The sequence below is a fragment of the Mangrovibacillus cuniculi genome, from assembly GCF_015482585.1.
In the GTDB taxonomy this organism is placed as follows: domain Bacteria; phylum Bacillota; class Bacilli; order Bacillales; family R1DC41; genus Mangrovibacillus; species Mangrovibacillus cuniculi.
The window spans coordinates 1372917-1430587 of the sequence record NZ_CP049742.1 but is presented as its reverse complement, the minus strand read 5'-3'; the positions used below and the strand labels follow the sequence as shown (position 1 = coordinate 1430587).

At 37.1% G+C, this 57671-nt stretch carries 65 protein-coding genes and 1 riboswitch (2 of these 66 cut by a window edge); of the genes, 52 read left to right on the top strand and 13 right to left on the bottom strand.

What is annotated here, in order from left to right; all coding sequences use genetic code 11:
* Both G8O30_RS07325 and rnz read left to right on the top strand, forming a co-directional pair.
* Nucleotides 1-2243, top strand: partial view of an ABC transporter permease gene (locus G8O30_RS07325; RefSeq protein WP_239674319.1) — the 3' portion only. Its footprint begins 4 nt before the window's first position; the window shows 2243 of its 2247 coding nt (coding positions 5-2247); its start codon lies beyond the left edge, outside the window; it ends in the stop codon at nt 2241-2243.
* A 133-nt stretch (nt 2244-2376) separates the two neighbouring features.
* Nucleotides 2377-3291: a ribonuclease Z gene (rnz, locus tag G8O30_RS07320; RefSeq protein ID WP_239674318.1), complete on the top strand. Its 915-nt coding sequence runs from the start codon at nt 2377-2379 to the stop codon at nt 3289-3291.
* A 36-nt stretch (nt 3292-3327) separates the two neighbouring features.
* Here the strand turns inward: rnz and G8O30_RS07315 are convergent, their stop codons facing one another.
* Both G8O30_RS07315 and namA read right to left on the bottom strand, forming a co-directional pair.
* Nucleotides 3328-3807 (bottom strand): hypothetical protein, encoded by a 480-nt coding sequence (locus G8O30_RS07315; RefSeq protein ID WP_239674317.1) that lies wholly within the window; start codon nt 3805-3807, stop codon nt 3328-3330.
* A gap of 417 nt (nt 3808-4224) precedes the next feature.
* The gene (namA, locus tag G8O30_RS07310) at nt 4225-5241 is read right to left on the bottom strand and encodes an NADPH dehydrogenase NamA (RefSeq protein WP_239674316.1); all 1017 of its coding nucleotides are present in this window, start codon (nt 5239-5241) and stop codon (nt 4225-4227) included.
* A gap of 157 nt (nt 5242-5398) precedes the next feature.
* Here namA and G8O30_RS07305 point away from each other — a divergent pair, with 157 nt between their 5' ends.
* Both G8O30_RS07305 and G8O30_RS07300 read left to right on the top strand, forming a co-directional pair.
* On the top strand, nt 5399-6388 hold the full coding sequence (locus G8O30_RS07305; protein WP_239674315.1) for an MBL fold metallo-hydrolase: 990 nt from the start codon (nt 5399-5401) through the stop codon (nt 6386-6388).
* A complete protein-coding gene (locus tag G8O30_RS07300) occupies nt 6381-7175 on the top strand; it encodes an SDR family NAD(P)-dependent oxidoreductase (protein WP_239674314.1) in 795 nt (264 codons plus the stop codon). Before G8O30_RS07305 ends, G8O30_RS07300 begins: the two co-directional genes overlap by 8 nt.
* A gap of 36 nt (nt 7176-7211) precedes the next feature.
* Here the strand turns inward: G8O30_RS07300 and G8O30_RS07295 are convergent, their stop codons facing one another.
* The gene (locus G8O30_RS07295) at nt 7212-8474 is read right to left on the bottom strand and encodes an MFS transporter (protein WP_239674313.1); all 1263 of its coding nucleotides are present in this window, start codon (nt 8472-8474) and stop codon (nt 7212-7214) included.
* A 110-nt stretch (nt 8475-8584) separates the two neighbouring features.
* Between G8O30_RS07295 and G8O30_RS07290 the strand changes: the two genes are divergently transcribed.
* On the top strand, nt 8585-9781 hold the full coding sequence (locus G8O30_RS07290; RefSeq protein ID WP_239674312.1) for a helix-turn-helix domain-containing protein: 1197 nt from the start codon (nt 8585-8587) through the stop codon (nt 9779-9781).
* 33 nt (nt 9782-9814) lie between these two features.
* Here G8O30_RS07290 and G8O30_RS07285 read toward each other — a convergent pair whose 3' ends face one another.
* On the bottom strand, nt 9815-10114 hold the full coding sequence (locus G8O30_RS07285) for a GRAM domain-containing protein (protein WP_239674311.1): 300 nt from the start codon (nt 10112-10114) through the stop codon (nt 9815-9817).
* Nucleotides 10115-10199: 85 nt separating this feature from the next.
* The gene (locus G8O30_RS07280; RefSeq protein ID WP_239674310.1) at nt 10200-10379 is read right to left on the bottom strand and encodes a YqzH family protein; all 180 of its coding nucleotides are present in this window, start codon (nt 10377-10379) and stop codon (nt 10200-10202) included.
* Nucleotides 10380-10536: 157 nt separating this feature from the next.
* Between G8O30_RS07280 and G8O30_RS07275 the strand changes: the two genes are divergently transcribed.
* Together G8O30_RS07275 and G8O30_RS07270 are read left to right on the top strand one after the other, a co-directional pair.
* Nucleotides 10537-11802, top strand: a complete 1266-nt coding sequence (locus G8O30_RS07275; RefSeq protein WP_239674309.1) for a Y-family DNA polymerase — start codon at nt 10537-10539, stop codon at nt 11800-11802.
* A 13-nt stretch (nt 11803-11815) separates the two neighbouring features.
* Nucleotides 11816-12148 carry a YolD-like family protein gene (locus G8O30_RS07270; protein ID WP_239674308.1) on the top strand — a complete coding sequence of 111 codons (333 nt, stop codon included), beginning with the start codon at nt 11816-11818 and terminating at the stop codon, nt 12146-12148.
* Nucleotides 12149-12318: 170 nt separating this feature from the next.
* Here G8O30_RS07270 and G8O30_RS07265 read toward each other — a convergent pair whose 3' ends face one another.
* Together G8O30_RS07265 and G8O30_RS07260 are read right to left on the bottom strand one after the other, a co-directional pair.
* Nucleotides 12319-12804, bottom strand: coding sequence for a CBO0543 family protein (locus G8O30_RS07265; protein WP_239674307.1), 486 nt, complete (start codon nt 12802-12804; stop codon nt 12319-12321).
* A 118-nt stretch (nt 12805-12922) separates the two neighbouring features.
* Nucleotides 12923-13129, bottom strand: a complete 207-nt coding sequence (locus G8O30_RS07260; RefSeq protein WP_239674306.1) for a CDGSH iron-sulfur domain-containing protein — start codon at nt 13127-13129, stop codon at nt 12923-12925.
* Nucleotides 13130-13243: 114 nt separating this feature from the next.
* Between G8O30_RS07260 and G8O30_RS07255 the strand changes: the two genes are divergently transcribed.
* Complete coding sequence (locus tag G8O30_RS07255) at nt 13244-13570, top strand: iron-sulfur cluster biosynthesis family protein (protein ID WP_239674305.1); 327 nt, start codon at nt 13244-13246, stop codon at nt 13568-13570.
* A 374-nt stretch (nt 13571-13944) separates the two neighbouring features.
* Here G8O30_RS07255 and G8O30_RS07250 read toward each other — a convergent pair whose 3' ends face one another.
* Nucleotides 13945-14877, bottom strand: a complete 933-nt coding sequence (locus G8O30_RS07250; RefSeq protein WP_239674304.1) for an alpha/beta hydrolase — start codon at nt 14875-14877, stop codon at nt 13945-13947.
* 78 nt (nt 14878-14955) lie between these two features.
* Complete coding sequence (locus G8O30_RS07245; RefSeq protein ID WP_239674303.1) at nt 14956-15861, bottom strand: hydroxymethylglutaryl-CoA lyase; 906 nt, start codon at nt 15859-15861, stop codon at nt 14956-14958.
* Nucleotides 15862-15984: 123 nt separating this feature from the next.
* Between G8O30_RS07245 and G8O30_RS07240 the strand changes: the two genes are divergently transcribed.
* Nucleotides 15985-16236, top strand: a complete 252-nt coding sequence (locus G8O30_RS07240; protein WP_239674302.1) for a YqkE family protein — start codon at nt 15985-15987, stop codon at nt 16234-16236.
* A 72-nt stretch (nt 16237-16308) separates the two neighbouring features.
* Here G8O30_RS07240 and G8O30_RS07235 read toward each other — a convergent pair whose 3' ends face one another.
* Nucleotides 16309-17238 (bottom strand): aldo/keto reductase, encoded by a 930-nt coding sequence (locus G8O30_RS07235; RefSeq protein ID WP_239674301.1) that lies wholly within the window; start codon nt 17236-17238, stop codon nt 16309-16311.
* A 93-nt stretch (nt 17239-17331) separates the two neighbouring features.
* On the opposite strand from G8O30_RS07235, the gene G8O30_RS07230 reads away from it, so the two are divergent.
* The 20 genes from G8O30_RS07230 (at nt 17332) to G8O30_RS07135 (ending at nt 35025) form a co-directional block, all read left to right on the top strand.
* Nucleotides 17332-17889, top strand: a complete 558-nt coding sequence (locus G8O30_RS07230) for an NUDIX hydrolase (RefSeq protein WP_239674300.1) — start codon at nt 17332-17334, stop codon at nt 17887-17889.
* A gap of 66 nt (nt 17890-17955) precedes the next feature.
* Nucleotides 17956-18600, top strand: a complete 645-nt coding sequence (gene spoIIM, locus G8O30_RS07225; protein ID WP_239674299.1) for a stage II sporulation protein M — start codon at nt 17956-17958, stop codon at nt 18598-18600.
* Between the two features lie 309 nt (nt 18601-18909).
* Nucleotides 18910-19374: a ferric iron uptake transcriptional regulator gene (gene fur, locus G8O30_RS07220; RefSeq protein WP_239674298.1), complete on the top strand. Its 465-nt coding sequence runs from the start codon at nt 18910-18912 to the stop codon at nt 19372-19374.
* A 137-nt stretch (nt 19375-19511) separates the two neighbouring features.
* A complete protein-coding gene (locus tag G8O30_RS07215) occupies nt 19512-19724 on the top strand; it encodes a YqzK family protein (protein ID WP_239674517.1) in 213 nt (70 codons plus the stop codon).
* A gap of 3 nt (nt 19725-19727) precedes the next feature.
* A complete protein-coding gene (gene xerD, locus G8O30_RS07210) occupies nt 19728-20624 on the top strand; it encodes a site-specific tyrosine recombinase XerD (protein ID WP_239674297.1) in 897 nt (298 codons plus the stop codon).
* Nucleotides 20625-20821: 197 nt separating this feature from the next.
* Nucleotides 20822-22003, top strand: coding sequence for a phosphopentomutase (gene deoB / locus G8O30_RS07205; protein ID WP_239674296.1), 1182 nt, complete (start codon nt 20822-20824; stop codon nt 22001-22003).
* 13 nt (nt 22004-22016) lie between these two features.
* Complete coding sequence (locus G8O30_RS07200; protein ID WP_239674295.1) at nt 22017-22832, top strand: purine-nucleoside phosphorylase; 816 nt, start codon at nt 22017-22019, stop codon at nt 22830-22832.
* An 18-nt stretch (nt 22833-22850) separates the two neighbouring features.
* Nucleotides 22851-24152: a pyrimidine-nucleoside phosphorylase gene (locus G8O30_RS07195; RefSeq protein ID WP_239674294.1), complete on the top strand. Its 1302-nt coding sequence runs from the start codon at nt 22851-22853 to the stop codon at nt 24150-24152.
* A 134-nt stretch (nt 24153-24286) separates the two neighbouring features.
* Complete coding sequence (locus G8O30_RS07190) at nt 24287-25471, top strand: D-alanyl-D-alanine carboxypeptidase family protein (protein ID WP_239674293.1); 1185 nt, start codon at nt 24287-24289, stop codon at nt 25469-25471.
* Nucleotides 25472-25573: 102 nt separating this feature from the next.
* Complete coding sequence (spoIIAA, locus tag G8O30_RS07185) at nt 25574-25924, top strand: anti-sigma F factor antagonist (protein WP_239674292.1); 351 nt, start codon at nt 25574-25576, stop codon at nt 25922-25924.
* Nucleotides 25925-25926: 2 nt separating this feature from the next.
* The gene (spoIIAB, locus tag G8O30_RS07180; protein WP_239674291.1) at nt 25927-26367 is read left to right on the top strand and encodes an anti-sigma F factor; all 441 of its coding nucleotides are present in this window, start codon (nt 25927-25929) and stop codon (nt 26365-26367) included.
* 12 nt (nt 26368-26379) lie between these two features.
* On the top strand, nt 26380-27141 hold the full coding sequence (sigF, locus tag G8O30_RS07175) for an RNA polymerase sporulation sigma factor SigF (protein WP_239674290.1): 762 nt from the start codon (nt 26380-26382) through the stop codon (nt 27139-27141).
* Between the two features lie 270 nt (nt 27142-27411).
* Nucleotides 27412-28698: a GntP family permease gene (locus G8O30_RS07170; protein ID WP_239674289.1), complete on the top strand. Its 1287-nt coding sequence runs from the start codon at nt 27412-27414 to the stop codon at nt 28696-28698.
* Between the two features lie 54 nt (nt 28699-28752).
* Nucleotides 28753-29532 carry a 3-hydroxybutyrate dehydrogenase gene (locus G8O30_RS07165; RefSeq protein WP_239674288.1) on the top strand — a complete coding sequence of 260 codons (780 nt, stop codon included), beginning with the start codon at nt 28753-28755 and terminating at the stop codon, nt 29530-29532.
* 260 nt (nt 29533-29792) lie between these two features.
* Nucleotides 29793-30413 carry a stage V sporulation protein AA gene (locus tag G8O30_RS07160; protein WP_239674287.1) on the top strand — a complete coding sequence of 207 codons (621 nt, stop codon included), beginning with the start codon at nt 29793-29795 and terminating at the stop codon, nt 30411-30413.
* Nucleotides 30403-30825, top strand: coding sequence for a stage V sporulation protein AB (locus G8O30_RS07155; RefSeq protein ID WP_239674286.1), 423 nt, complete (start codon nt 30403-30405; stop codon nt 30823-30825). The genes G8O30_RS07160 and G8O30_RS07155 overlap by 11 nt, the downstream gene beginning before the upstream one ends.
* A 17-nt stretch (nt 30826-30842) precedes the next feature.
* Nucleotides 30843-31442, top strand: coding sequence for a stage V sporulation protein SpoVABEA (spoVAEA, locus tag G8O30_RS07150; RefSeq protein WP_239674285.1), 600 nt, complete (start codon nt 30843-30845; stop codon nt 31440-31442).
* Nucleotides 31408-32892, top strand: coding sequence for a spore germination protein (locus G8O30_RS07145; RefSeq protein ID WP_239674284.1), 1485 nt, complete (start codon nt 31408-31410; stop codon nt 32890-32892). Before spoVAEA ends, G8O30_RS07145 begins: the two co-directional genes overlap by 35 nt.
* Nucleotides 32893-33022: 130 nt before the next feature.
* The gene (gene lysA, locus G8O30_RS07140; RefSeq protein ID WP_239674283.1) at nt 33023-34339 is read left to right on the top strand and encodes a diaminopimelate decarboxylase; all 1317 of its coding nucleotides are present in this window, start codon (nt 33023-33025) and stop codon (nt 34337-34339) included.
* A gap of 332 nt (nt 34340-34671) precedes the next feature.
* Nucleotides 34672-35025, top strand: coding sequence for a GNAT family N-acetyltransferase (locus G8O30_RS07135; protein WP_239674282.1), 354 nt, complete (start codon nt 34672-34674; stop codon nt 35023-35025).
* 18 nt (nt 35026-35043) lie between these two features.
* Here G8O30_RS07135 and G8O30_RS07130 read toward each other — a convergent pair whose 3' ends face one another.
* Both G8O30_RS07130 and G8O30_RS07125 read right to left on the bottom strand, forming a co-directional pair.
* Nucleotides 35044-35565 (bottom strand): DUF309 domain-containing protein, encoded by a 522-nt coding sequence (locus tag G8O30_RS07130; protein WP_239674281.1) that lies wholly within the window; start codon nt 35563-35565, stop codon nt 35044-35046.
* A gap of 223 nt (nt 35566-35788) precedes the next feature.
* Complete coding sequence (locus G8O30_RS07125; RefSeq protein ID WP_239674280.1) at nt 35789-35881, bottom strand: YjcZ family sporulation protein; 93 nt, start codon at nt 35879-35881, stop codon at nt 35789-35791.
* 182 nt (nt 35882-36063) lie between these two features.
* On the opposite strand from G8O30_RS07125, the gene G8O30_RS07120 reads away from it, so the two are divergent.
* The 16 genes from G8O30_RS07120 (at nt 36064) to G8O30_RS07045 (ending at nt 52143) form a co-directional block, all read left to right on the top strand.
* Nucleotides 36064-36807 carry a segregation/condensation protein A gene (locus G8O30_RS07120; protein ID WP_239674516.1) on the top strand — a complete coding sequence of 248 codons (744 nt, stop codon included), beginning with the start codon at nt 36064-36066 and terminating at the stop codon, nt 36805-36807.
* A 54-nt stretch (nt 36808-36861) separates the two neighbouring features.
* Nucleotides 36862-37458 (top strand): SMC-Scp complex subunit ScpB, encoded by a 597-nt coding sequence (gene scpB, locus G8O30_RS07115; protein WP_239674279.1) that lies wholly within the window; start codon nt 36862-36864, stop codon nt 37456-37458.
* A gap of 34 nt (nt 37459-37492) precedes the next feature.
* The gene (locus G8O30_RS07110) at nt 37493-37987 is read left to right on the top strand and encodes a DUF3907 family protein (protein WP_239674278.1); all 495 of its coding nucleotides are present in this window, start codon (nt 37493-37495) and stop codon (nt 37985-37987) included.
* Nucleotides 37988-38137: 150 nt separating this feature from the next.
* Entirely contained in the window at nt 38138-38995 is an 858-nt protein-coding gene (locus tag G8O30_RS07105) for a superoxide dismutase (protein ID WP_239674277.1), read from the top strand.
* A gap of 250 nt (nt 38996-39245) precedes the next feature.
* Nucleotides 39246-40388, top strand: coding sequence for a D-alanyl-D-alanine carboxypeptidase family protein (locus G8O30_RS07100; protein ID WP_239674276.1), 1143 nt, complete (start codon nt 39246-39248; stop codon nt 40386-40388).
* On the top strand, nt 40381-40974 hold the full coding sequence (locus tag G8O30_RS07095; RefSeq protein ID WP_239674275.1) for a nucleoside recognition domain-containing protein: 594 nt from the start codon (nt 40381-40383) through the stop codon (nt 40972-40974). The genes G8O30_RS07100 and G8O30_RS07095 overlap by 8 nt, the downstream gene beginning before the upstream one ends.
* On the top strand, nt 40974-41504 hold the full coding sequence (locus tag G8O30_RS07090) for a spore maturation protein (RefSeq protein WP_239674274.1): 531 nt from the start codon (nt 40974-40976) through the stop codon (nt 41502-41504). The genes G8O30_RS07095 and G8O30_RS07090 overlap by 1 nt, the downstream gene beginning before the upstream one ends.
* Before the next feature lie 148 nt (nt 41505-41652).
* Nucleotides 41653-42393, top strand: coding sequence for a pseudouridine synthase (locus G8O30_RS07085; protein ID WP_239674273.1), 741 nt, complete (start codon nt 41653-41655; stop codon nt 42391-42393).
* Between the two features lie 601 nt (nt 42394-42994).
* Nucleotides 42995-43528, top strand: coding sequence for a thiol-disulfide oxidoreductase ResA (gene resA / locus G8O30_RS07080; protein ID WP_239674272.1), 534 nt, complete (start codon nt 42995-42997; stop codon nt 43526-43528).
* Between the two features lie 18 nt (nt 43529-43546).
* Entirely contained in the window at nt 43547-45178 is a 1632-nt protein-coding gene (gene resB, locus G8O30_RS07075) for a cytochrome c biogenesis protein ResB (protein WP_239674271.1), read from the top strand.
* A gap of 5 nt (nt 45179-45183) precedes the next feature.
* Nucleotides 45184-46353 carry a c-type cytochrome biogenesis protein CcsB gene (gene ccsB / locus G8O30_RS07070; RefSeq protein ID WP_239674515.1) on the top strand — a complete coding sequence of 390 codons (1170 nt, stop codon included), beginning with the start codon at nt 45184-45186 and terminating at the stop codon, nt 46351-46353.
* Between the two features lie 129 nt (nt 46354-46482).
* On the top strand, nt 46483-47196 hold the full coding sequence (locus G8O30_RS07065) for a response regulator transcription factor (RefSeq protein WP_239674270.1): 714 nt from the start codon (nt 46483-46485) through the stop codon (nt 47194-47196).
* Nucleotides 47196-48977 carry an ATP-binding protein gene (locus tag G8O30_RS07060; RefSeq protein ID WP_239674269.1) on the top strand — a complete coding sequence of 594 codons (1782 nt, stop codon included), beginning with the start codon at nt 47196-47198 and terminating at the stop codon, nt 48975-48977. Before G8O30_RS07065 ends, G8O30_RS07060 begins: the two co-directional genes overlap by 1 nt.
* 165 nt (nt 48978-49142) lie before the next feature.
* Nucleotides 49143-49682 carry an RNA polymerase sigma factor SigX gene (locus G8O30_RS07055; RefSeq protein WP_239674514.1) on the top strand — a complete coding sequence of 180 codons (540 nt, stop codon included), beginning with the start codon at nt 49143-49145 and terminating at the stop codon, nt 49680-49682.
* Nucleotides 49669-50913: a hypothetical protein gene (locus G8O30_RS07050; RefSeq protein WP_239674268.1), complete on the top strand. Its 1245-nt coding sequence runs from the start codon at nt 49669-49671 to the stop codon at nt 50911-50913. Before G8O30_RS07055 ends, G8O30_RS07050 begins: the two co-directional genes overlap by 14 nt.
* 259 nt (nt 50914-51172) lie before the next feature.
* Nucleotides 51173-51307: riboswitch (FMN riboswitch) on the top strand.
* Between the two features lie 233 nt (nt 51308-51540).
* Nucleotides 51541-52143 (top strand): ECF transporter S component, encoded by a 603-nt coding sequence (locus G8O30_RS07045; protein WP_239674267.1) that lies wholly within the window; start codon nt 51541-51543, stop codon nt 52141-52143.
* 45 nt (nt 52144-52188) lie between these two features.
* Here the strand turns inward: G8O30_RS07045 and G8O30_RS07040 are convergent, their stop codons facing one another.
* On the bottom strand, nt 52189-52437 hold the full coding sequence (locus tag G8O30_RS07040) for a ferredoxin (RefSeq protein ID WP_239674266.1): 249 nt from the start codon (nt 52435-52437) through the stop codon (nt 52189-52191).
* A gap of 221 nt (nt 52438-52658) precedes the next feature.
* Here G8O30_RS07040 and G8O30_RS07035 point away from each other — a divergent pair, with 221 nt between their 5' ends.
* The 7 genes from G8O30_RS07035 to G8O30_RS07005 form a co-directional block, all read left to right on the top strand.
* Nucleotides 52659-53696 (top strand): YpbB family protein, encoded by a 1038-nt coding sequence (locus tag G8O30_RS07035; protein WP_239674265.1) that lies wholly within the window; start codon nt 52659-52661, stop codon nt 53694-53696.
* Nucleotides 53683-55119 (top strand): RecQ family ATP-dependent DNA helicase, encoded by a 1437-nt coding sequence (locus G8O30_RS07030; protein WP_239674264.1) that lies wholly within the window; start codon nt 53683-53685, stop codon nt 55117-55119. Before G8O30_RS07035 ends, G8O30_RS07030 begins: the two co-directional genes overlap by 14 nt.
* Nucleotides 55120-55196: 77 nt before the next feature.
* Complete coding sequence (locus G8O30_RS07025; protein WP_239674263.1) at nt 55197-55433, top strand: hypothetical protein; 237 nt, start codon at nt 55197-55199, stop codon at nt 55431-55433.
* A gap of 50 nt (nt 55434-55483) precedes the next feature.
* Nucleotides 55484-55936 carry a DUF2663 family protein gene (locus G8O30_RS07020; RefSeq protein ID WP_239674262.1) on the top strand — a complete coding sequence of 151 codons (453 nt, stop codon included), beginning with the start codon at nt 55484-55486 and terminating at the stop codon, nt 55934-55936.
* A gap of 143 nt (nt 55937-56079) precedes the next feature.
* Nucleotides 56080-56712, top strand: coding sequence for a CBS domain-containing protein (locus tag G8O30_RS07015; RefSeq protein WP_239674261.1), 633 nt, complete (start codon nt 56080-56082; stop codon nt 56710-56712).
* Nucleotides 56713-56796: 84 nt separating this feature from the next.
* On the top strand, nt 56797-57579 hold the full coding sequence (locus G8O30_RS07010; protein WP_239674260.1) for a metallophosphoesterase: 783 nt from the start codon (nt 56797-56799) through the stop codon (nt 57577-57579).
* 82 nt (nt 57580-57661) lie between these two features.
* On the top strand, nt 57662-57671 hold the 5' end (the start) of the coding sequence (locus G8O30_RS07005) for a MerR family transcriptional regulator (protein WP_239674259.1). The gene runs 899 nt beyond the window's last position; 10 of the gene's 909 nt are visible here — the first part of the coding sequence; the start codon lies at nt 57662-57664; its stop codon lies off the right edge, out of view.

Here is a 57671-nt window from a genome sequence, read left to right as displayed (position 1 = left end):
AGTCATTACGTCGTGCTGTATTTCGTCAAATGAAACTGCAAAAAGCTTCTTTAATAGGAGCTTGGCTTTTATTGTTCTTAGGTGCATTTTTGTTTGTATTACTTTCTCATTCGTCGACTGTAGTGGAGGATAATTTTAAAACTTTCCGAGATACTTCTGATCAAGAAGATGTACATGTATTTATTTCTACTCCAATAGAGGAGCAGGATATTGCATCATTGCAGACAAATGAGATTTCTGTTGAACAAAGATTTACTCTAGATGCAGAAGTTGAAAATTTGGATAACAGTACTGTCCGTCTGTTTACTATCACAGAGAGAATCAATGTTCCATTTGTGCAAGAAGGACGTATGCCAAAGGATCCTCAAGAAGTTGCTTTATCCGATATGTTTGCGAATGAGCACGATATCAAACTAGGAGATACTATTCTACTAGGTAGTAATGAATTCCTTGTAGTAGGCCTAGTGTATGCACCAGATTATATCTTCCCACTTCGGAATGAGAACGATTTGATTAATGACCCTAAAGCATTCGGTCTAGGATATGTTTTGGAAGATAGTATGAGACTGTTACCTACTAAACCAGCTACTATGCTGGTTGCTAGAGTAGAAGATTCAGAAGGCTTAGCTATGTTTAAGTCTAAAGTAGAACAATTTACGCCAATCGTAAAAGAGTTACAGGCAGAGGACAATCCTCGAATTGGCTATATAGAAACAGAATTACAAGGCACAAAAGTGTTCAGTTATTTCTTCCCATTTCTTATTCTTGCACTATCTATAGCAATGGTGACAATGATGATTTCTAGGAGTTTAGTATCCCAAAAGAAACAATTAGGCACCTTGAGAGCATTAGGGGTAGGAAAGCGTGACATAATACTTGCCTATACCTCTATTCCATTTGTTTTAGGGGTAAGTAGTTCGTTTTTAGGGATACTTGGAGGGATAACACTTACGAAGCAAATGACACAATTATATACAACTTATTTTCACATACCAATTGTAACGGTTTTACCTAGTAATTGGTTTGATTTAGTTCTAATTTCCATTTTGCCAACCTTATTCCTTTGCGGTGTCTTCTTTATATATGGAAACCGTTTGTTACATCAGCCTGTTCTTGATTTATTACGAGGAGAATCCTCTTCTAAAAAACAGACATTTAAAAGTAGAAATGTTTTATCTTCTTTACCATTCTCCCTACGCTTTCGATTTCGTATTATTGAAAGTGGGATAGGTAGAGCAATCTTTTTATTCTTAAGTGTCATTTTTGCCACATTCCTATTATTAATAGGGTTATTTAGTATGAATGCTGTAGATGAGATGATGGATGCTTCATTCGGAAAAGAGAGTAAGTTTGAAGCGATGGTTTTCTATCAATCTATCCAACAATCCATTGATCATAAAGAGGCATTTTCTCTCTCTACCTTTTCCTTTAGTGTAGAGGAAGAAAATTTCAATGGCTCACTTTTCGGGGTAGAAAGTGATAATCGTCTTCTTACTTTAAAAAATGAAAAAGAGGAAGACTTGCTACGGTCCTTAGATAAAGGACTTGTGATTAATAAAGTAACAGCTGCAATAGCCGAGTTAGAGATTGGTGATGAATATACGATTGTACTAGGTAATGGTAAAAAGGTAACCGAACAGGTAGTGGGTATTGCTAACCTTTATAATGGTGTGGATGTATATACTACTAGGGATAAAGTTAATAGTTGGCTTGCTTTACCAAAGGGAAGTTATCTAGGTGAGTACAAAGAAACTTCCTCGAAAGTATCAGAAAATGTTCTTCAAGTTATTTCTAAAACAGATATGCAAAATGCTACGGATCAATCCATGGGAGCTACGAAAGGTTCTATCTACGTAATGTCGGCGGTGGCTTTTATTATCGGGGCTTTAATCATGTCGCTAATTGCTCGAATGATAATAGAAGAAAACAGTACGAGTATCTCATTATTAAAAGTGATGGGCTATGAACAAAGAGCGATATCTTCTATGTTGCTTGCTGGCTATTATCCGATTGTTCTACTGGCATTTATCGTCGCTGTTCCTTTGACTGTTTTTAGCTTAGAGAGTTTATTGTTAACACAAGTAAAGCAAACACAAATGATTTTTCCAATAACAGCAAAACCAATCTTCATTATAATTGGATTTGCAATTATTTCTCTTAGTTATGTTGTGTCTACTCAATTAGCCAAGAGGAGACTGAAGCATATTTCTCTTCAAGAAGTGTTGAAGAGGCAAGAGCGTTGATAGGCTCATCCAACATATTAGAAAAACAGGTGGCTCCTTTGGGAAGACCACCTGTTTTTCGGTACGTGGTAACTAGTTCGTTTTCTCTTAATGTTGTGATAAAATAGCGTGAATACGTTAGGAGGGGACAAGCTTGAAGCTACGATTTTTAGGAACCGGTGGAGGTGTACCATCAAAACTTCGTAATGTGACATCTATTGCTTTAGAAATGTTGCAAGAGCGAAAAGCAGTGTGGCTTTTTGATTGTGGAGAAGCGACACAGCACCAAATTTTACATACACCTATTCGTCCTCGCAGAATTGAAAAGATTTTTATTACGCATTTACATGGTGATCACATATACGGCTTACCAGGTTTATTAGGAAGTAGGTCATTTCAAGGTGGAGAAGGACCATTAACGGTGTATGGTCCTGTAGGTATAAAGCGATTTATTGATACAACATTATCGGTTAGTCAGACACATCTAAAATACCCTTTAAAAATAGTTGAAATAGAACAAGAAGGTGTTATTTTTGAGGATGAGCAAATAAAGGTTATAACTAAGTGGCTTGACCATGCTATACCCTCTCTAGGATTTCGTGTAGAGGAAAAAGACCGTGTTGGCACCTTAGACATGGAAAAAATCTCTTCTCTAGGCGTTAAGCCAGGCCCACACTTAAAAGATTTAAAACTTGGAAATGCTATAGAGTGGGATGGAATTATCATAGATCCAAGTGATGTGTTAGGAGAGCCGATAAAAGGTCGTGTCGCAACCATCTTAGGAGATACACGGGTGTGTAAGGGGAGTAAGGAATTAATGATCAATGCGGACGTTTGTGTTCATGAAGCAACTTTTTCCTCTGAGCAAACCAAAATGGCATTTGATTACTTTCATTCCACTACCACTCAGGCAGCATCTGCAGCAAAAGAAATGAATGTTAAGAAACTGCTTCTAACACATATCAGCTCTAGATTTTTACCATCTGAATGGAAAGACTTAGAGAAAGAAGCGAGAAGTATATTTGACAATTCTTTTGTCGTTTCTGATTTTGAGGAAGAAGAGGTATAAGTAAAGCGGTTTTCTATCTTTAGAATAGAAAACCGCTTATTTTAATATAGGGTCTAACCACTTTTGAAATAGGTAAATCAATACGGCTACAATTGTGGTAATAAGGAGAACATGTATTGAAGAGATTTCTTGTAACTCATAAATACCTAGGTACTCAAACCATGTACTTACTCCAAATGCAAGAAAACTGTCTACTAGTAAATTAGTTATGAAAAATAAAATTGCTTTATGGTATGTAAAATACATGATGATTAGTGTTCCTACAAGAAACAAACCATAAACAAATGGTGTAGTGTTAGAAAATATGAAAATATTCTCCTTAACTTTCCACCAATTTAAGGCATCTGCCATTTGAAAAACGATGCTTAGGACTAGTGCACCGAATATGGAAGCTGGCATGTAACGTTTTACGGCTTCCTTAGGTAAAGGGATAAGCAAAAACCACGGTGCTATTAGCAACGTCCACAGTAAATATTGATTGAACATGTAATCACCCTTTTCGTCAATTAGTAACATGATGCCCCTTAAGGCCTATTTCATGCATTTTCACAATGTTGAGGTGGTGAGACTTTTTATGGTATGGCGAGTTTACTTTGGGGAGACATCAAATGGTTGAGCCGGTCGTCAAAGTAGAGGGAGTACGTTTTGGAGAGCCACCGGAGAGCCGTGCCGGTCGTCAAATGGAGAGAAGTGCATTTCTGAGGACCACCGCAGTGCTAAGATGGTTGTCAAAATAGAAGGAAAGCATTATTGAGCACCGTCAGAAAATTGAGGAGGTCCTCAATTTGGCGGGAGTGCATGATAGAGGACCACCACTATGGTCATTCCACCCTCTGAGTTAACGTTTTATTTTTGTATACAGAAAAAAGGTACATTCGCATTACGCCAATGTACCTTTCCGTCATCTATCCTCGGTTTATTAGAAATTACTGCTTACCAACCTCGATCATATTGAACAGGTGCTTCTAATTCTACACCCAATTGCTTAGCAGCAGTACGAGGCCAATAAGGATCGCGCAGTAATTCTCTCGCTAAAAGAATTATGTCAGCACGGTCGTTTTGAAGAATTTCTTCTGCCTGTTCACCGCGAGTGATTAACCCAACAGCTCCTGTAGCAATAGTTGCTTCGTGCTTAATTTTTTCTGCTAACTGTACTTGGTAGCCAGGATATACATCAATTCTAGCAGGTGCCACAGCACCCGAGCTCACGTCGACTAAATCTACACCTTGATCCTTCATCCACTTACTGAACTCTACATAATCTTCGACGTCTAATCCTTCCGGTAAGTAGTCTTTTGCTGACACGCGGACAAATAACACACCGTCCCACACTTCTTTAACTGCTTCGATTACTTCTCGAAGAAGGCGATAACGATTTTCAGCGCTACCTCCATATTCATCTGTACGTTTATTGGAAACTGGAGATAAGAATTCGTTAATTAAGTATCCGTGAGCACCATGGATTTCCATTACTTCAAATCCAGCTTTGCTTGCTCTCACTGTTGCATCTTGGAATGCCTGCACAGTTTTCTTAATATCTTCTTTTGTCATTTCATTAGGTGTTTTGTAATCATTGCTAAACGGAATAGCAGATGGCGCAAAAATATCTCCATCAACCGTTGCTTTACGACCTGCATGTGCTAATTGGATACCTGGTACAGTTCCATGAGATTTAATTAAGCGTGCAAGTTCTGCTAAACCTTCCACATGTTCATCAGACCAGATTCCTAAATCTTTAGAAGAGATGCGACCTTCTGGTTGAACAGCTGTTGCTTCTAAAATAATTAAACCAACTTGCCCTACTGCACGAGATGCATAATGAACTTTATGCCAATCTTGCACTAGACCATCTTCGTCATGAGAAGAGTACATGCACATTGGAGCCATTGCAATACGGTTTTTAAACGTAACATTTTTTATTGTGTATGGTTCAAATAATTTTGCCGTCATTCTATTTCCTCCTCTGAAACTAACTTCTAACAGGGTTAGTATAACCCTCTACAAAATCAGACTCCAATTATTTGCTTGATTCACATGACAAATCAAGGAAAAAGGAGTAGACTTAGGTTAAAAATGAATGGTAATTCATTTCATAAGGAGTGAGCAAATGAAAAAAATTCAAGACAATCTATATCAAATTACCATCCCAACACCATTCGCCGTAGGGGATGTACATATTTACTTACTAGATGCACCTGTACCAACGCTTGTGGATGTAGGTCCTAATACGGATTTGGCAGAAGAGATTGTGCAAACAGAATTAGCTAAAGTTGGACTTAGCATCTCTGCTATTGAGCAAGTAGTCTTAACGCATCATCACCCAGACCATTCTGGGTTACTGGATCGCTTTCCTTCATCTACTACTGTCATTGCGCATCAGGACGGGGGGAGGTGGCTTCTTCATTCAGAGGAATTCCTTTTACACCATGACTCTTTTTTTGAACAACTTCTAAAACAAGTAGGACTCCCTACTATTCCACCAAAAGCAATAGAACGTTTTCGACAGCCGCTAGTCGTTGCTTGTACAAGGGCTATTGACCTTTCTATAGAAGAAGGTGATCGCTTACCAGGACTGCCTGAATGGGAAGTGTTAGGAACTCCTGGTCATGCAGAAGGTCATATTACGTTAATTCATTCCACTAGTCGTGTTGCTTTAGGCGGAGATGTGTTATTATCGCATATATCATCTAATCCGTTAGTAGAACCTCCGTTTGAAATAGGAGGGCAAAGACATAAACCTATCCTGCAGTATAATAATTCTTTAAAAAAATTGCATAAAGAAGCTTTATCAGCTGTCTGGAGTGGTCATGGCGACGTTGTTTCCAATCCATCTGAGCTCATTAAATTACGACTAACCAAACAACACGAGAGAGCAATGGCTGTTTTGACTTATTTACAAGAAACAAAGGAACCACAAACGTTATTTTCCATATGTAAATGGCTGTTTCCGTTGGCTTATAAAAGGGAATTTGGTTTAACGTTATCAGAAACGCTTGCGCAATTAGATTATTTGGAAGCGGAACAACTCGTTTCATCTACTATCGAAGAAAACGGATGGGTATATTATCGATGTAGAGAAGGTGTATCGGTTGGGTAATTCACGTATAAAAGGAAAACACATTGTCATTACAGGTGCTTCTAGTGGTATTGGGGCCAGAATGGCGTATTTGGCGGCAGAACAAGGAGCGAATGTATCCCTAGTTGCTCGTCGTTTAGAAGTACTAAAGGAACTTAAGGAGAAAATCGAAAAGGAGTTCCACGTACGCTGTGAAGTGTTTTCCTGCGATATAGCAAATCGCGAACAAATTAAAGCTGTTTTTAAAGAGATTCAATCCATCGCCCCGGTGGATGTTTTAGTAAACAATGCTGGTTTTGGGGTATTTGATTACGCTCATGAAGCAAAGGAAGAAGATGTTGAGGGGATGTTTGATGTAAATGTCCTTGGATTAATTGCTTGTACAAGTGAAGTGCTTCCTCAAATGATGAGACAGAAATCTGGTCATATCATTAATATTGCTTCTCAAGCAGGCAAAATGGCTACACCAAAATCCAGTGTGTATGCAGCAACAAAGCATGCTGTGCTCGGATATACGAATAGCTTGCGTATGGAGGTTTCCTCGCATGGCATTTTTGTTACTAGTGTAAATCCTGGTCCCATTGCAACAAATTTCTTTGAAGTAGCTGACCAATCAGGTTCTTATGTGAAAAATGTAGAGCGTTGGATGTTAAAACCAGATGATATTGCTACCCCAGTTATTGAATCTTTATTTAAATCGGTTCGAGAAATTAATCGTCCTCGTTGGATGAATGCAGCGGGAAAATTGTATCAAGTCATGCCAGGTCTAGTAGAAAAGCTTGGTGGAAAAGCGTTTTCTCAAAAATAACAAAAAGAGCTTAGCTACTTCGCTAAGCTCTTTTTGTTATTCAGCAGTTTTTAGAGAAACATCTTTCACCAAAGTAGAATTTTCTTCTTTTTCCTCTTTAATCTCATCAGTTAGATTCAACGCAGCGAGAATCGTTATGACAAGTAGACTTGCTGTACAGCCAACGAACAACCATTGAATAGGTACAATATCACTTAAGATACCAAACAATACCATCCCTAAAGGCATGATTCCCATCGCTAATGATTCTAAGACACCCATGACTCTCCCTAAATAAGCTGGATCTGTTTTTGTTTGTATATATAGTTGAATAGGCATGTTTGTTCTCATTACAAAGAATCCCATTAGTAAAAACTGAAGGACAAAAAATAGGATAATAAAAGATTTTGACATTGGTACAACCAATGGTATGGCAGGTCCGATGAAAAGGATACTCATGACAAACAGAGAATATCGCGTTGTTGCTAATGGATAAATTATTTTTAACGCAGGTGTTGCATGTAGTAATGCTGCTAGTAAAAAGCCAACTGCAAATGTACTTTCTAAAAAGCCAAACTGGAAAGCAGACAACTTAAGTTCTTTGACAGCTACAATCGGAAATAATACCTCTTGAGCAATAAAGAAGAAATTTAGAAAAGCAGCAGTAATGGACAAAACCCATAAAGGTCTATTTTTTTGTAAGTAACGAAACCCACTTTTTAGTTCTTCTTTCATTGGTGTCTTTTCTTCTTTTTTCACCTTTTTCACAAAGGATAACTTAGCTGCTAAGATAGCAGATATACCAAATAGAATACTGGAACTTATTAAGAAAAATGGTATTGGAACGATTAAAAATAGTGCTCCAGCAATGATTGGAGAGCCGATACTGGAACCTGAAGCAATACTTTGCATAAGTGAATTTGCTTTTTGTAATTGATCTTTTTCAATAAGAAGTGGGATAGAACTTGTTAGTGTGACAGATAAAAAGGTAGATAGGGTTGTTAATGTAAAACTTATGAGAAGAAATACTGGTAGGGTGAACTCGATGAAGATGCTGCTGATTCCTGCTACGAAAAAAAGAAGTGCACTTGAACTTTCCATGGATATAATTACTTTTCGCCTGTCTAAACGGTCTGCGTATACACCAGCGATAGGTGAGAGCAATACTCGTGGTAATGTCCCTGCTAGTAACACTAAAGCAAATTGTAGACCTGACTCAGAGTTCTTTAATACGGTTAATCCTGCTACAAATGTAAATAAACTAGAAGCGAATACCGATGCAAACTTTCCAATAAGCAATAACCACAAATTTGATTTCATAACATGTGCCCCTTTGCGAAAAAAGTTAAATATGATTTAATATTAGTATATGAGAAGATATTCCATTTGACAACTAAAAGTTCAATAAAATTTAACTTCTGAGGTGTGCCATGATTGGAGAACGCATAAAAGCCCTACGAAAAGAGCGCAAAATGACACAAACAGATCTAGCAGACGGAATTGTAACGAAGTCTATGTTAAGCATGATTGAAAATGGAAAAGCAGAGGCTTCCATGCGGAGTTTACGTGAAATTGCGGAGCGATTGGGTGTGCCTTTGCAAGCTTTATTAGTAAATCCAAAAGAAGACGAACTGCGAAAAATTGTGCAAGAAATTGAGGCTTTAGCGGATGCAAGCCGAGATGCCTACGAAGAGAAGTTGATCGATAAACTCCTATCGTACATGGAGGATGCACATGATTCTATCTGGAAAGCAAAAGCGATGATGATCGTATCTTTTTGCTACGCAGAGCTAAAAAATAGAGAGAAAGTTATCTTATACCTAGAACAAGCTATCATTCTGTTTGAACGTCTAGGGGAGAAAGATGAGCTGGCTATGGCTCGAATACTAGAAGCATATTACTTTTTACAGTGGAATCGTTACGAAGATGCCATGAGTAAAATTGAATTATTGTCACATTTGTCTGTAACAGGCACAAAGCCGAATACACGGATTGAGTTTTATATGCTGTTGGTTTTTAAAGAATTATTTTATGAAGACGATAGTACACTTGCTATGAAACATTTAGAAGAAGGTCTCGAATTTATGAAGAGCATCCACACATATTATAGAGCAGATGATTTTTATCGGTTGATTGCAAGTTTAGCGATGGATGAAGGGAATGTAGAGGCTTATAAAGAGGCTATTCATAAGGCTCGTCAGTTTGTTGAGTTCACAGAGGATGCTGCTTCTCGACTTCGTTTAGTTTTTACAGAAAGTTTAAACTCCATTGAACATCGTGATGCGAAAGCACTTAGAGAACAATATGCCTACGTTTCTTCTGTTCAGTTAAGTAGTCATTATGAAGTACCGAAATTGCTTATTCAAGGAGTCCTTCATGCTTTAGAAGGAAATACCGCAGAAGGATCCAATGTCTTTCATGAATTATGGACACAAAGAGAAAAATGGAGTGTGCACAGTCAACTAGATCAGATGGTGTACCTTGAGGGTTTGTTATTAGGAACAGAACTTAATTGTGGAGATGATTGGGTGGAGGAGATACAATCATTATCGGAAAAATTTCCAAACAACCGATATAAGAAACGACTGTTAAAACGTTTAGAAAAAATTAAGAAAGAGCAACGTTGATACTCATCATCGTTGCTCTTTTTTAATGTATCTTCATGATACGACTAATTTATTGGTAAGCTTCTCCATCCACACATCACGCTTATAGACAACAAAAACAAAATCCTGTCCATCTTTCGTGTGTACAACTAATCTATTAGGTAGCACCATGAAGGATTTCTTTGGAGTAACTCCTGTAATTTCACTCAGCGGAATTACAACATCCTCTTTTTGAACGTTAGCTGCATGAGCTTTATGGATCAATGCATCATTCGTCAAGTATAGTTTTCCACCTACAGCTTCTTTGCCTTTAAATACGTTTGCTAAACCGTCATAAACCGCAGTTTCTTTCATGTAGATCGCCTCCTCGCACTTCATTCTATCCTAACAAATGTAAGAAAAGGAAGACGTATTATATTCCTAGGACGGAAGTGATAAGTTACACCGTGATATATTCATACAACACATTTTGGATGTGGTCATAAATAGAGGTGGTTGGATCGGTCTCCATCTCTTCTTGTACTTTTTGGAGTAAATGGTTCAACTCATCTTTTGTAGCTACGTGATGATAGGCCTTTATTCGTTCTCTTATCATTTTTTCTACTAAACCACTGTCCACTTGGTTCACCTCTTTACTTTAGTATAAATTCTTCTTTGTGTTATGTCTAAACAATTACTAGGACGCTGGTGAAAATCTCCATTGAAATAGAACGTATATTCGCATAAGATAAAGTATATACTAGAACGTGCGTTCGCTACAAAGAGGAGGAGAGACAATGTCCGTTGATTACGCAAAATTACCTAATAAACAAATTCTGTGCGTAGATATGAAGAGTTTTTATGCCAGTTGTACAGCGGTGATGATGGGGTTAGATCCGATGGAAGCGTATATCGCAATTGTAGGTGACTTAGAACGAAAAGGAAGTGTCGTTTTGGCTGCTTCTCCTCGGATGAAAGAAGAGTTCGGGATTAAAACGGGTGCAAGACTTTTTGATATTCCAGATGATCCAAAGATACAATTGATTGAGCCGAAAATGGCAACGTACCTTCGTATTTCTACAGAAATTACTCAGTTGTTTCATCGATACGTACCGAAAGAATCCATTCATACGTATAGCGTTGACGAAAGTTTTCTAGAACTAGATGGCACGAATGAGCTTTGGAAAGGTGATGCGAAGGAAATTGCTTGGCGTATAAAAGATGAGATAGAGCGAGAATTCCAATTGCCATGTGCTATTGGAATCGGTCCAAATATGTTGATGGCAAAACTGTGTCTAGATTTAGAAGCCAAAAAACATGGCGTAGCGGAATGGACGTATGAAGATGTGCCAACAAAGCTATGGCCAGTTTCACCTCTTAGTAAAATGTGGGGAATTGGTTCAAGAGTAGAGAAAAAACTTCAACGACTAGGAATATATACAGTGGGCCAATTAGCACGATACGATTTAGAACGGTTAGAATCTACGTTTGGTATTATGGGGAATCAGCTGTATTATCATGCGTGGGGAGTAGATTTATCAGAGCTTGGTGCACCGATTTTAGAGGGGCAAATTAGCTTCGGTAAAAGTCAGATCTTACTTCGAGATTATGACGACCCTTCCGAAGTAAAGCATGTCATTTTAGAGATGTGTGAAGAAGTAGCTAGGCGCGCGCGACAGCATAGAAAAGCGGGACGGACCATCAGTCTTGGGATTGGATACAGTCATACAGAATTTGGTGGAGGGTTTTATCGATCACGTTCGATTGATGAACCGACAAATGTCACGATGGAGTTATATCGTGTGTGCTTAGAACTGTTTGAAGAAAATTTTGTTCCCAAAACGGTGAGGAAAATTTCTATTGCCTTGTCCTCTATTGTGGAAGACTCGTGCATCCAGCTAAATTTATTTGAACCGAAAAAAGAACAACAACGAGCCTTAGGGTACGTAGTCGATGGAATTAGAACGAAATATGGTTCTGGATCTCTGTTGAGGGCTGTTTCGTATACGAAAGCAGGAACAGCTAACTACAGAGCGAAATTAGTGGGCGGTCATAAAGCGTAGGAGGTGTAGATAAATGATACGAGATCGAGGTCGAATTAAATGGACATCCATGATGCTTCCGGAACATGTGAAGATATTACGTGAACAACAAATGCGTCAAAATGAGCAAAAACAACCAGAACTAGATATGCATATGTGGGAAGAGTTGAACGAACGATTGCAAGAAGCGTTAGATGGTCAACAACTTGTAACGCTCACTTACTTTGAAGGTGGATATTTTCAAGAGGTAATAGGAGTTGTTAGAAAGGTAGATATGTTACAGAGAGTATTGATGTTAGAGGGTAAAACAGAAACAAGAAAAGTATCCATGGAAAAAGTCACGAATTTAGAATTGGTGGATAAGTGAGGCTTTAAGAAGATACTGACTCGTCAAACTCCTCTGGGGGAGCAAAATCATCGTGAAGAAGAGAATAAGGAACGTTTAAATCCATCTTAGCCACTTTAGAAAATAGCAAGAAAAAGTCCCGCACTTCCATCGCGGGACTTCTCTGTATTAATAAGAATTAGGCTAGCCATTTATAAAAAAGTCTTTCGAGAAAATGTAGAAGGTTGAAGTCGTCTTAACACCTCGATTAAAATACGAATGATAATTAATGTAAACGTCACACTGACAAAAGTATAAAGAACGTTCCATCTACGCCACTCTAATAGATTGGTGTAACGTTGTAAAACCCACTGAGCACCGCTCATTGGAATACTCCAAGTTAAACTCTTCCAAAGGACACCAGTGACAGAATCTTTGTAGCACTGACGAATCCAAAGCACACTACAAAGAGGGAAAAATAACATATCAAAAACGATGTTCGTTTTAAAAACGTCAGGGAATGGACGAACAGGATAAGCAATGCGCTTCGAGTTGACTACATATGCATCTAATAAAGTAGAGACAACTCCTTTAGAAAAGAAAACAACAAATAATTCATACATATTACGACGTTTGAACAAAAAAGGAGCAGCAGCACAACATGCCAGAATTAACCCTTTAAGTAAAATCTTGTCCATTCAGCACACCCTATCTTTTTATTCTACTATTTGATTTAAGCAGGGTATTTATGCATCTAAGTATGGGAAAAAGAAAAGGAACTGCGCTTATTAAAGCAATCCAGTTCCTTTTTGTAAACTATTCTTGCGCTTCCACACGAACGCATGACTCAAAGTTTCCTTTGTGAGAAGCGTCGCAATAAGGCATTTTTTGTGATTGTCCACAGCGGCATAGAGAGAAAGCTGGTTTCGCTGGGTATAAATTTCCTTCTGCATCTACTAAATCAACATCACCTGTGACACGGAATCCACCGTTATCCATTACTTTAATCGTTACTTTTGACATAATCATCCTCCTCATGTAATTCCTTCCCCATATCTTATCCTAGTTACTTTGAGCAAAAATAACAAGACTTTCGACAGAATATGTTAAAATCTAAATAGAAATGGAGGGAGTACGATGAAAGTAACGATTACATCGAGAGCGAAAGAAGAGCTGACTAAGCGCAAACCGGATGGAGACGTATTGCTGAAATTGCATTATGATACAGAAGGATGCGGGTGTGTAGTCAGCGGAATCCCTACGTTAAGGTATATCCCATCGGAAGAAAAAGAGATAGATGACCATATCACGTTGGCAACGAACGACGGAGATATTATTGTAGAGAAAACAAAATTAATTTTTTATGATGAAGAGGTAGTAATTGATTTTAGTGAGAGCGCAAGAACGTTCCAATTAAAGAACGATAGCCAAATCTTAAATCCGAGAATGGCGCTTCGTGTGTAACGAAAGAGGCTTGGACAAAACCCAAAAGTGACTGCACAGGGATTTCCGCTGCAGGGGGACGCTTTCCACTACGAAAAGCGAAAGGCGCGCGTTCAGCCGCGGCAGAAAAGTTTGGAAGACCGAGGAGGCAGCTCTTCAGCCACCGGAGGGCTTTTGGACTTTTCAGAGCGGTTGCGCACCTGAAGCTAGACACCACACCTTTCCCGTAGGAGTCGCCCCTCCCGCTACAATCCCAAAGATATATTCTGTAAACGCACTAATTCCGCATTATTATAAAATTAAATACAACACAAAAAAGGTACATTCGTTTCTTCGAAAAGTACCTTTTTTGTTTTGCCCCAGCTTTTTTTAGATCGAAAAAGGTAATTAACTAGTTACTTAGTGTCGTAAACCATTTCATCCAAGAAACTCTTCACCACTTCTTGATATGCTTCTTTATTTTCATTTAACCCTTGTGCATGCAATCCATTTTTCAACACCGATAACTTCTTAGCTCCTTGTTTCTTATGATATAAAGCAATTGTTGCAGAAGCAGGGATGTAGTCATCTTTTTCTGTGGTAATAAATAAAACAGGTTTTTGGATACGGTCTACTGTGTCGATAGGGGCACTATCATACATAGAATAACCTGCTCGACGATATAGAACAGAGTCAATGACTGGCATTAACACGTGTAATGGAAGTTTAGATTCGGTTTTCATCCGTTCTGCAACTTGGTCGGCGAAACTAGCAAACGGGCAGTCGGCGACATAAAAATCAACAGCATCTTCTACCTGACTTGCGTAAAGAAGTGTCGTCACTGCACCCATCGATTCACCGTGAATCCCTATTAGTGCATCTTCTCCAAATGTTTTTTTAGTCTCCGCTACTACTGCCGCTAAGTCACGTTTTTCATAAACACCATAACTAGTCGACTCTCCACCAGAATCACCGTGCCTACGATGATCGTAGAGAACAGCGTTAAATCCAAGTTCACGAAATATGTCCATATATTTAATAGAATTCCATTTGTTTTCCGAAACTCCGTGAGAAAAGATCATTACTTTTTTTGAATCTGGATAAGGAGTAATAAACCAAGAATGAATGGAATAGCCGAACGGAGAAGGGATGTCTTTTTCTACTAACGGTAACTGAGAAAAGACATCTTGGTCTAGCCGTTTAGCAGAAATTTCGCGATCTATAACAAGAGAAAGTTCTTTCTTTTTATAATATAATAGCCTGTTTGAAACATGATGTGCTACTCCATATGTGGCAGCAGTTGTTGCTGCTACAGAAGCAGCTCCAAGCCATTTTACCCATGATTTCATTTCAGCACTCTCCTTTACTTATACGTACTATCTATGCCCAAATAGTACCATAAAAAGGGAGGGGAAAGCACGTGAAAACTATTCATATGCAGTGATAGAAAAGGGGCCGAGTTTAGCATAAGTTGTTGGATTAGGTCGTCTTAACACTGGTGCAACAATTCGATACGCAGCGGATAAACCTTCTAAGGATATGCCAGTCTTCATACCTAAGTCATCCAAAAAACTAACTACTTCTTCCGTTGCAACATTACCAGTAGCACCTGGAGCAAATGGACAGCCACCTAATTCTCCAATGGAAGTATCAAAACGTCTAACACCACTTTCCAACGCAGCAAAAACATTTGCTAGACCTCTTTTTCTCGTATCATGAAAGTGAGCGGTCAGGAGAACATTTGGAAATGTTTGTTGAAGTTTATGAAATAAAGATTGAACTTGTTTAGGGTTAGCCATTCCAATAGTATCTGCAATAGATAATTCATCTACACCAGCCTCTATATAGGGTATACAGAAGTCGACAACTTGATTTTCATCCATTTTTCCTTCAAAAGGACAATAAAAAGCAGTAGAAACACAAAGTCTGGAAAAACGGTCTTGATTTTTTACTTGTGCAATTAACCTTGGGATTAAATGAAGAGAATCGGTGTGAGTCATGCCGATATTCTTTAGTTGAAAGGAAGAAGAAGCTCCAACAAAAAAAGCTGGTGTAACATGACTAGATACTGCCAATGCACGCTCCAATCCTTTTTCATTCGGAACTAATACGTAATCTCTTTTTGTAAAGGGGTGGCAAGCAATATCTTCAGCATCACTCATCTGCGGAACTCTTTTGGGAGAGACAAACGAAGTGATTTCCATTTCATTACACCCGGCATCAGCAAGCTTTTGTAAAAACGTTAATTTAACATCCGTCGGTACCCAATTACGTTCGTTCTGTAATCCGTCTCGAGCGCCCACTTCAATGATGGTTACGTGATCATCCTGCATCCTACACTCATCCTTTCCGATTTTGTACGGTAATCTATATGTATGGAAAAAGAGAGCTAAGTAGAAGCATTTTCACGTATAAATAGGCATGATATACTAGGTGAGAGAAAGGAAGTTGGTAAGATGGCAAAGAAAAAAGGAACAAACCCAGTACCTAAAAAGCAAGAAAAAGAAACACTCACATTAGGTGATTTGTTAGGGAAAGAATTAAAAGATAAGTTATCCAATACAAAACAACAATTAAAAGTAGATGAGCAAAAGAGATTAGAAGCGGAAGAGAAGAGAAGAATAGAGGAGCAAAAAAGAAGAGAAAAAAACAAGTCTTTTGAAGAGCTTCTATCAGAATCAAGTATGAATTGGAAAGAATTTAAATAACAATATTTAGGCTGAAATTCATAGAGAAGTGACTGCAGCGAGTGATTGCTGCAGTCATTTATTTTCCTATTCCTATATACGGTGTGCCTCATATTTATAGAAAGGTAAAAGCGACTTCAATTCTTTCAGTTGCTCTTTTGTTAAAGGCGTTGAATGAAATGCTTTCACTGTTTCGGTGATTTGTTCTGGGCTGCTTGCACCAACCACCACAGATGCCACAGGATTATGTGCTAAGTTGTACTGGAGAGCCAACTCCTCTAGGGTATAACCATTCTCCATACCCCACTCACGAACTTTTTCAACGGTCCTAATGACCTCTTCTCCCGGCATTCCATTGTAACCTTTTGCTCTAATCATTTCTTTCTTTTTAGCAAAACCACTTTCGGTTAAAATCCCTTTCGCAACTGGACCTCTAGTAACAACGGAAATTCGGTTACTATCTAACAAAGGATAAGCTTGTTCCTCTGGTCGTTGATCTAGCATACTATGCTGGATCATCACACTAGCAATAGAAGAGTGTTTGGTAAAGTAATTAATGACAGTAGGTCGGATCGAAGAGATTCCATATTCTTGTATGAAACATTCTTGTTTTAATTCTTCAAATGCCTCTATCACTTCATCAAGTGGATCATCCATGGTGCCACCGTGCAATTGATACAGATCTATTTTATCTACTTTTAGACGAGCTAAACTACTTTTTACTTGTTCTTTTATGTATTTTTTACTAGGATCCCATGTCCATCCTTCTTCGCCAGGAGTAAATCGATTCCCTACTTTTGTTGCAAGAATGATGTCATTTCCGACTGATTTTAGGAATTCTCCGACAATCTCTTCATTTACACCTTGATCATAAAGATCTGCAGTATCAAAATATCGGATACCTTGGTCATAAGCAGTTTCTAAAATCTTTTTTGCTTGCCTTTTATCTGTTCCAATAGACATACAGCCAAATCCGACAGCTGTTACAAAAAGATTAGAAGAACCAAGTTTTCTCGTTTCCATATTTCATCATCCTTTCTCTTTCTATTACAATACCTCTTTTTCTGTAACTATCCAAATATGATACACTGAAAACAAAAAAGGTGAGGGACTAAGATGAAAAAACACCAATTGGAAGAAACCACAATAGCGTCTAAATCAATCTACAAGGGGAGAATTATTTCTCTTCAAGTTGATGAAGTGAATTTACCTAACGGAAAAACGTCTACTAGAGAAATTATTAAGCACCCTGGAGCTGTTGCTGTAATTCCAGTAACAAACGAAGGGAAAATCATCATGGTTGAACAATATCGCAAGGCCATGGAAAAAGCGCTGGTGGAAATCCCAGCAGGAAAATTAGAAAAAGGCGAAGATCCATTAGAAACAGCCAAAAGAGAATTAGAAGAAGAAACGGGTTTGCAAGCAGGCCAAATGACTAAAATTATTTCCTTCTATACATCCCCTGGGTTTGCAGATGAACTAGTTTACGTATATTTAGCAACAGATTTGACAACTCCTGAAAAACGTTTGGAGGTAGATGAAGACGAATTTGTCGAAGTGTTAGAGCTTTCTATCGAGGAAGCAAAGAAATTAGTGGAAGAGGAACGTATTCATGATGCCAAGACAGCTTATGCGATTCAGTACTTGGAATTATTACAACTAAAACAAAAGTAAATCTAGTAATACTTCTCTCAATTGGCTCATAGAGTAGATATATAGCCAAGTCGGGGAGGTAGAAAGATGAAGCGTCGACAACAGTCTACTATTTTACAAGATCATATACATACATATGCTTCTATTTATGTATTCGTTTCTATATTATTTTTAATGGGAGTTTTATTTGGAGCATTTATGGTCAATAATCTTTCTTTAGTACAAAAAGAAGACTTATTTACCTATCTAACACAATTTTTTGGAGATATGACGGAAGGGAATATTGCTAGTTCTCAAGAATTATTCCAACAAAGTTTCTTCCATAATAATAAATTCTTAGGAATTATGTGGCTTTTAGGTATTTCTATCATTGGCTTACCAATTCTATTTATATTACTTTTTCTAAAAGGAGTAGTAGTAGGGTTTTCCGTTGGGTTTTTGGTAAATCAAATGAAATGGAATGGTTTTTTACTATCTTTTGTTTCTGTTCTACCTCAAAATTTACTAATCATTCCTTTATTTATCTTTGTAACGGTAATGGCAACTAGTTTTTCCCTAATGCTTATTAGAACCATATTTATTAAACAACGAACGAGTCAACCGATTGGGCCATGGATAGTGCGTTATCTAGGCGTTTTGGTTTTAGCTGTTGTAGTAATCACTTGTTCATCAGGTATTGAAGCATATGTATCACCATATCTAATGAAAATAGTCCTCCTTACTTCTCCTTAATGAGAAGTGAGGAGGATTTTTTATTACGTGACCAGTAACAACTCCTCGTAGACCACGTGATGAAGCCAGCACTTAGAGGAGTCTCTTTATCTAGTGAATGTCTTAGTATACTTGATGTTTACCTTTCTACTGTCACGAGAAATACACTATAAATTACACAGTAAATATACAAAGCAAAACATTTGATTATCATATAATAATAATTATAATATGATTATAAATACAAACTCCTATTTATAATGATTTTATTTTGCAAACAATGTAGCATTTGATATAATGAGAAAGATATTAGCGAGGGAGGGACGCTTGATGGAAGAGCGAATTGAGAGAATAAAAAAGCAGCTGCATGCAGCAAGCTACAAGCTCACTCCTCAGCGTGAAGCAACCGTACGTGTGTTGTTGGAGCGTGAAGACGATCATCTGAGTGCAGAAGATGTATATCTTTTAGTAAAAGAAAAAGCACCAGAAATTGGACTAGCAACCGTTTATCGAACATTAGAATTGTTAACGGAGCTAAAAATAGTCGATAAAATTAACTTTGGAGACGGTGTATCCCGATTCGATTTACGTCAAGAGGGAGTAGCGCATTTCCACCATCATTTAGTGTGTATTGAATGTGGAGCAGTAGATGAGATAAAAGAGGATCTACTTGGTGACGTAGAACAAATTGTCGAACGAGACTGGAACTTTAAAATTAAAGATCACCGCTTAACTTTCCATGGTATTTGTCATCGTTGTCATGATGTAGATGAGAAGGAAAACGAAGCGGAATGAACCATTTAAGCTAACTAGAGATAGTTGGCTTTTTGTTTTGTCTACTGTTTATAAGCAAAAATTTTATGTATAGAATCAAACAAGCTTGTCATATTCTTTAGTAGGAAAGAAAAAGGAGGAGTCATCTAATGACCTTCGTGAGAATGCTTTGGAGAATGACAAAAGTATTTATTTTATTTACAGCATGCACGTTGTTTTTCTACTATGGTATGATGTGGATAAACGACGAGTATCGTGAAATACATCGTTATGATGAACCAGAAGGAACAGCCATTAAAGTAAATGGAGAAATTGACTCATCATATGACTGGATGGAACGATTGCTTCTTTTTTACCAGGAAGGTGAATAATGCATGAAAGACCAATTGCTAGACTTTATCCACTTCTTAAAAGTGGAAAAACAGTTGGCAACTAATACAATAGTTTCTTATAAACGTGACTTAGAAAGTTATCTTCACTATTTAACACAAGTAGAAGGAATAAGCGAGATTGATTCTATCCAAAGGGCTCAACTTGTTCATTATATGGGATTCCTAAAGGATAGTGGTAAATCTAGTAGGACCATTGCACGTCAACTTGCTTCTATCCGAAACTTTCACCAATTCCTTATACGAGATGGCGTAACGAAAAATGACCCTACCTTACATATTGAGACTCCACAGTTAGAACGAACGTTACCCAAAGTATTAAACTTAGAGGAAGTGGAAGCACTTTTAGCAACCCCTAAAAGTACCACGCCAATAGGGCTTCGTGATAAAGCGATGTTAGAGACTTTGTACGCTACTGGAATTCGAGTAAGTGAACTAATATCCTTGAAATTAGAAGATGTCCATTTGTCTATGGGCTTTGTTCGATGTGTTGGAAAAGGAAACAAAGAACGAATAATACCAATCGGAAAAACCGCAATATCTGTTATGAAAGAGTATTTAGAGCATGGGCGTCCAAAATTACGCAAACCAAAGCATGCAAAAGAAGAGGCACTATTCTTGAATATGTATGGTTCTTCTATGTCCAGACAAGGGTTTTGGAAAATGCTAAAAAAACTAGCAAAAGAAGCAAGTATACAAAAAGAGATTACCCCACATACGTTAAGGCATTCGTTTGCAACACATCTTTTGGAAAACGGTGCTGACCTAAGAGCAGTTCAAGAAATGCTGGGGCATGCAGATATTTCAACAACGCAGATTTACACACACGTTACTAAAACTAGATTAACAGATGTATATAAACAATTTCATCCAAGAGCGTGACCTTAAAGAAAAAATAGTTATTCTGAAAATTCATAGTAGAAAAAAATCGGCATTTTATGTCGATTTTTGTTGTTTTTTTATGTCTATTGACTTTACAATATAGAAGTCAGACATCTGATGTAACGATTGATATCCAAAGAATTGGGTAGATTAGTAAGAGGTTTTGTAACCGTTTTATTTTTTTAGGAGGGATTAATATGACACAGGCTTTTAAGCGCGTTCATTTAATCGTTATGGATTCGGTAGGAATTGGAGAAGCTCCAGATGCAGAAGCATATAACGACAAGGGTTCTCATACACTTGGACACATTGCAGAAAAGATGAATGGTCTAACGATGCCTAATATGGCGAAATTAGGCTTATCTAATATAGAAGAAATTCAAGGTATCGATAAAGCAGAAAAACCGATGGCTTACTATACAAAGATGGAAGAAGCATCTGTTGGCAAGGATACAATGACAGGTCACTGGGAATTAATGGGTTTACATATTGACACACCTTTCCAAGTGTACCCAGAAGGTTTCCCAGAAGAGCTAGTGAAAAAGATTGAAGAGGCTACTGGACGAAAAGTAATCGGTAATAAGCCAGCAAGTGGAACAGCTATTTTAGACGAGTTAGGTCCTGAACATATGGAAACGGGAAATCTAATTGTCTATACATCAGCAGATCCAGTTCTACAAATTGCCGCTCACGAGGAGATTATCCCATTAGAAGAGTTATACAAAATTTGTGAAACTGTGAGAGAAATGACAAAAGAAGCACCATACATGGTTGGTAGAATTATTGCTCGTCCATTCTTAGGACAGCCTGGGGACTTTAAGAGAACATCGAATCGCCATGACTATGCACTAAAACCGTTTGAACGAACAGTCATGAATGATCTTAAGGATGCGCAAAAAGATGTAATCGCTATTGGAAAGATTTCTGATATATACGATGGGGAAGGTGTGACAGAATCTGTTCGCACGAAGTCGAATATGGATGGTATGGATCAATTAGTGAACGTGTTAGACAAAGAATTCACAGGATTAAGCTTCTTAAATCTTGTGGACTTTGACGCAACATTTGGACACCGACGCGATCCAATAGGGTACGGAAAAGCATTGGAAGAGTTTGATGCAAGATTACCAGAAGTATTTGAGAAACTTCAAGATGATGACTTACTAATCATCACAGCTGACCATGGTAATGACCCAGTTCATCCAGGTACAGACCACACGAGAGAATATGTTCCTCTGTTGGTGTATTCTAAGAAGTTCGTAGAAGGAAAAGAGCTTCCACTTCGCAAAACGTTTGCTGACGTAGGAGCAACAATCGCGGACAACTTTGGCATTGCCCTACCAAAGCATGGAACTAGTTTTTTGAATGAGATCAAGTAAGGGAGAGGTAAAAATGAATATTCAAGCAATTAATGAAGCAGCTACTTTTATAAAAGGTCGTTTAGAATCAACTCCAACAATTGGACTAATCTTAGGTTCAGGCCTAGGTGTACTAGCAGATGAAATTGAAAACCCAGTGGTAATTCCATATAGTGAAGTACCACATTTTCCAACTTCCACTGTACAAGGACATGCAGGACAACTAGTTATTGGACAACTTTCAGGTAAAACAGTCATTGCTATGCAAGGACGTTTCCATTTCTATGAAGGATACTCCATGCAACAAGTAACATTCCCCGTTCGCGTGATGAAAGAGCTAGGAATTGAAACAATGTTTGTGACAAATGCAGCTGGTGGAATCAACACAGACTTTAAACCAGGTGATCTAATGATTATCTCTGATCACATTAACAATATGGGTACTAACCCGCTTATCGGTAAGAATGAAGAGCAATTAGGACCTCGTTTCCCAGATCTTTCTGAAGCATACTGTAAAAACCTTCGTGCACTAGCGAAAAAAGTTGCGAGTGACATTAACCTTTCTGTTCAAGAAGGAGTTTACATTGGTAATACAGGCCCAACATATGAGACACCTGCAGAAGTTCGTTATTTAAGAGTGATGGGTGGCGACGCGGTAGGTATGTCTACAGTACCGGAAGTAATAATCGCTCGTCACGCTGGTATTAAGGTGTTAGGTATTTCTTGTATCTCTAACATGGCAGCAGGAATCTTAGATCAACCGTTAACACACGATGAAGTAATGGAAACTACTGAGATGGTTCGAGAAAATTTCTTAACATACGTAAAATCATTAGTGAAAGCAATCTAAAAGGGATGGTGTTCTAAAATGAGAATGGTAGATATCATTCAAGCGAAACGTAATGGAAAAACATTAACAAAAGAAGAAATAAACTTTTTTGTAGAAGGTTATACAAATGGAACGATTCCAGATTATCAAGCATCTGCTCTATTAATGGCTGTATACTTTAAAGGAATGTCAGCGGAAGAAACAGCGACGTTAACAGAAGCAATGGTCGCATCAGGTGAAACGATTGATTTATCTGGTATTGAAGGACCGAAAGTAGATAAACACTCTACTGGAGGAGTAGGTGATAAAGTTACATTTATTGTGGGACCACTAGTAGCTTCAGCAGGAGTACCAGTTGCGAAAATGTCTGGTCGAGGTTTAGGACATACTGGTGGAACGTTAGATAAACTAGAAGCGATTGATGGTCTTGAAATCGAGATGAGCATTGATAAGTTTATTGAGCAAGTAAACAAAACTAAACTAGCTGTTGCTGGTCAAACAGGTAACTTAGCACCAGCCGATAAGAAGCTTTACGCTCTGCGTGATGTAACAGCTACAGTTGATTCTATTCCTTTAATTGCAGGTTCTATCATGAGTAAAAAACTTGCATCTGGAGCAAACAGTATCGTTCTTGATGTAAAAACAGGATCTGGTGCTTTCATGAAGTCTTTAGAAGATTCAGAAGCATTAGCAACGGAAATGGTGAACATCGGAAAACATTTAGGCAGAAATACCATTGCTGTTATTTCTGATATGAATCAACCATTAGGTTATGAAATTGGTAACGCTAATGAAATTAAAGAAGCAGTTGAAATCCTTCAAGGAAAAGATGTTACAGATCTTCGTGTTATTTCTTTAACCATTGCAGCACACATGATTGTCTTAGCAGGTAAGTACGATACGTTTGATGAAGCATATAAAGCTCTAGAAGGTAATATTGAAAATGGAAGTGCGTTCGAAATGCTTCGTCAAATGGTAATTGCACAAGGTGGAGATGTAAATCAAGTAGATGATTTAACAAAACTGCCACAAGCAAGCAATACAATTGAAGTAAAAGCACCATCTGCTGGATTTGTAACAGCGATCGATGCTGAGTCTGTTGGTATCGCAGCAATGTACTTAGGTGCAGGACGTGCGACAAAAGAAGACGACATCGACCATAGCGTTGGTATTACTCTTCTGAAAAAAGTAGGAGACGAAGTAGCAGAAGGCGAAACTTTTGCGTATCTTCTATCAAATACAGAAACTGCTGAAGATGCAGAAAAGAAATTACTTTCTGCCTACACATTCGGCACAGAAAAACCAGAGGAGCGTCCTCTAATTCATAAAATAATTAAATAAGTCAAAAAAAAACTGTCCAAAATTATATTTGGACAGTTTTTTTATGTACATATATGAATCAAGTATATTCCCTCTAAAATCTGTCAACAATGGAGCCATGTTGTAAGTTTAAGCGAAAGATGGAGGGGTTAAAAATGAAAAAATGGATTAGTAGTCTAATGGTAACAATATTAATGGCAAGTATAATCGCAACACCTGCATTTGCAAATGAGACTGGTGATCGTGCGAATAATGAAATATCACTAGCTAATGAAGCGAAGTCTGCCATCCTGTTAGAACGTGATACTGGAGAAGTTTTATACGAGAAAAATAGTCATGAGAAACTTCCACCTGCAAGTATGACAAAAATTATGACAATGATGTTGATCATGGAAGCATTAGATACCGAGAAAATACTGCCTACAGATAAAGTTCGTACAAGTGAATATGCTGCATCTATGGGTGGCTCTCAAATATTCTTAGAGCCAGGCGAGGAAATGACAGTAGAAGAAATGTTAAAAGGAATTGCGATTGGATCTGCAAACGATGCATCTGTTGCAATGGCTGAGCATTTGGCTGGTAGTGAAGAAGGCTTTGTACAAATGATGAATGAAAAAGTAAAAGAGTTAGGATTAAAAGATACACAATTTAAAAATCCTACAGGACTTCCAGCTGAAGGTCACTATAGTTCGGCATATGATATGGCGATGATGGGAAGAGAACTTCTTAAATATGAAGGAATCACTAAATTTACAGGTTCCTACGAGTCGTACTTAAGAGAAAATACGGAAAAGAAATTCTGGTTAGTAAATACAAATAAATTGGTACGTTTCTATCCAGGTGTAGATGGAATTAAAACAGGTTTTACAAACGAAGCGAAGTACTGTTTAACAGCTACTGCAAACAAAGGCAACATGAGAGTGATTGCATCTGTATTTGGAGCACCAACACCAAAAGTACGTAATGCGGAAGTAACAAAATTACTTGATTATGCTTTTGCGCAATATATGACACATCCATTATACAAAAAAGCGGATGTTTTAGGTGAAGCGAAAATTAGCAAGGGTAGCAAATCGTATGTAAATGCAGAAACAAGTGAGCCGATCTCTGTTCTTACGAAAAAAGGAGAAAAAGTAGATGGTGTAGAAGAAGAAGTGAAATTTGACACCAAACTGAAAGCTCCAGTGGAAAAAGGGCAACAAGTTGGGACGTTAACAGTAAAGCGTGATGGAAAAGTAGTTGTAGAAACACCTATCGTCGCATCTGAATCAATTGAAGCCGCTAGTTGGTGGAAGTTATTTAAAGATACGTTTGGTCAATTTTCTAAGACAGGAAAATAACGAACTTTGACGATTTTCAACTAGTTTTGTCGTCTAGCAGGAATTAGGCAAAATTGTCGAGAATTTGTGTCTATCCAAGTAAAAACGAGGAGGACACAATCAATGAGTCTTACAGTTGACTTAGATGTTCATGAACAAGTATTGTGCATACGTCTGGTTGGAGAGTTAGATCACCATACAGCCGAAACAGTCAAGAATCAAGTAATGGATGCAATGGAGTTATACGGTATTAAACATATCGTTCTAAATTTAGAGCAACTATCCTTTATGGATAGCTCTGGTTTAGGAGTCATTTTGGGGCGCTACAAACAATTAAAACAAATTCATGGTGAAATGGTCGTATGTGCCATTTCTCCAGCGGTCAAGCGTTTGTTTGATATGGCAGGGTTGTTTAAACTAATTCGATTCGAGCCATCTGAACAAGCTGCATTAAAAACGTTGGGGGTGGCATAACAATGAAAAATGAAATGAGTTTACAATTTAAAGCGCTAAGTCAAAATGAATCCTTTGCAAGGGTCACGGTTGCTGCATTTTTGACACAGTTAGATCCAACGATGGATGAACTAACGGAAATTAAAACAGTTGTATCCGAGGCAGTAACGAATTCCATTATTCATGGATATAACGACGATCCATCAGGAATTGTATACATTGATATGAAGATGGAAGATGGCATGGTAGACCTTGAAATTCGCGATGAAGGTCAAGGAATTATGGACGTAGAAGAAGCACGTCAACCACTATTTACTTCTAAGCCTGATATGGAGCGATCTGGAATGGGCTTTACTATTATGGAGAACTTCATGGATCAGATGGAAGTGATTTCACACCCAGGAACCGGCACCATTGTTCGCTTACGAAAGCACTTAACGAAAAGTACAGCAATGTGCAATTAAGGGGTCGTTAGAATGGATGTAGAGGTGAAACAACAAAAGGAACCCTATTTAAAAGACAATGAAGTAAAAGAGTTGATTTTTTCTGCTCAGCAAGGTGACCAGAGTGCAAGAGATGCAATCGTTGAAAAGAACATGAGGCTAGTTTGGTCCGTTGTTCAGCGTTTTATTAATAGGGGATATGAACCGGATGATTTGTTTCAAATTGGTTGTATCGGATTATTAAAATCAGTAGATAAATTTGATTTGTCTTATGATGTGAAATTCTCAACGTACGCTGTTCCGATGATTATCGGTGAGATCCAGCGTTTCATAAGAGACGATGGCACGTTAAAAGTAAGTCGTTCTTTAAAAGAGCTTGGGCACAAGATAAGACGTGCTAAAGAAGAACTTACGAAGTTACATGGGAAAGCTCCTACTGTAAATGAAATAGCCACTTTTTTAGATATTACAGCAGAAGATGTGGTGTTAGCACAAGAAGCTAGTAGAATGCCAACATCCATTCATGAAACTGTATATGAAAACGATGGCGACCCAATTACGTTACTAGACCAAATTGCGGAGAATGACTCTAAATGGTTCGAAAAAATTGCGTTAAAAGAAGCAATCCGTGACTTGGATGAAAGAGAACGGTTAATTGTTTACTTACGCTATTATAAAGACCAAACGCAATCAGAAGTTGCAGAGAGATTAGGTATATCGCAAGTTCAAGTATCCAGATTAGAAAAGAAGATTATTTCGCAAATGAAAGAAAAAATGGATGAATATATTGAATAAATGTAAAGCTGTTCAAAGTGAGGATTCTGCTACTTTGAACAGCTTTTTTTATTTTATTCATACAAATTTTCGGTACTTACGTGATCAGTATGAACTATACTTTTGCCTTAAACGCGTTTCTTATATTAGATAACTACTATTTTCTTATGATTATTAACTAGTGTATGGAATAAAGCTTTGCGTAAGTTTTTCATTCTTCCTTGTTTGATTAACAAGACTTTTGGGAAACGTATACGTAGTAGTTCATTAAAAAATAAAGGAGGTACAACATTGATTAGTATCATTATCGGCTTAATACTCTTAATGGTCTTAGCTTATTTTGGATGGTCCATTATCTGGATAGCACCTATAGTATCTGGGGTTGTAGCTTTATTAAGTGGACTAGATTTACTACCGACATATACAAATACATATATGGAGGGTTTTGTTGGATTTGCTAAGACATGGTTTCCTATATTTTTATTAGGTGCAATTTTTGGAAAACTAATGGAAGATACAGGGTCTGCTCAAGCTGTTGCACATCAAATTACGAAATTCATTGGGAAAAAGAGAGCAGTTTTAGGAGTTTTAGTTGCTTCTGCATTATTAACATATGGTGGCGTAAGTTTGTTTGTTGTCGTTTTTGCTATTTATCCTATCGCCATTTCCTTATTTAGAGAGGCAAACGTGTCAAGAAAGCTAATTCCACCCGTATTGGTTTTAGGTGCCTTTACGTTTACCATGACAGCATTACCTGGAACACCTCAAATCCAGAATCTAATACCGACAGATTACTTTGATACGAATGCAATGGCAGCACCCATTATTGGTATAGTGACAGGATTAATAATGGCAGTTGGGGGTTATTTCTGGCTAATGTTTAGTCAAAAGAGATTAACAAATAAGGGAGATGTATTTACAGAACCTGATCATGGAGAGGCAAAAGAAGAAGAGGAAGAAAAAGGTCTACCAAATTGGATAATATCTTTACTACCACTTGTGGTCGTTGTTGTAACGTTAAACGTTTTCAAACTTGACCCAATACCTTCTTTACTATTAGGGATCTTGTCCATTTTAATCATTTATATCAAGAAATTCCGTTCATTTGTGCCTTCCATAAATGAAGGAGCAAAGGGTTCTGTAATGGCTACTATTAACACTAGTGCAGCAGTAGGGTTTGGTGCAGTAGTTACCGCAGTACCGTCGTTTGATAATATAACGGAGATGATTTTAGGAGTGTCAAGTAACCCTTTGATAACCGAGGGGTTAACAGTTCAGATATTAGCTATGATAACAGGTTCAGCTTCAGGTGGGATGGGAATTGCTTTGGAGGCTTTAGGTTCCACCTATTATGATTTAGCTCAAGCTTCCGGAATAAGTACAGAAGCAATGCACAGAATAGCTTCTGTAGCGTCTGGAGCGTCCATTTTACCTCATAATGGAGCATTGCTAACTTTATTCGCTGTAACAGGGTTAACCCACAAAGATAGTTATAAAGATGTAGCGATGGTAGGGTTAGTTATCCCTTTTATAGCGCTAGTAGTCGGAGTAATATTAGCATCACTTGGGATTAATTAAGAGAGTTAAGGCATATTAATATATTGGTCATACCATTTTAAGGAGGAATATACGATGGAAAATAAAGGACAAGTAGTTGTAATCACAGGGTCTGCTCAAGGGATAGGCTTTGAGATCGGGAAGATTTTTGCAGAAGCTGGATCCAAAGTGGTGTTATCAGATATTAATGAAGAAGGCGTTCAAAAAGCAGCAGACGAGCTTAAGTCAGCTGGTCACGATGTTATCGGTTTAAAGGCAGATGTAACATCTGAAGAAGACATCAAAAATATGGTGGATAAAACTGTTGAGACTTATGGTCGACTAGATGTATTAATCAATAATGCAGGGCTTCAACATGTTTCTCCAATTGAAGAATTCCCAACAGATAAGTTTGAATTTATGATTAAGATTATGTTAACAGCTCCTTTCATAGCGACGAAACATGTTTTCCCAATCATGAAGAAGCAAAACTTCGGTCGTATCTTAAATGTTTCTTCTATTAATGGATTGATTGGATTCGCAGGAAAAGCTGCGTATAACAGTGCTAAGCATGGAGTAATTGGGTTAACTAAGGTGGCAGCTTTAGAAGGTGCTGAGCACGGTATTACTGTAAATGCACTATGTCCAGGTTATGTAGATACTCCACTTGTACGTAACCAAATGAAGGATTTAGCAAGTACTCGTGGCGTGGAATTAGAAAAGGTACTGGAACAAGTTATTTATCCTCTAGTACCACAAAAACGTTTACTACAAGTAAAAGAAATAGCGGACTATGCTCGCTTCTTAGCTAGTGAACAAGCTGGTGGCGTAACAGGACAAGCAGTCGTAATGGACGGGGGATATACAGCTCAGTAAATTGCTTTTGTTACAGTGGTATGTTACGCAGATTTTTCTTATGAGGCAGGACAAAAAAAGGTACATTCGAAAAACGAGTGTACCTTTTTTTCTTTGTATTTGAGTTAATCATAATGCAGAATTAATGCTGAAAAAACTAAATCCCTGTGCAGTCGCTTTCGGATTTAGTTCCATCCTAACTCTTTCTATAAATTCCCTTCCATATTTCCACCCTCGTCTCCTAATACTAAGACAGAATACTTGGTAAAGGAGGAAATTACGTGACTGACATCATTTATCTTCGTCTTCGAAATAGAGCTCAAGTAAAACCAAATGAAAAAGTAATACTTGGACATATGGCGCAAGTATTAGCCCCAGAAGAAATTAGAAATGACCTATTAAACCTTCCCGTTTACCAAGTAAAAGAAGAAGACAAAAATATTGTGATTATTGATGTGATGAAAGTCATTCAGTTCATACAAGCAAAACATCCAAATTTGGAAGTTCAAACTGTTGGTCCTCCGCAAACAATTATTGAAGTGGTCTATGAAAAAAAACATATGTCTATGCCATTGTTTGTTTTTGTATGGTTACTCCTGTTTGTAGGAGCAGCTTTAGCAATCATGAACTTTCATGAAGATGTTAGTATGCCAGAAGTACACCAAAAATTGTACACAGTACTAACCGGACAAGAAGTTGCTAAACCGCTATTATTCCAAATTCCTTACTCGTTTGGGTTAGGGCTAGGGATGATTCTTTTCTTTAATCATCTTTTTAGAAAAAGAATTAACGAAGAACCAAGTCCTTTAGAAGTAGAAATGTTTAATTATCAACAAGATTTAGACCAGTACGTAATAATGAATGAGAACAAGGAGAGTATGAGACACCTTGATGACAATTAATGTTCTTTTAATCATTTTAATTGCCTTTGCTGGAGGACTAGCGGTTGGTTCTGGCTTTGTAGCTGTGTTAACAGTCCTTGGAATTATTCCGAGACTAACACAACTGACAAAAACAATGAAGATGATTCATTATTACGAATGGTCTGTAGTATTTGGTGTTTTTTTAGGATGTTACTTTTCATTACAATTACCAAGTTTTCATTTATACCCTATATTACTTATGCCGTTAGGGTTATTAAATGGTATTTTCTTGGGGATGTTAGCGGCAGCTTTAACGGAGTCTCTTAATGTGCTTCCGATACTAGCGAAGAGAGTTGGTATTGCTGATAGAATTGTTTATTTACTAATGGCTCTAGTATTTGGAAAAATTATGGGCTCACTCTTTCATTGGATCTACTATGTGAGTTTGTGAAGAAGGGAGCGTTCCAGATGGAAAGAAAAAAGCGTGTCATTATTGTAACGGATGGAGATGAATATGCAAGAAAAGCTGTCGAATCGGTGGCGAAACAAATTGGGGGTAGATGTATTTCTGCATCTTCTGGCAATCCCTCTAAAATAACGGCACACGAGTTAATTCCGATGATTCTATCTGCTCCTTCTGAACCAGTTCTAGTTATGTTTGATGATAGTGGATTTATTGGGGAAGGGCCTGGAGAAAGTATCATGAAAGAGATTGTTGCTAACAAGCAAATCGAAGTAATTGGTGCAATTGCGGTTGCGGCAAAATCACGCAAATTAGAGTGGACACATGTCAATGTTTGTATAGACAGGGATGGAGAGTTAACGGCATATGGTGTAGATAAATTTGGAGTTCCTGAATTTGATATTGGAATTATGAATGGTGACACAGTTTATTCTCTAGATTCTATGGATATTCCTTTTATAGTTGGTATAGGAGACATTGGGAAAATATCTTTAAGGGATAGAGCGGAAAAAGGAGCCCCGCTAACAAGAAAAGCGGTGGAGCTTATTATGGAAAGGAGTGGAATGATAAATGGCGGAGACGAAGGAAAAACAACCTATTCCTAAGTCGCTAAATGCGATTGAAGAATATTTTAAAGAACGAGTAGGTTTAAAAAAGAGTTTTGACATTGGTGTAAGGAAACTTCAAGTAAATAAAAAGGGCGTGCAATTTTATTATATAAATGGTCTTACGGACACGAGCTTCTTAATTAAAATCACCGAAGAGTTAGTAGAAATAAATGATAATGAACCATATACTCCTCAACTATTTACGCTAGTAGAAAATCGTATTATACATCAATCCGTAGAGCGAATTAAATCGATTGATGAAATGGTAGATCAAGTACTTTCAGGACTTATTGTAATTGTAGTCGAGGGGGAACAAGAGGCGTTAGTTGTAGATGTCAGAAGTTACCCAGGTAGGTCTCCAGAAGAACCTGATACAGAAAAAGTAGTACGAGGATCGCGAGATGGGTTTGTAGAAAATATTATTGTTAATACAGCTTTAACTAGAAGAAGAATTAGAGATGAGAAATTGCGTTTTGAAATGTTTAAAGTGGGAGAACGCTCAAAGACCGACGTTTCTTTAGGATATATTGAGGATATAGCTGATCCTAAACTGGTAGCAACTATTAGAAAAGAGATCGAAGGAATTAAAATTGATGGGATTACAATGGCAGATAAAACAGTAGAGGAATTTTTAGTAAAACAGGGCTATAATCCTTATCCACTTGTTCGGTATACGGAACGAGCGGATGTTGCGGCCACTCATTTACTAGAAGGACATGTCATCATATATGTTGATACTTCTCCTAGTGTCATTATTACCCCTACAACGTATTTTCATCACGTTCAACACGCAGAAGAATACCGTCAATCTGCCTTTGTAGGAACATTTGTTAGATGGATTAGATTCCTTGGGATCATAACATCATTATTTCTGTTACCATTTTGGTTATTATTTGTTCAGGACCCATCCTTATTACCTGAAGAGATATCTTTTATTGGGCCAAACGACGTGTCCAATATACCGATTGTTTTACAGATTCTAATTGCTGACATAGGTATAGAGTTTTTAAGGATAGCCGCCATTCATACACCGACTCCTTTATCGACAGCTATGGGATTAGTTGCCGCGGTACTGATTGGTCAGATTGCCATTGATGTTGGGTTGTTTGTCCCAGAAATAATTCTTTACGTTTCAGCAGCAGCAATAGGTACATTCTCTACACCAAGCTACGAGTTAAGTGCAGCAAATAAAAGTGCCAGATTGTTCTTGGTAGTAGTTGTCGCCTTTTTTGGAGTACCAGGATTCATGATTGGTTGTACATTATTTATTATCATGCTAGCTCAAATTAAGTCACTTAATACTCCTTACCTATGGCCATTGCTTCCATTTCATCCGGCAGCATTTATGCAAATAATCATAAGACGTTCCGTACCAGGATCAAAAATAAGACCTAGCATCGTACATCCAAGGAATAAATTTAAACAGCCAAAGCAGTCTAGCACATAATTGCTCACAAATAGGAATTGTGGTACTATTACCACAACTATTTGGAAGTAACGACTGTAACGGTTTGTTTTCATTAGAAGACAGCTAATATGGCTGTCTTTTTCTATAGAAGAAGAAAAGGGTGGAGAGCATGCATTTATATGGTACTGGTCAAATAAATGAGCAAGGTAACTTAGAGATTGGTGGATGTGATACTGTTGATCTTGTCAAAGAATTTGGAACACCTCTTTACGTTTATGATACAGCATTAATTAAAGAAAGAGCTAGGGGCTTTAAACAGACGTTTGAGAAAATGGGGGTTAAAGCGCAAGTAGCTTATGCGAGTAAGGCTTTTTCATCCGTGGCAATTTACCAACTGATGGACGACGAGGGGATGTCTTTAGATGTAGTTTCTTCAGGGGAATTATTTACGGCAATCCAAGCTGGTTTCCCAGCTGAAAGAATCCATTTGCATGGAAATAATAAGAGTAAAGAAGAGCTTTCCATGGCTTTAAACTACGGAATTGGTTGTATTGTAGTAGATAACTTCTTTGAAATTGAACTATTGAAAGAAGTAGTGAATGAAGTTCAAATGCCTGTAAATATTTTAATTAGGGTCACTCCAGGTATTGAGGCTCATACGCATGATTATATCTTAACAGGTCAAGAGGATTCAAAATTTGGATTTGATTTGAACAATGGACAAGCAGACAGAGCGTTACAGCTTTGTTTAGAACAACCCTTAATTACGGTGCTAGGTGTACATTGTCATATTGGTTCTCAAATTTTTGAAACTACTGGATTTATCTTAGCAGCGGATAAGATTGTAGGTAAAATGGCTGATTGGAAAAAGAGCGTTGGCTTTACACCAACTGTTCTTAATTTAGGTGGTGGCTTTGGAATTCGATATACAGAAGAAGATGAGCCGTTAGAACCGTATCAATACGTGGAGAAAATTGTCCATCATGTTCAAGATGTGGCTGCAAATAATGAATTGGATATGCCTGAAATTTGGATTGAACCTGGCCGCTCACTTGTTGGTGATGCAGGTACCACGCTATATCAAGTTGGTTCTACTAAAGATGTGCCTGACACGAGAACATATTTAGCAGTTGATGGAGGGATGAGTGATAATATTAGACCTGCCCTATACGATGCAAAATATGAAGCAATCTTGGCAAATAAAGCTACAAAAGAAAACACAAAAACGTATGCGATAGCGGGGAAGTGTTGTGAATCCGGCGACATGTTGATTTGGGATCTACCATTACCAGAGGCCAGTCCTGGGGATATACTTGCTGTGTTCTGTACAGGGGCGTATGGATATTCTATGGCAAGTAATTATAATCGACTAACAAAACCAGCAGTTGTGTTTGTGGAAAATGGGGAAGCGAGATTAGTGGTAAGAAGAGAATCGTTAGAGGACCTAGTAAAAAATGACCTTCCTTATGTTAAACAAAGTGTGTAAGGGGAGCATATGATGAAAAAGGGTAATATCGTTCTATTTTTAACCATGTTAGTAATGGCTGTCATATGGGGAGTTGTCTACTGGTTGTTCATAGCATAATAGTGCAAGTTACATGAATTGAGTAAATAGTAACAGGTGTAACCGCTTCCTATTTTGGGTAGGATGTTACAGGAATACTCCATTGAATGTTGCAATTGAATCTAGTATGATATAATGGAATGTACTAGAGATTACCTTTATTTGTTACGTAACCAGTGTAAGGACATGGTTTCGTTACTATTAACAAGTAAAACTATTGGAAACCATCAACATGATGGGGACGAGGGGTATACATGCTAATTCGGTTTAAAAAAAGTTTTGAGAAGATAGCCATGGGACTACTTTCCTTTATGCCTACGGAAAAAGATATTAAACAACTTCAACAAACCATGAAAGAATATGAAGAAAATGAAGATTGGCGTCTATACCTGTGGAAAGAAGATGAGGTTATTACTGGGATTATTGGTGTTCAATTGAGAACAGAATCAATTGTTGTCCAACATATCTCTGTAAATCCATCACATCGTTTAGAAGGAATAGGTCATAAGATGGTAAAGGAGTTGCAAGCTCTCTTTACGGAAAAAGATATAGAGCCAACGGAACACACTGCGTCATTTCTTCAAAAATGCCAAGATATAGACAGTTAGAATAAAACCACTCGCATCTTAGCGGGTGGTTTTATTCTGTAACGAAGCATTCCTCGCAGCAATTACTTCTGAGCGGTCACGTAATTTATGACGATCCAAAATATCAATAGAGACCGGGGAAGTGTTTTGCCAAGTGTAATTTTTCTCCAAGCATTTTTCTTGTACAGCTTTCAGCAAGTTTTTATCATGAATAGGTAAGTTTACAGGATAATAACCTTCTTCTTTGTTTATTCGTTCTCTTAACATCTGAGCAAAGGGGAGGAAATCTTCCGAGTGTAACGAAAGTCTTTTTAATTCTTCTTCCTGCCTAGTAGCGATTAGGTACGCTTGGTTAATCATCTTCTTTGCACCATTCCAGTTATGTCTACGTTCATGGTACAAAGCAACAGCCAGTTGAATAAGAGAAACCCAAACAGAATCCTTCTTACCTGGTTCTACCTCTTTCCAGTATTCTTCAAGCACTTCATGACATTCAAAATAATCCCTTGAGCCATGAAACTCTGCTAAGAACTCAATATATTCAGTAGGGTAGTTCGTCATTACACATCACGCCTTAAAGAAGAGTATGTATATAATAGTAACGAATATTAAAGGATTTTCCAAGAAAACTACTAGTACGTAATAAATCAGCTTTTTTTCTTAATAAAATTACATGTTACAGTAGAAAAGCTGTTTAGGAAAGTAAGTACTCTTTTCCTAAACAGCTACGATTGTACTTTTAGAATCTATATAGTTATAAAATTTACGGTTTGTTCTTTACTAACTAGCAAAGATAAGCGCTACCTACAATGATTAACAGGATAAATAACACTACTAGTAAAGCAAATCCATTGTTATATCCACCAACGTGACCCATGTTCCATACCTCCTATTTCTTTAGTCCATGTATCTTATGTGTAAAAACACATATGTGTGTAGGCTTTTGCCTAACTAAAAAAAACCTAGAAAAATATGATACAATGATACTTTAAAAAGTTATTGGATAAAGTGTGTGAATCCTCTATACTATGGATAAATTAGTACACAGAACATGGTGATATTTTGGAATATAATGTGAAGTTAGACGCTTTTGAAGGACCGTTAGATTTATTATTACATTTAATTAATCGTTTAGAAATTGATATTTATGACATACCGATGTCTACTTTGACCGAACAATATGTAGAGTATGTTAAGACCATGCAAGAATTGGAACTAGATGTCGCAAGTGAATATTTAGTAATGGCAGCAACGTTGCTTGCTATTAAGAGTAAGATGTTATTACCCCAACATGAAGAAGAGTGGGAAGATGACGTATTGTTTGAAATAGAAGAAGATCCACGTGATGAGTTAGTGGAAAGGTTAATAGAGTACAGAAAATATAAAGAGGCTGCTGTAGAATTAAAACAAAGAGAAGAAGAAAGAAGCTTAATCTACACGAAACCACCCACAGATTTATCAGAGTATGTGGACCCAAATAGAGTAGCACCATTAGAAAAAGGTGTAACTGTGTATGATATGTTGGGTGCTTTTCATAAGTTGTTAAGAAGAAAGAAAATCCAAAAACCTAAGACATCGACTATAACGAAACAAGAAATACCTATAGAAAAAAGGATGGAAGAAATTTTAGGCGAATTAAAAAGAGTGAAAGGTAAAAAGTCTTTTTCTTCGCTATTTCCTTATGAACAAAAGGATCATATTGTGGTTACTTTTTTAGCATTATTAGAATTAATGAAGCAACAGGAGATTAAAGTAGAACAAGCAACGAATTTTGACGAGCTCTTTTTGTATTCCGTTAACTAAGTGAGATAGTAGGCTTAACAAGGAGTAGAAGAAGGTGTAGGAGGATATTTGCAAGTGGAAATGATTAAATGGAAGGCGATTTTAGAAAGTCTGCTTTTTGCAGCAGGAGACGAAGGTTTAACCCTAAAGCAGATATGTGCGGTAATGGAAATGGAAGAAAGTCAAGCGAGTACAATAGTGAAAGAGATGCAAGAAGATTTTGAAGCAGATGAAACACGTGGACTAACGGTTGTACTTTTAGCAGGCACGTATCAACTGGTTACAAAAAAAACGCATTCCATTTATTTAAGAAGATTGGTAGAGTCGCCATCTGTATCTACTTTGTCACAAGCAGGTTTAGAAACGTTAGCAATTATTGCTTATAAGCAGCCTATTACAAGGGTTGAAATTGAACAAATTCGTGGTGTTAAGACGGAAAGACCAATTCAAACGCTTATGGCAAAAGGACTAATTAAGGATGTAGGCAGGATGGATGCACCAGGTCGTCCAATAATGTATGGAACAACAAAGGAATTTTTAGATTACTTTAATTTAAAAGAAATTAGTGAATTGCCACCTCTTCCAGACCGAGTAGAAGAAGACGATGTGCAAGAAGAGGCAGATTTATTCTTTGAACGTTTTCAGGAAACTGTAGATTCTTTTGATGAATAAGGTATCGTAACCATGAAGTTTGGAGGAGAATATATTGAGTAATTCACTTATTAAGCAACAATTAGAAGATGTCAGTTTAGCTTTAAGAGATATTGGTGAAAAAGTCGAAGTGTATGCAAATGAACACAGTCTTTCTTCTTGGTTAGCACAGTCAAGTATGGATCAAGAGTACGGTAAATTAATTTGGTCTGCATTTAGAAAACTAGTTGTCTATACAAATGAATCTGCTGTAGCATGTCAGTGGATAGCTTCAAACGAACCGTTTTCTAAACAAACGGCAGAACAAGTGCTGTATAAAGTGTATCATCAGTGTGTGGAAGAATTCTTCTCTCCAAAAACAGATGTATGGTATGAGAACAGTAGATCGGCCTACACAGGAAGAAACGCAATTAAATTTCATCAAGACGTTCCGAGTCATTTTCAAGAATTAATCAAAGAAATTGAACAACCATTCCAATCTTTACGTGAAGAATTAGAATACTACGAAACGGACTATCGCACGAAAATGGTTCAATCGACAAAATCATAATCAGAAAGCTATCCATTCCCTTGAATGGATAGCTTTCTTTTTGTTAAAGATACAATCTGAAAAGTTTACTGATTCAAAGGTTAGTCATACTTTCTTCTGTTTTCTCATAGGTTTGTCATGGAACCGAAATGAACGTTAGGGGGACATCCTGTGAAAAATGAATCATACATCCAAGCGGTTTTAGAGTGGGAAAAAGACATTGCGAAATGGATTTTACAAGAAGATATCTCAGATCAAAAATTACTGGATTTGCATCGTGTTCTTCGATTAGAAGGAGAAAGATTATTGACGAATCGATCAAGTAATCTTCATCACTTTGAGGAACTTGCAAATCAATTAAGTTCGCAAATTCAATTAAGTTTCGAAAGAACAAACGGAAATGTTACGCCGATAGGGGAACATGTATTACCTCCACTACCCTATTCGTATAATGCCTTAGAGCCGTATATTGCGGAAGAAATTATGAGATTGCATCATACTAAACATCATCAATCTTATGTAACGGGTTTAAATAAAGCGGAAAAAGCATTACAACAAGCTAGAGAAACTGGAGACTTTACCTCTGTAAAGGCAGAATCAAGAGAACTAGCTTTTCATGGTTCAGGACATTATTTGCACACAATATTTTGGACTAACTTATCTCCAGAAGGTGGGGGTGAACCCACTGGCAGGTTAAGAAAACAGATAGAAAAAGATTTTGGGTCTTATCAAGCGTTTAAAAGCCACTTTTCAGAGGCTGCAAAAGCAGTGGAAGGTGTGGGGTGGGCAATCCTAGTTTGGGCTGCGCAACCTAAGCGATTAGAAATACTACAATCGGAAAGACATATGTTATTAACGCAGTGGAATACGATACCAATTTTAGCCCTAGATGTGTGGGAGCATGCGTATTATTTACAATATGAAAACAGACGACCGGAATATGTAGAAGCATTTTGGAATGTAGTAAACTGGAAAAACGTAGCAGATCGATTAGAAAGAGCCAAAGCATACATTCCTCCTACGCAGTAAAGTTTTCATAGGTATTTTTATAGTCCTAGATAAATTTAGAAGAAAGGTAGGTTCTAAGTGAATCTGCCTTTTTGTTATTCTAGAGATAAGGTTTTGAAATCGATAATTTTAAGTATTGACGTAACTAGATAAATCCCTGTGCAGTCACGTAGTGGTTATGTTATATCTAGTACTCCTCACATTCTGTTCATATCTCATTAATTACCGCATAGACTTGTACAAATGACGGAATAGGTAAGGTGAGATACGTATGACTAAAAGAAAATGGTGGGCCATTGTGTTAGTAAGTGCGCTCCTTATTAGTTTAATTCCTATTAAAGAAGTACAAGCAGTATCTGTAAGCTCTAGAAATGCGGTCTTGTTAGATCAAGATTCTGGTCGGATCTTATTTGAAAAAGATGCTCATAACAAAGAAAGAATTGCATCGATCACCAAAATTATGACTGCAATTATTGCTGTTGAATCCGGTATGATGCAAAACACCGTTACAGTCAGTGATAAAGCTGCATTTACAGAAGGTAGCTCCCTATATTTAAAACCTGGACAAAAAGAAAAATTACAAGACTTGGTTTACGGTTTGATGTTACGCTCTGGTAATGATGCAGCTGTTGCGATTGCGGAACATGTTGGAGGGAGTTTAGAAGGTTTTGTTTATTTAATGAATGAAAAAGCAGAACTAATTGGCATGAAAAATACTCATTTTGCTAACCCACATGGATTAGATGATCATGAAAATCATGTCTCCACTGCTTATGACATGGCTATCTTAATGCAATACGCTATGAAAAATGAAGAGTTTGCAATTATTTCTGGAACGGAAGCGTACCGTTCTAAAGATCCTTCGGCTGATTGGGATCGTGTATGGAAAAATAAAAACAGGCTACTTACAGAAAAATACCAATACTGTACAGGTGGTAAAACTGGTTATACAAAGAGAGCAAAACGCACGCTCGTTACAACAGCATCTCAAGGAGATCAAAATTTAATTGTTGTTACCTTAAATGGTCCCGATGATTGGAATGACCATATCCAGCTATACGAGTATGGATTTCAAAATTATGATAATAAAGTGTTTTTTGCAGAAGGAGAAGAAGTAAAAGTAGAAGACAAATTTTATCAGGGGCATTTGTCTGTTGAACACAATGTTATGTATCCTATCCATAAAGATAAAGAAGAAGAGGTAAAAGTAGATATCCAAGTGATTAAACCAAAATGGGATGAAGAAAAAGATGTTCCTAAGCATATAGGAAATCTCTCTCTTACACTTAATAATCAAATTGTTTCTAGTGCTCCAATCATCTTTTCCTATGAAAAGTCAGAAGAGAAGAAGTCGTTTTTTGAATGGTTTAAAGGCATCTTCTCAACTATGATAGGGCTTAACTACAATGGTTAACATCATATGGGTCGTTATGCTAGTGATGGGTTTACTCTTTGCGCTGGTGAACGGAACAATGAATGAAGTTAATGCAGCCATCTTCTCTTCAGCAAACGAAGCGGTAACGTTATGTATAGGATTAATTAGCGTGTTGGTCTTTTGGTTGGGTTTAATGAGAATTGCCCAAGATGCTGGTCTATTAGATAAACTAGGGCTGCTATTTCGTCCAATTATTAGCAAATTATTCCCAGAGGTTCCAGCGAACCACCCAGCGATGGGATATATATTATCCAATATGATGGCAAACATGTTTGGACTAGGAAATGCAGCCACTCCTTTAGGGATTAAAGCAATGGAACAGTTAAAAGAATTAAATGGTAACAAACCGGTTGTTAGTAGGTCGATGATTACGTTCTTAGCAATAAATACTTCTAGCATAACCCTTATTCCGACAACCGTTATTGCAATTAGAATGAAATACGGAGCCGATAACCCTACAGATATTGTAGGACCTACTATATTAGCAACTTTAATTTCTGGAATAGCAGCCATTTTTATTGATCGGTATTTTTATTTTAGGAGAGTAAGAAAGGGGATGGAATAATGCAAGCTATGACAACCATTTCTATGTATTTAATTCCCTTTCTTATTGCTTTTATCTTATTATATGGGACCTATAAAAGAGTCCCGACGTATGAAAGTTTTGTAGAAGGTGGAAAAGAGGGTATTTCGATTGCTGTTTCAATTATTCCTTTTCTAATTGGAATGTTGGTTGCTATTACTGTGTTCCGGGCGTCTGGAGCGTTAGGTTTTTTCACAGGGTTACTTGCTATTCCTCTATCTTATTTGGGTGTACCATCGGACATTATTCCATTAGCATTAATTAGACCGATTTCTGGTACAGCTGCTTTAGGAATGATGAGTGATCTAACAGCAACGTTTGGACCGGATTCCTACATTGGTCGATTAGCAGCTACACTTCAAGGTAGTACGGACACAACTTTCTATGTTTTAACAGTATACTTTGGAGCTGTAGGGATAAAGAAAATGGGAGATGCCCTAAAGGTGGGACTGCTAGCAGACTTAGTAGGTATCATTGCTTCCATAGTAGTGGTTACCTGGTTATTTGCGTAAGAGGAAAATAGTTTTGAAAGGTGCATTCTATTATATAGATGCATCTTTTTTTTAGTAAGTTATGTATTCCTCTTAGTAGTGCTTTGCATTTGGAGCGTAATGTGACATAATTCATAGGGACACAATATGTAGAAAAAGGTGAATGTTCTTGGAAAGATTACAAAAAGTTATTGCACATGCTGGCATCGCTTCTCGTCGTAAAGCTGAAGAGTTGATTCAAAATGGTGCAGTTAAAGTAAATGGTAAAGTAATTCGTGAATTAGGAGTAAAAGTAACGGATACAGACCGTATAGAAGTAAATGGTGTGCAAATTGAAACAGAAGAAAAAGTATATTTCTTAATGTATAAACCTGCTGGCGTCTTATCGGCTGCTACAGACGATAAAGGGCGAAAAACAGTAGTAGATCTTCTACCTGAAATCAAAGAAAGAATCTACCCTGTTGGTCGACTAGATTATCAGACGACTGGTCTGTTATTACTTACGAACGATGGAGAGTTTGCAAACAAACTAATGCATCCAAAGTTTGAGATCCCTAAGACGTACATTGCTCGTGTAAAAGGAATCCCAACACGAGAAAGTTTACGTATGTTAGAAAAAGGAATTAAACTAGAAGATGGTAAAACAGCACCAGCCAAGCTAAAGTTCTTATCTGGTGAAAAAGATAAGGATAAAGCAATTATCCAAATAACGATTCATGAAGGTCGTAATCGCCAAGTAAGACGTATGTTTGAAGCAATTGGACACCCGGTGCAAAAACTGAAGCGTGAACAATTTGGATTCCTAACGCTTGGTTTCTTAAAAGCAGGTGAAACTAGAGAGTTATCCCCTCATGAAGTGAAACAATTACACGCCATGGCTGAGGGCGGAGCGAAACGTAACTTGAATTAAATTATAAAATTTTGGAAGAATATGAAAGAGATACATCCTGAAAAATGGATGTATCTTTTTGAGTTGTATTTAATTTCCTAATAATGCAAAATTAGTGCTTTTACAAAATACATCTTTGGGGTTGGAGCGGAAGGGGGCGACTCCTACGGGAGAGGTGGGTTACTGAGACCCCACAGGAGCTTTAACGTGAAGATGCCGTGTCTAGCTACAGGTGCGCAACCGCTCGGGAAAGTCCAAAAGCCCTCCGGTGGCTTAAAAGCTGCCTCCTCGGTCTTCTGAACTTTCCTGCCGCGGCTGAACGCGCGCCTTTCGCTTTTCGAAGTGGAAAGCGTCCCCCTGCAGCGGAAACCCTTGTGCAGTCATGCTTGGTTTTGTATCAGCTACTTTTCTGTTTACTCCTTGGGGTAGGGACATTCACATAATCGTCAAACTTGTTGCAAACGAATTCATAAAAAAATGCTATACTAGTGAATATTGACACATATTGGCGAGTGATGGTGTGATTTCCTTCTCTCGTTTTTTTATGAGTATAATTCTTACATATCAATTAGCTTTTTTACTATTTTTATTGTTATAAAGAACACCAGAAAGGAGAAATACTATGAGCCACAAAAAAAAGCAACGCCTTTGGATACGCACAGGAATCTTATTAGTCCTTGCTTTAGCCATTGCGTATACTTTATATGCTAATTACAGCAGCGAGCAAAAGAAGATGATCTCCACTGGAGATATGGCTCCTAATTTTACTTTAACTTCCGTAGATGGAAGTCAAATTAGTTTAGAAGATTATAAGGGTAAAGGGGTTTTCTTAAATTTTTGGGGAACTTGGTGTAAACCTTGTAAGGAAGAGATGCCTTATATGCAAGAATTGTCGGAAGTTTATCGTGATAAGGGTGTAGAGATTTTAGCAGTGAATGTAGGCGAACCTTTATTTCAAGTGGAAAACTTTATCTCGCAATATGGCTTAACATTTGATGTAGTGCTTGATGGAAACCGTGATGTGGTGAAACAATATGGGGTGATTCCACTCCCTACAACATTCTTGATTTCTCCAGAAGGGGAGGTAGTAGATGTGATTGAATCTACTATGACCAAGGAAGAAATTGATCGGCATTTACAAAGTATCATGCCATAAGGGAAAGGGGGAGAGGGAATGAAAAATATTACATGTGAATGCGGTCACATAAATACATATGGAACAGTCCTTTGTCAGGCGTGTGGACAAGCACTGACAGAAGAAGCAAAAAAAGAAGCGATCCATGATATGCGTTATGAAGGAAGTGCTAGACGTTCCCAAACGTATAACAAAACGATTATAGATCAAATTTGGAACTTTTTCTCTTCTGTAAAAGTTGGAGTAACGATTATCATTGTCACACTAATTGCTTCAGCTATAGGAACTATTTTTCCACAAGAAATGTATATACCTCCTAATATTAATCCTGCCGTTCACTATGCAGATCAATATGGATCTTTAGGTACGCTTTATTACACATTAGGATTTCATAATCTCTATAGTTCATGGTGGTACTTACTACTTATTGGTATGCTAGGAACCTCTATTATTATTGCTAGTTTAGATAGAGGTATCCCTTTATACAAATCTCTTAAAAATCAGCGAGTAACTCGACATGATCAATTCATGAAAAAGCAACGTTTAGTTAACTCTGTTTCTTCTAGTACGATCAAAGAGGAAGATTATGAGCTGGTAAAAGAAAAGTTGAAGAAAAAGCGATACAAAATACGAGAAGAGAATGGTAACATACTGGCTGAAAAAAATAGATTCTCTAGGTGGGGAGCTTATGTAAACCACGTTGGATTAATCATATTTTTAATCGGAGGAGTTTTACGATTTGTTCCAGGGTTTTATGTAGATGAATTACTCTGGATCGAAGAAGGAGAAACCTACGAAATACCAGGAACGGATAAAGAGTATTCGCTTAAAAATGAACAATTTATCTTTGAACAATACCAACAAGGTGAAGCCCCAGAAGTGTTTGATGCAGCATTAGAGAGGAACGGGATCATAGCTAAGAACTTCCAATCAAATGTCGTGCTGTATAAAAACGGAGAAAATGGTGAACAGACAGAAGTTAAAAAAGACCAAATCCGTGTAAATGAGCCTCTGAAATTTGATGGATTTGCCGTGTACCAAGTTGATTTTCGTTTAAATCAATTTCAGAAAATGTCATTTTCTTTAGATAGCAAAGCAGATCCTTCTAAGTCTTATGGAAGTTTTACTGTCGATCTATTTAATCCAGCTAGAACCTATGAATTAAATGATGGAGCAAAGGTTGAATTGAAGGGGTATTATCCTGATTATGCCGGTATCAATGCAAATGGAGAACCAGAATCGAAATCTCCAGTACCGAATAATCCAGCGTTTCTTTTTTCTATGATAACTCCAGAAACACCAAATGGGGAAACAGCTTTCCTTGGCATACAACAAAATGTAGAGCCTTTAGGAGAAAATCAGTTTAAATTATCTTTCGCTGGACTAGATACAAGAAATATATCTGGTTTAACCATCAGAAAAGATTTAACTTTATGGGTATTAGCACTCGGAGGTCTAATATTCATGATTGGGGTAATGCAAGGTTCATACTGGAATCATCGAAGACTCTGGATAAAGCGTTCAGGTGAAATAACATATATTTCTGGTTTAACAAATAAAAACTGGCTTGGCTTGAAACGTGAGCTAGATGGTGTGATGGAAGGAACAGGTTTCCCTCTGCTACATGACCAACGAGAACAATTTAACGAGCGTAAGGAGGGGACAGCGTAATGGGATTGTATACAATTAGTTCAACATTGTTGTATGGAGCTTTTGTTCTTTATTTAATTTCCATTGCCTTAATTGCTGGAAGTGTAAAAGGAACGAAAGACAGTAAAGTAAATCGTTTTGGAAAATGGGGAATAGGATTAACTACCATTGGATTTATTTTGCAATTAGGATATTTCGTTGTTAGATGGATAGCTGCTGGGCATGCTCCTGTAAGTAATCTATTTGAATTTACAACCTTTTTTGGCATGATGTTAGTCGGAGCTTTCTTATTGTTATTCTCTATTTATCGAACAACTATTCTTGGTTTGGCTGCCTTACCAATTGCTGTGTTAGTAATTGCCTATGCAAGTATGTTCCCAAGAGAAGTTTCGCCACTAATTCCAGCGCTACAAAGTAATTGGTTAGCAATCCATGTAATTACAGCGGCACTAGGAGAAGCTATTTTAGCTATTTCTTGTGCAGCAGGATTATTGTATCTACTAAAAAATGTTAACCAATCAAAGAAGTCAGGTAAAACAACTGCATTAGAGCTTGTACTATATGGCTTAGTTGCTACTGTTGCATTTATTCTTATCACTACTGTCTCTTCTTTAAGTGGCTTCTCTTCAGAGATGACGTGGGTAGACAAAGCGGGTGAAACGCAGGACATGGATTTTACTCTTCCTCCTGTTTTTGGTCCAAATGAATATTCCATTGTGAACGGCTCTACTTTTAAACCACTAATAGAGGTACCTGCTATTATAAATGCAAAGAAACTGAACACGTTTGTTCTTTCTTTAATAGGTGGAGTGATCCTATATTGGATTATTAGACTAATTTCCAGAAAACGTATCGGTGCACTAATACAACCTTTGGTGAAAAATGCAAACAACGAAGTACTGGATGAAATAAATTATCGTTCCGTAATAATAGGTTTTCCTGTATTTACGTTAGGAGCATTGATTTTCGCAATGATTTGGGCACAGATTGCATGGACAAGATTCTGGGGATGGGATCCAAAAGAGGTATGGGCTCTAGTGACTTGGTTATTTTATGCAGCCTATCTTCATTTACGCTTAGGAGCTGGCTGGAGCGGAGAACGCTCTGCTTGGTTAGCTGTTATTGGTTTCGTTATTATCATGTTCAACTTAATTGTTGTGAACCTTGTAATTGCAGGCCTACATTCATATGCTTAATGCAACAAGAGAGCTCAGCAAAATAAAGGGGATGCCTTTATTGCGCTGAGCTTTTCACTTATGAATCGACATTTTACTTGTTATTTGTACATAATAGAGGTAATAGATAATGGACTGGAGGCATTAGCCATGGAAGATAAAATGAAAATATTAGTAGTAGATGATGAAGAAAGAATCCGTCGACTTTTAAAAATGTATTTAGAACGGGAAGGATATGAAGTGACAGAAGCGGAAGACGGTATAACAGCCTTGCAGCTGGGTGTTGATTTCCATTTTGATTGTATATTATTGGACGTTATGATGCCAGGAATGGATGGTATGGAGGTGTGTGAAGGGATAAGAGAAAAGAAAAATACACCCATTATCATGCTAACAGCTAAAGGGGAAGAAGCAAATAGAGTGCAAGGCTTTGAGCTTGGCACAGATGATTATATTGTTAAACCGTTTTCTCCTCGTGAAGTCATCTTACGGGTAAAGGCATTGTTACGTAGAACTAACTCCGCTACATTAGTTAATCCAGAACCTCGTGCAAAAGATGTATTGGTGTTTCCACATCTGACGATTGATAATGATGCACACCGTGTAACAGCTGACGGAGTAGAGGTGAGCTTAACACCTAAAGAGTACGAACTGTTGCATTTTTTAGCTAAGACGCCGGATAAGGTGTTTGATCGTGAAAACCTACTAAAAGAAGTCTGGCAATATGAGTTTTTTGGAGACCTTCGAACGGTAGACACACATGTAAAAAGGTTGAGAGAAAAATTAAACAAAGTGTCAGAACCTGCTGCTAAAATGATTGTTACTGTTTGGGGAGTAGGGTATAAGTTTGAGGTAGTGCAATAATGAAAATTTGGAAAAGTGTTGTTGGGAAGCTTTGGATTACCATCCTGCTTCTCGTTTCTTTTGTTTTATTTGTTTTGACTATTCTGCTATTAGAATTTTTTCAAAACTATCATGTTGATGAAGTCGAGAAGGAGTTACTCCGATCTGCTGAAAAGGTATCAACCATACTAGCAGAACATTCTGAGTTAATGTATGGTTTAGAAATTGTTGATGAAATAATTGATTCTCCCTCTCAAGTAATTATTACAGATGCAGAAGGAAATAGATTACACGCAACAAAGTCAGAAGAACTGGTAGTTTCTAATAAAGATATTGCGTCTTCTCCTATGCTTTTAAAGGTCTTTACTGGAGAAACTGTTACACAAGAAATTAGAGTTGGCACACTTAGTGGTTCAAGAGATCGCTATGAAAACGTAATCGTTTCTGGAACACCTTATAAACACACGGATGGAAAAACGTATGGTGTGTTTGTATTTCAATCTCTTCAGGTGTTAAAACAAACGACCCAACAAACAACACAAGTTATCTTACTTGCAGCAGGGATAGCCATTATTTTAACCACCATATTTGCTTTCTTTTTGTCTACACGAATAACGGCACCTCTAAGAAAAATGAGAGAAGCTGCTTTTGAAGTTTCTAAAGGAAATTTTTCATCAAAGGTTCCGATATTAACGAATGACGAAATTGGAGAACTCGCAACAGCCTTTAATCAAATGGGGCGACAAATTACGTATCATATCCATGCGCTCAACCAGGAAAAAGAACAACTCTTTAGTATTTTAAGTTCAATGGCAGATGGCGTAATTACCATAAATAGAGATGGAACTGTATTAATAACGAATCCTCCCGCCGACAGATTCTTAGAGCAAGCTCATTATGAGAAAGAGGGAGAAGCATTCCAAGCTGTTCCAAAGGATGTCGTCCTGCTATTTTCAAAAGTCATGGAAACAGAAAAAGAACAATTTACGGAGATGACGGTTCAAGGTCGTACGTATATGATTGTTATCACGCCACTGTATAATGAACAATCAGTAAGGGGTGCGGTAGCCGTTTTACGTGATATGACAGAAGAAAGAAAGCATGATGTTCTTAGAAAGGATTTCATCGCAAATGTCTCTCATGAATTACGTACCCCCATATCGATGTTACAAGGATATAGTGAAGCAATAATGGATGACATTGCTGGAACAGATGAAGAAAAGAAAGAGTTCGCAAAAATCATTTACGATGAGTCTCTTCGAATGGGAAGGCTTGTGAATGATTTACTAGATTTAGCTAGAATGGAAGCGGGTTATCAATCTATTTCGAAAGATGATGTACCAATAAGTTCATTTATTAAAAGAATAAGTTTAAAGTTTCAAGGTGTTGCAAGAGAATCTTCTGTTCAACTTTCTACGGAAAATGAATTGCTGGGAAGTATATGGGCGGATCCAGATCGCTTAGAGCAAGTGTTTACGAACCTAATTGACAATGCACTGCGACATACTCCAGAGGGTGGCAACGTAAAGATAAAGAGTAGTAGAAAAGGGTCTAATGCTATATTCGAGGTACAAGATTCTGGCCAAGGAATCCATGAAGATGATTTACCCTTTGTATTTGAACGATTTTATAAAGCGGATAAAGCTAGAACAAGAGGTAAAAGTGGAACAGGCCTAGGGCTTGCAATTGTTAAAAATATCATTAATGCGCATGGTGGGTCCATAGAGGTGAGAAGTAAGCTTGGACAAGGTACGACATTTATTATCGAATTACCAATAAAAATGCAGAATGAAAGAAGATAATCTTGTTTCATGAGGAACGATAACGAAAAGGGAGAGTTATGTAAATAATTCTTCCTTTTTATTTCATTAATCGATACAATTTTAGTGATTACAGTTAAATAGATATATATTGTGTAACTTTTTAGCTAATCACACGACTAATTTAGTGAATGGGGAGGAGCAATGATGAACTCCGTTTTTCAAGAACTTTATGAACGTCATCATCAAGACGTTTTTAACTTTCTAATGTATATGGTAAAACAACGAGAAGTCGCAGAAGATTTATCACAAGAAGTCTACATCAGAGTGATGAAATCCTATGCAGGTTTTGAGAACCGCAGTTCAGAAAAAACGTGGCTTTTTTCTATAGCAAGAAATGTGGCGATTGATCATTTTAGAAAGCAAAAAGGTTGGAAAGATAAAGTGATAGAAGCTTTTACTTTTGCTACAAACACGGTGAAAAGTGACGAACCGCTCCCCGAAGAAGTAGCGCTTCAAAGTGAAGAAATACAGTTGATGTATCGTTGCTTAGACCATTGTTCGCCTGACCAAAGAGCGGTCATCATCTTACGATATCTCCAAGACTTTTCTATAACAGAAGCTGCCCAAACGTTAGATTGGACGGAAAGTAAAGTGAAAACCACTCAGCACCGAGCGTTGAAAAAGTTAAAAGAACTGATGATTGAAAAAAGTGGAAAGGAGGAAACGATCCATGAGCAAGCGTAATTGGGATGACGAGCAGTTAGAATCATTATTTAAGCAAATGCCATCTTTTAAGGATAAACGATCTTTTCAAGAGGTGATGAGAGACAGCCAATCTCCTGATATAGAGCGAGATCACACAAAGAAAATTTTAGCGCCTTTTGTTGCTTTAGCAGCGGTTATGGTTCTCTCCATTTTATCTGCATCTTTTCTTATGCAACGGGATTCAAGTGAACAGTTAGCACTTCAAGAACGGAGTGGTAGTGAAGAGAAGGAACAAGTAGAAAGTGGTTTGGATAATTCTGATCAAGTAAGCATGTTTAATGCTAGTGAAGAAACAAAAGAAACAGCAGATGAGGATAGTGCAAATAAATTTGAAGACACAACTGAAGGTGAAGCGACTCAGAAAGAATATACCATCGAAACAGCCAATTATACCTCTCTTAATGGTGTGTATGAAACAGTGGAGAATGCTGTTTATATACCTATTATTGTTGAGACGAAAGACGCAACTTTCTTACCACTAACGGTGGAGTGGCAGACGGAGGCGCCAATGAATGAAGTAGTACAAGAAATTGTACTTGAAGATGGTATTAAAGACGAAACATTAAACTTAGCAGATTTCTTACCTCTAAAAGCGACACTTTCCTTTAATGATGAGGTTAAGAGGCTGACAGTAGTTTTAGATGAAAATCATCCATATAATACGACTGGTTTGGAATCAGCCTTTATTGATCTAATTAACACATCGTATGAGTTCTTAGGGCCTGTTACGGTAGATATTCAAACCAATGATGGGAAAAGAGCATCATTTAGTCATTTAGGAGAAATTAAACCTTTTGAATTAAATAGTGAAAACCAACCAACATTGTATTATTCCTATCCTGTGGCTGTCGCGGAACTACCTTATGCATTTAATGGTATACCCACTGATAAAGATAACCTGCAAGAAGCGATAGAAGAGTTAAAAATTTCACCAAGTAGTTTCGATCAAGCAACAGTTCCTGAAAATGTAGAGGTATTAGTAGAAGAAAATGGTGAACAAGCAAGCGTTACATTAACAAACGAGTGGGATTCGGTTATACCGCCAATAGTAACAATTGAATCCATTTTACACACTGCCAATACTTTTGGTTTCACTAGTGTTAAATTTAATAACTTTCCTACAGAGAATATCTCTTTGGACTTGAGTAAACCAATTGAAGCAAAAGGTCATGTAAATGTGTACCGTTATGATCAATGGAAAGAGGAATAAAATAGAGAGTTTAGGCATACCGTTGGAAGGGTAGTTTTTTAGGGGAGGATTAAATACATGCTCGATTATTTAAGACGGTTTGGTATTGTTGTATTACTAACTGCAAGTTTGTCTATTCTACTTTTAAGTGGTAAAGTAGTCATCATGTAGAACTTTTAGACGGAAGAAACATATAGTAAAAGGGAAAATCATGAGCAAAATTCATTGATTTTCCCTTTTTTCTATGTATAATAAGGGTGTAAGATAAAAATGAATAGCGATTCACCTTCGGGGCTGGGTGAAATTCCCGACCGGCGGTAAGGAGTATACGTACTCTTAAGCCCGCGAGCTTTTCGAAGCAGGATTTGGTGTGATTCCAAAGCCGACAGTATAGTCTGGATGGGAGAAGGTGAAGGTAGCCGCAAAGCAAAACGCTTTACATGTGGTTTATTTAAGTATGCAGATTTTTTAGAAGTAATTATTACATTATTTCTTTCAGAGTTGCCGCTTAAATAATTCAGTTGTAATTCGTCTTTTTGCTTGGCTTCTTAGAGATGATTAGCCCCTAACAAAAGTTTGGGCTTATTTGTTTTTAAGAAGTAGTAGGTTATCTTTCTTCTTTGGTGAATCCCAAAAGGAGAGAGAAGTATGGGGAAATCTGTTAGAAATCTTGTGTTAATTAGTTTTATGGGCAGTTTGTCGTTTCTGTTGATGAAGATAAGTGTCCCAATCTTACCAGCTGCTCCGTTTTTAAAATTAGACATTAGTGATTCTGTCTCGTTTTTAGCGGCAATTATGATGGGGCCGGTAGCAGGAGTGTTGGTTGAATTATTAAAGAACACAATTCACTACATTTTAGACAATTCGATGACTGGAGTACCAATTGATCAAGCATCTAATTTTACCGCAGGAATTCTTTTCTTATTACCGGCTTATTACATTTACACAAAGTTGAATAGTAAGAAAGGTATGTTAGTCGGTTTTTCTGCAGGTATTGTTGCAATGACAGTTGGGATGAGTGTATTGAATTATTTCTTATTCGTTCCAGCGTATACGTGGTTTTTAAATGCACCTGCTTGGGAGTCAGCTGCTTTACTACAGTTTATTTTATCAGCTGTAGTACCATTTAATTTAATTAAAGGTGCAGTTGTAGCAGGAGTTTCCTATATCTTAGTAACAAGACTTCATACAGTAATTGAACGTAATCGTGCTAGTGTGCCAAGTTCAGTGGAGAAAAGCGTAAAAGCATAAATAAAAAACAAGGACATTTTTATTGTCCTTGTTTTTTATTTATTACTATTCAAATTTAAGAGCGTCACCATCAAATGGTTCTTCAGAAATCTTGATGGAGTCAGTAGGGCATCCCTCGAATGCATCTACCATATCCTCGTGTAACTCATCAGGGATTTTGCATGTTCCTTCATTATCATCTAGAATTACAAATGCAATACCCTCGTCATCGTAATCATAAATATCTGGGGCAGCTGCTCCGCACGCTCCACAAGCGATACATGTATCTTTGTCAACAATTGTATATTTTGCCATGGAAAATAACCTCCTTTGCTCTAACCATCAACAAAAAGTTGTATGGAAAATTGGTCTCATCTTTTATTTTAAGGCCGATGTCTCATCTTTTCAACTGTAAAGAGTACATATCATTAATGTAAGTGCTTACATTTTAAAAAATCACTTAAAAGAGAAAAATATTAATTGTAATGATACAATGACAATGTAGTAAAACGTTTAGGCAGGTGAAAAAGGTGTTATTGGACAAACTTATTTTAACCATTGCGACAACATTGCATGAGCAGCGTTCTTATTCCTCTATTTTCCATATATTAAAAGGGAAAAAATCTTCCCAAACCATTCAAGATATTCATTTATTTTCACTAACAGCTTATTTCTCCATTTTACCAAAACTCTCAAAAGAACAATTCATGGAACGCTTAAATTCTCTAAGAGACGATCAGTATATATCATTGGATACAGAGTTAATTAAAGTAACAAGCAGCGGGTTGAATAAAATGCATAACGCACCAATTTTGTTCCCATTTTTAAACGGATGGTCGTTTCATAAAGTTACGAAAGAGCGTTGGGAGAAAATGAATTTATTAATTCAAGTGGTATCTAATGCATTAAGTCAAAATAAAAACTATATTCCCATCGTTCAAGATGAAAAAGTTCAAAAAGAGTTGAAATTTTTTCTAGCCTCCCATCTAACAAGTCAAACGTTAAAAGAATTTGCACATACGTTATTGGAAGAATGTAGTGTTGTGTTTGAAGAAATGGAAACAGCACCTACTTTACTGATAAAAAAACTTTCTGGTGTAAAAACTTCAGGGCAAACCATGTACCAATTGGCAGATGAATGGAATGTTTCGGAAATAGAGATGCAACTAATGTGGTTACATGCTTGGCATGAATGGATGGCTATATACGAAAGGCTTCAACCACCATTATTAAGTATGCTACTACAAACAACAAATAACGTTTCTTTATACACTAGTTCCACGCAACATACGAAGAGATTACTGGATATGGGAAATTCCCTAGAAGATGTTGCTTCAATTAGAGGTTTAAAGAAAAGTACAATAGAAGATCACGTCATAGAACTGGCTTTGATGGATCCTCATTTTGATAGTTCCATCTTATTAACGCAAGAAGAAGAAAGATTAATAAATGAGGCAATAGAAACTTTACAGGTTCAACGTTTAAAACCTATAAAAGAGTCCGTAGGTGACGCGATTTCGTATTTCCAGATTAGGCTTTGTATAGCAAGGAGAGGAAAAAATGAACTTACATAAAATTCTGCAAGAACGGTTTGGGTATTCTTCCTTTCGTCCAGGACAAAAAGAAGTCATTACTTCTCTTTTAAAAGGGAAAAACACGCTTGCTATGTTACCAACAGGAACAGGAAAATCCCTGTGTTATCAACTTCCTGCTTATACTATAGAAGGTCACATAATCATTATCTCTCCATTACTTTCTCTCATGCAAGATCAAGTAAACAGGATGAAGATGGTTGGAGAGAAATCTGTTGTAGCGGTAAACTCTTTTTTAAGCCAGGAAGAACGCAGTGATGTGTTGAAGAATATTAGTCGGTACAAATTTATTTTTGTTTCACCTGAAATGATGCAAAACCCATATTTTCAAAGGTCGATTTCCAGTTTATCTATTGGACTTTTGGTAGTGGATGAAGCACATTGTATTTCTCAGTGGGGACTTGATTTTAGACCAGATTATCTGAGGATCGGGGAGTTTAGAAAACTAATTGGAGAGCCCTTAACTTTAGCATTAACAGCTACAGCTACAAAAAAAGTAAGAAAAGATATTTTTACTTATTTACACTTGGATTCGTGGGAAGAGCACATCTATTCCGTAGACCGTAGAAATATTGCAATGAACGTTGAGAAAGTATCTTCTGTTGAAGAAAAAAAAGAGAGATTGTTATTCCTGTGCAAAGAACTAAAAGGTTCAGGAATTATTTATTTTTCAAGCAAAAGATTAGCAGAAGAATGTCATCAACTTTTTGTAAATGCAGGGATAGGAAACACTGCCTATTATCATGCGGGGCTAAGTACAGAAGATCGTATGCTTATTCAGCAGCAGTTTATTGACAGTCAACTACGTGTCATTTGTGCAACCAGTGCATTTGGAATGGGGATTAATAAAGAAGACATTCGTTTTGTTATCCATTTTCACATGCCGAGTCAAATGGAATCCTATATCCAAGAAATAGGTCGTGCTGGAAGGGATGGAGAAAAAAGTATTGCCATTCAACTTTATCAAGAAGGAGATGAAACATTAACTTACTCCATGGTCGAATATGAATTACCTTCTGAAGATACAATCGATCGTTTCCTAGAAGGTAATGTATTAGAAGAAGAACTGCAAGAAACTTCGGGTGTAAGATATCTGCAGTATTTAGAGAGTAAGTTTGCTCATTTACCATTGGTAGAAAAAAGAAAGTATATGGTAGAACAGAAAAACAATAGAATTAGTCAGAAGTTAGTAAAAGTTAAAGAAATGCATGATTGGGTACTGACCAGTAATTGTAGAAGAAAAGAACTAGTTTCCTTGTTTGATGAGCAAATCGAAAACAAACCGGTTACATGTTGCGATAATTGTGGGATGGACGTAAGTAATTTTTTTGGAGAAGAGTTGTTACAAATTAATGAGGTGCAAAAAGACTGGAAATGGATGTTACACGATATTATTTTGGGGTAAAAGAATCATGAGAGCATAACAATCACCTGTTACAATAGATAGAGAGAAAGAAAGACCGGTTAGAAAGGAGTATGGTTGTGAAAGAGCACGAAGATAAATACATAAAGCTGATGTTGGAACATCGAAAAGAAATTCACCTACAAGATGCTCCTCCTGAAGACCAGGAAACAATACCACTTCCATCTCGTAAAGAACGACATCAAAAAGTCAATACCTATAAATCTACTTCATTATCCACTGTATGGTTGCCGAGGATTCTTTTATTTATTTTTCTTCTCATACCAGTATGTTTTCTATACTTTAAAATGCCGTGAATACAACCCTCTTCCACATCATATTAATGGTTAAGGAAGGGGGTTTTAAATTGGACAAGGATATAAAAGATTTGTACCCTTATGCAGATTCAACCACAATTTATATGTTGAATCAAGTATATTTTAGGAAGAAAAAGTTTGATACTTGGAAGAAGTATTATTTATATTGTTATATTACTCTTGGTCTTTTATTTTTTTCTTTTTTCTCTTATTCCTTTGAGAAGATAGTAAAAGTTTACTCGCATTCTAGCGATCAGTTATTTTTTGCATTTATGTCAAATCCACTGCTCCCATTGTTTTCTATTCTATTTGGTACAGGATGCTTTTTCGGGATATTAATCTATAGAAAAAAACAAAAATATGAAAAAGAGTATCAAGATTTAAGGAAAGAGATTGTGGACAGGAGTAAGGATTTGTGGAAAGATAGCCTATGGACCAATAGGCACCATGTGTTTGAAGTAATGAAAGAAAAAGGAATTAATTTGTATCATGCTACAAAATGAAGTTATAATTTTCTGAAAATTATAGTGACATCCTCTGTATTTTTGCTATACTTAATCAAACATGTCTTTTTTCGATATATCTGACATTTATTTGGTGATGAAAAAATATATGTAGGTAGAATTTATAATTTGAGGTGATTGGTATGTTTGTAAAAAATTTGTTAATTCCGAAGCATAAAGTATTTTCTTTACAGCTAGGACAAAGTCTAGAAGAAGCGATGAACATGTTAGAATCAAAAGAAGTAGATGCGCTACCTGTTCTCGATAAGCAGAAATATGTTGGCGTAGTTACTCGCTATAATATTTATAAAGGTTTATTTGATTCTGGTGAGGAAAAAGAAACATTCTTAAAGAAAACTGATTTGACGGAAGTGTTGAGCCACCAAGATAAATACTTAGAGGGAAATGAAGTGTTCGAACAAACGTTAGTGGAACTAAAAGATTTTCCTTTACTTGCAGTAGTAGATGAAAAATTAAACTTTTTAGGTGTAGTCACTCGATTTGATGTAATGGAACAATTTCAAAGCGCGTTTGGAGTGCATCGAAAAGGAATTCGAATTGCCTTTACATCTGTAGAAACAGAAGGCCGTATTGCAAGGTTAGCAGAGATTATCCAACAGTATCACGAATCTGTCATATCACTAGTTACATTTGATGAAACGGATAAATTGGTTAGGAGAATAGTTTTAAAAATTGAGAAAAAAGATAATATTGATAAATTTATTACTAAATTAGAAAAGTCAGGATTCCGTGTTTTAGACATCGTAGAAGACTGATTTCCTAGGTATCTTCCAATTAGGAAGGTGCCTTTTTTCGTTCTGTTTGATAAGATAGTAAAAAACAATTTTAGGGAGTGCGTAATGCTAATATTGTCTGTATCAGCTTTAACTATTGGAATTCTATTAGTTGTTTTTATGATATATAATGCATTTTCCAATAATTTATCAACGATAGAAGTTGAATTAAATAGGTTTCCACATAATAGCAGCGAATTAAAGGTGTTTTATATATCTGATGTACATAATAGAGTCATTAGTGAAAAATTGTTAAATCAAGTACATGACGTAGAACTTGTTATTATAGGAGGGGACTTTAGAGACAATAGAACTCCAAATTGGAAAATAGAAGAAAACTTGAAAAGATTGTCTAGATTTGGACCTATTTATTTTATTTGGGGGAATAATGATTACGAGGGAGATGTAGAAACGTTTAAAAAACTGTTGGAAAAATGGAAAGTCATCGTGGTTGGAAACGAAGTAGTTTTGATTTCTTATAACGGGTCTTTCATCCAACTTGCAGCAATAGAAGATATGAGTATGAAAAAAGATAATGTACATAAAACTATTTCTTCTATAAATAAGAATGAATGTTGTATTTTTGTCAGTCATGACCCAAGAATTAGACGAAAAGCAGGAGTTAGCTTACAAGGATATGTAGATTTGCTTTTGAGTGGGCACACACACGGTGGTCAAATTAGAATTTTCGGTTTTGGCCCTTACACGCTCGGTGGGGTGCACCAAACATTTCCATATGTTCATTTTGTATCTAATGGCTATGGGACTTCTATTATACCCTTACGTCTAGGGACAAAAGCTGAAGCGCATGTACTTACAATACGAAAAAAACCTGCACAAACTATATAAAAAACCTACACAAAGTTTACACGAAGGGATTTTCTCAGTATAATCGGTGATGATAAGGTACTGGTAATTGGAGGATGTTAGAATGACAAGCC

Excerpts from the sequence above, each read along its gene's own strand:
- G8O30_RS07240 (WP_239674302.1), top strand. The coding sequence starts at position 15,985 with ATGGCAAAGAAAAAAGGAACAAACCCAGTACCTAAAAAGCAAGAAAAA.
- G8O30_RS07045 (WP_239674267.1), top strand. The coding sequence starts at position 51,541 with ATGGGGAAATCTGTTAGAAATCTTGTGTTAATTAGTTTTATGGGCAGT.
- G8O30_RS07305 (WP_239674315.1), top strand. The coding sequence starts at position 5,399 with ATGAAAAAAATTCAAGACAATCTATATCAAATTACCATCCCAACACCA.
- G8O30_RS07050 (WP_239674268.1), top strand. The coding sequence starts at position 49,669 with ATGAGCAAGCGTAATTGGGATGACGAGCAGTTAGAATCATTATTTAAG.
- spoIIAB (WP_239674291.1), top strand. The coding sequence starts at position 25,927 with ATGAAAAATGAAATGAGTTTACAATTTAAAGCGCTAAGTCAAAATGAA.
- G8O30_RS07250 (WP_239674304.1), bottom strand. The coding sequence starts at position 14,877 with ATGAAATCATGGGTAAAATGGCTTGGAGCTGCTTCTGTAGCAGCAACA.
- G8O30_RS07130 (WP_239674281.1), bottom strand. The coding sequence starts at position 35,565 with ATGACGAACTACCCTACTGAATATATTGAGTTCTTAGCAGAGTTTCAT.
- G8O30_RS07065 (WP_239674270.1), top strand. The coding sequence starts at position 46,483 with ATGGAAGATAAAATGAAAATATTAGTAGTAGATGATGAAGAAAGAATC.
- G8O30_RS07275 (WP_239674309.1), top strand. The coding sequence starts at position 10,537 with ATGTCCGTTGATTACGCAAAATTACCTAATAAACAAATTCTGTGCGTA.
- fur (WP_239674298.1), top strand. The coding sequence starts at position 18,910 with ATGGAAGAGCGAATTGAGAGAATAAAAAAGCAGCTGCATGCAGCAAGC.
- sigF (WP_239674290.1), top strand. The coding sequence starts at position 26,380 with ATGGATGTAGAGGTGAAACAACAAAAGGAACCCTATTTAAAAGACAAT.
- G8O30_RS07030 (WP_239674264.1), top strand. The coding sequence starts at position 53,683 with ATGAACTTACATAAAATTCTGCAAGAACGGTTTGGGTATTCTTCCTTT.
- spoIIM (WP_239674299.1), top strand. The coding sequence starts at position 17,956 with ATGAAGCGTCGACAACAGTCTACTATTTTACAAGATCATATACATACA.
- G8O30_RS07100 (WP_239674276.1), top strand. The coding sequence starts at position 39,246 with ATGACTAAAAGAAAATGGTGGGCCATTGTGTTAGTAAGTGCGCTCCTT.
- G8O30_RS07195 (WP_239674294.1), top strand. The coding sequence starts at position 22,851 with ATGAGAATGGTAGATATCATTCAAGCGAAACGTAATGGAAAAACATTA.
- resB (WP_239674271.1), top strand. The coding sequence starts at position 43,547 with ATGAAAAATATTACATGTGAATGCGGTCACATAAATACATATGGAACA.
- G8O30_RS07015 (WP_239674261.1), top strand. The coding sequence starts at position 56,080 with ATGTTTGTAAAAAATTTGTTAATTCCGAAGCATAAAGTATTTTCTTTA.
- G8O30_RS07315 (WP_239674317.1), bottom strand. The coding sequence starts at position 3,807 with ATGTTACTAATTGACGAAAAGGGTGATTACATGTTCAATCAATATTTA.
- resA (WP_239674272.1), top strand. The coding sequence starts at position 42,995 with ATGAGCCACAAAAAAAAGCAACGCCTTTGGATACGCACAGGAATCTTA.
- G8O30_RS07260 (WP_239674306.1), bottom strand. The coding sequence starts at position 13,129 with ATGTCAAAAGTAACGATTAAAGTAATGGATAACGGTGGATTCCGTGTC.
- G8O30_RS07135 (WP_239674282.1), top strand. The coding sequence starts at position 34,672 with ATGCTAATTCGGTTTAAAAAAAGTTTTGAGAAGATAGCCATGGGACTA.
- G8O30_RS07010 (WP_239674260.1), top strand. The coding sequence starts at position 56,797 with ATGCTAATATTGTCTGTATCAGCTTTAACTATTGGAATTCTATTAGTT.
- G8O30_RS07125 (WP_239674280.1), bottom strand. The coding sequence starts at position 35,881 with ATGGGTCACGTTGGTGGATATAACAATGGATTTGCTTTACTAGTAGTG.
- G8O30_RS07095 (WP_239674275.1), top strand. The coding sequence starts at position 40,381 with ATGGTTAACATCATATGGGTCGTTATGCTAGTGATGGGTTTACTCTTT.
- G8O30_RS07230 (WP_239674300.1), top strand. The coding sequence starts at position 17,332 with ATGAAAAAACACCAATTGGAAGAAACCACAATAGCGTCTAAATCAATC.
- spoIIAA (WP_239674292.1), top strand. The coding sequence starts at position 25,574 with ATGAGTCTTACAGTTGACTTAGATGTTCATGAACAAGTATTGTGCATA.
- G8O30_RS07290 (WP_239674312.1), top strand. The coding sequence starts at position 8,585 with ATGATTGGAGAACGCATAAAAGCCCTACGAAAAGAGCGCAAAATGACA.
- G8O30_RS07245 (WP_239674303.1), bottom strand. The coding sequence starts at position 15,861 with ATGCAGGATGATCACGTAACCATCATTGAAGTGGGCGCTCGAGACGGA.
- spoVAEA (WP_239674285.1), top strand. The coding sequence starts at position 30,843 with ATGGAAAGAAAAAAGCGTGTCATTATTGTAACGGATGGAGATGAATAT.
- G8O30_RS07040 (WP_239674266.1), bottom strand. The coding sequence starts at position 52,437 with ATGGCAAAATATACAATTGTTGACAAAGATACATGTATCGCTTGTGGA.
- G8O30_RS07090 (WP_239674274.1), top strand. The coding sequence starts at position 40,974 with ATGCAAGCTATGACAACCATTTCTATGTATTTAATTCCCTTTCTTATT.
- G8O30_RS07285 (WP_239674311.1), bottom strand. The coding sequence starts at position 10,114 with ATGAAAGAAACTGCGGTTTATGACGGTTTAGCAAACGTATTTAAAGGC.
- G8O30_RS07270 (WP_239674308.1), top strand. The coding sequence starts at position 11,816 with ATGATACGAGATCGAGGTCGAATTAAATGGACATCCATGATGCTTCCG.
- G8O30_RS07235 (WP_239674301.1), bottom strand. The coding sequence starts at position 17,238 with ATGGAAACGAGAAAACTTGGTTCTTCTAATCTTTTTGTAACAGCTGTC.
- G8O30_RS07265 (WP_239674307.1), bottom strand. The coding sequence starts at position 12,804 with ATGGACAAGATTTTACTTAAAGGGTTAATTCTGGCATGTTGTGCTGCT.
- G8O30_RS07165 (WP_239674288.1), top strand. The coding sequence starts at position 28,753 with ATGGAAAATAAAGGACAAGTAGTTGTAATCACAGGGTCTGCTCAAGGG.
- G8O30_RS07295 (WP_239674313.1), bottom strand. The coding sequence starts at position 8,474 with ATGAAATCAAATTTGTGGTTATTGCTTATTGGAAAGTTTGCATCGGTA.
- G8O30_RS07145 (WP_239674284.1), top strand. The coding sequence starts at position 31,408 with ATGGCGGAGACGAAGGAAAAACAACCTATTCCTAAGTCGCTAAATGCG.
- G8O30_RS07190 (WP_239674293.1), top strand. The coding sequence starts at position 24,287 with ATGAAAAAATGGATTAGTAGTCTAATGGTAACAATATTAATGGCAAGT.
- G8O30_RS07255 (WP_239674305.1), top strand. The coding sequence starts at position 13,244 with ATGAAAGTAACGATTACATCGAGAGCGAAAGAAGAGCTGACTAAGCGC.
- G8O30_RS07060 (WP_239674269.1), top strand. The coding sequence starts at position 47,196 with ATGAAAATTTGGAAAAGTGTTGTTGGGAAGCTTTGGATTACCATCCTG.
- G8O30_RS07200 (WP_239674295.1), top strand. The coding sequence starts at position 22,017 with ATGAATATTCAAGCAATTAATGAAGCAGCTACTTTTATAAAAGGTCGT.
- G8O30_RS07055 (WP_239674514.1), top strand. The coding sequence starts at position 49,143 with ATGAACTCCGTTTTTCAAGAACTTTATGAACGTCATCATCAAGACGTT.
- namA (WP_239674316.1), bottom strand. The coding sequence starts at position 5,241 with ATGACGGCAAAATTATTTGAACCATACACAATAAAAAATGTTACGTTT.
- deoB (WP_239674296.1), top strand. The coding sequence starts at position 20,822 with ATGACACAGGCTTTTAAGCGCGTTCATTTAATCGTTATGGATTCGGTA.
- xerD (WP_239674297.1), top strand. The coding sequence starts at position 19,728 with ATGAAAGACCAATTGCTAGACTTTATCCACTTCTTAAAAGTGGAAAAA.
- G8O30_RS07155 (WP_239674286.1), top strand. The coding sequence starts at position 30,403 with ATGACAATTAATGTTCTTTTAATCATTTTAATTGCCTTTGCTGGAGGA.
- lysA (WP_239674283.1), top strand. The coding sequence starts at position 33,023 with ATGCATTTATATGGTACTGGTCAAATAAATGAGCAAGGTAACTTAGAG.